A 56633-nucleotide genomic window follows, 5' to 3' on the forward strand; every position below is an offset into this window, starting at 1 on the left:
GGGGAACCGGCCTCGTCCTCGACCACGAGGAACACGCCGGAGGGCGGCGTGAACTGCGCGGGATCCGGCCAGGTGGGGCGGTACTCGCCCTGCTCCGCGGGGAACCCGGCGGCACGCTCGGCGAAGTAGCCGTCCAGCAGCCGATGCGCGTCGGGGTCGGTCACGGCGGCGTCGCGGAAGCGGAGCATGGGCCCAGCCTAGGCGCGCGCGCCCGGTTGCTAGGGTGAGTGCCGTGACGATCACGGTGGCGGTCGCGGGCGCGACGGGGAAGATGGGGCGCCTCGCGACCCGGCTGATCGATGAGGCCGAGGACCTCGAGCTGCACGCCGGCCTCGACTCGGGTTCGAGCCTCGACGAGCTGTCCGGCGCCGACGTCGTGCTCGACGTCACGCATCCCGCGGCGAGCCACGCGATCGTCGAGGCCGCGATCGACGCGGGTGCCGCGGTCGTGGTCGGCACGTCCGGATGGTCCCGCGAGCGCATCGCCGAGATCGAGGTCCGGCTGCGCGACTCGGCGTCCACCGGCGGCATCCTGTTCGTCCCCAACTTCTCGGTCGGCAGCGTCCTCGGCACGGCGTTCGCCGCGTTCGCCGCGCGCCACTTCGACTCCATCGAGATCGTCGAGGCGCACCACGCCGGCAAGGTCGACTCGCCGTCGGGCACGGCCGTCCGCACCGCGGAGCTCATCGCGGCCTCGCGCGGCGAGCTCGGACCGGTCTCGGCGCCGCACGCCGACCAGCGCGCCCGGGGTCAGCTCGTCTCCGGCGTGCCGATCCACAGCCTCAGGATGGACGGCGTGCTCGCCGACCAGCGCGTCGTGCTCGGGGGAGCGGGCGAGACCCTCCAGCTCGTGCACACGACGACCGCGTCGACCGCCTACGAGGCCGGGATCCTCCTGGCGCTGCGCACCGCCCCCGAGGCGGAGGGCGTGACCGTCGGGCTCGACGCCCTGCTCGGCCTCGATCTTCCCGGCGACCGATGAGCGGTGCGAAGCTCGGCGCCGTCGTGATGGCGGTGCTGCTGGGCCTCTACGTCGTCCTCGTCGGCTGGCGGGCCGTGCAGTTCGTGCTCACCGGCGAACCCGTGGCCGTCGCCATGGGCGTCGCGCTCATCGTCCTCCCGCTGATCGCGGCCTGGGCGATCTGGCGCGAGTTCGCGTTCGGTGCGCGATCCCAACGGCTCGTCCGACGCCTCGACGCCGAGGGCGGACTCGACCTCGGCCTCCCGGTGCGTCCGAGCGGGCGACCGGAGCGGGCGGCGGCGGATGCCGCGTTCCCCGAGTTCCGCGCCGCCGTCGAGGCCGAGCCGGAATCATGGCGAGCATGGCTGCGCCTCGGACTCGCGTACGACGCGGCCGGTGATCGCCGGCGCGCCCGCGGCGCGGTGCGCCGGGCTATCGAACTGGAGCGGGCTCAGGGCTGAGCAGCGCGTCGATGGCCGACTCGACCGTCGGGTGCCGGAACCGGAAGCCGTCGTCGATGAGGCGCTGCGGCCGCACCTTCTGGCTGGCCAGGAGCAGGTCGTCGGCGGCCTTCCCGAGCGCGGCCTCGAGCACGCGCTCCGGCACCGGGATCACGTACGGCCGGTGCATCCGCTCGGCCAGCGCCGCCATGATGCGATCGGCGGTCGCCGGCGTCGGACCGACCAGGTTCACCGGACCCGACAGGTGGGAGTCGAGCAGGTGCATGATCGCGCCGACCTCGTCGTCGATGCCGATCCACGGCCAGTGCTGCCCGCCCGTTCCGAGCCGGCCCGACACGCCGAGGGAGGTCAGGAGCCGGATCCGCTGCATCGCGCCACCCGGGCCGACGACGATCCCGGAGCGGAACATCACGGTCCTGGTCTCGGGCGGGGCGAGCTTCGCCGCGGCCTCCCATCGCGCGACGACGTCGGCGAGGAAGCCCGTGCCGACCGACGAGTGCTCGGTGAGCAACTCGCCCGGCCGGTCGCCGTAGAAGCCGACCGCGGACGCGCTGAGGAACACCGACGGCGGCGTGCGGGCCTTGCGCATCGCATCGGCGAGCGTGCGCGTCGAGTGCACGCGGGATTCGAGGATCTCGTCGCGCCAGCGCCGCGTCCAGGGCAGCCGGGCCAGCGACGCGCCCGAGAGGTTCAGGACCGCGTCGACGCGATCCATCACGGTGAAGTCGATGATGCCCGAGCCGGGCGACCACGACACCTCGTCCGCGGCCTGCTTCCGCCGGCGCACCAGTCGCACGACCTCGTGGCCGTCGGCGACCAGCCGGTCGCGGACGGCGCTGCCGATGACCCCGGAGGCCCCTGCGACGAGGACCCGCACCGCTACGCGAGCTCCGCCTCGATCGTGATGGCGGTGCCGCCGAGCGCCTTCGAGATGGGGCAGTTCGTCTTCGCGTCGTCGGCGAACGCCTCGAACTCGACCTCGGTGATGCCCGGCACGCGCGCGCTCACGAGCAGGTGACTGCCGGTGACGCCCTCACCGGGCTGGAAGGTCACCGCCGCAGTGGTCTGGATGGACTCCGGCTCGTGGCCGGCCTCGGTGAGGATGTTGGAGAGCGCCATCGAGAAGCAGGCCGAGTGCGCCGCGGCGAGGAGCTCCTCGGGATTCGTCGTGCCGGCCTCGCCCTCGGCGCGCGCCTTCCAGTTCACGGAGAACTCCGCGACCTTCGACGAATCGAGGCGCGTGGTGCCCGAACCCTCGAACAGGCTCCCCGTCCAGACCGTGGTCGATTCGCTCGTCAGTGCCAATGGGTCCTCCTCCTCGAGCCGGGCTCCCAGCCTATCGAGCAGCGGTCGCGGGCGGCAGTCGCAACCGGGGGCGCGTCGCGGCCGACGGATCAGGCGGGACGGATGACGCGTGCACGGACGAGCAGCAGGTAGAGCCGGCATCCGAGGCAGTAGCCGAACACCGCGTTCAGGAACGACGCGACGAACGCGGCGGCCGCCGCGATCGGCACGGCGGCGGGGACGCCGACGAGGCCGAGCACGACGCCGGTCCCGCTCACGACGAGCCCGACCAGCTGGGCGAACGTCGGCGGACGCGGGTCCTCCGTCTCCGCCGGCGGAGCCAGCCGGGGCCGGACGGCGGCGCGGAACAGCACGCCGAACGGATGGCGGGCGACGCCGGCGAGCGCGCCCCACGCGAACAGCAGGGCGAGGGCGCCCAGCAGCGCGAGGGCGGCGGTGGCCGCGCCGGCGACGCCGAGCAGCACCGTGACGAGGAGGAGACCCGAGGTGATCGCGGCGGAGAAGCGCGGCCCGCGGGGATCGATGCCGGGCGGCGGGACCGACGTCGTCAGCGCGGCGGGCTCAGGCGGGGTGCGGGACACGGGACCTCCGGGTGATCGGGTCGATGACCTCGCGAAGCTCGTGGACGCGCGGCGCCCCCGTCACCCGCGCGATGGCGCGGCCGTCGGCGTCGAGGACGAGCACCGTCGGCGTCTGCGTCACGCGGAAGGCGTCGGCGAGATCGGGGCGATGGGTGAGGTCGACGTCGAGGTGACGGACCCCGTCGTACTCGGCCGCCAGCGCGCCGAGCGCCCGCGACGCCGCCGGGCAGCGGCTGCAGTACTCGGTCGAGAACTGGACGAGCGTCGCGTCGGCGCCGAACGCGTCGGCGTCCCGGCCCAGTGCGTCGGCGTCGCGGAGGGTCGTGACCTCGGTCGTGCGCTCCCGCCGGCTCCGGTGCGCGGCGATCCGCCGCACCCGGCCGTCCCGGAGGCGCCAGACCGCGCCGAGCGCCGCGGCGGTCGCGGGCAGGCCGAGCCCGACGACGAGGACCGGCACGAACTCCATGCCACGAAGGCTACGGCGGGCCCCCGCGTCGGGCATCCCGTGTGACGCCCGGTGACGGGGTGACGCGACATCCGCCTCGCCCTGCCGGCGGTCGGCCGCGTCGGGCGTAGCCTTGACGCCGTGGCCAGCGCGATCCCCACCCCGTACGAAGACCTCCTCCGCGACGTGCTCGAGCACGGCACGCCGAAGTCGGACCGCACCGGCACCGGGACGCGCAGCGTGTTCGGCCGGCAGATCCGGTTCGACCTCGCGGAGGGCTTCCCGCTCATCACCACCAAGCGGGTGCACTTCAAGTCCATCGCGTACGAGCTGCTGTGGTTCCTCCGCGGCGACGCGAACGTGCGCTGGCTCCAGGAGCACGGCGTCACGATCTGGGACGAGTGGGCCGACGACTCGGGCGAGCTCGGTCCCGTGTACGGGGTGCAGTGGCGCAGCTGGCCGACCCCGTCCGGCGGCCATGTCGACCAGATCGCGCAGGTGATCGAGCAGATCCGCTCGAACCCGGACTCGCGCCGGCTCATCGTGTCGGCGTGGAACCCGGCCGACATCCCCGACATGGCGCTCGCACCGTGCCACGCGATGTTCCAGTTCCACGTCGCCGACGGCCGGCTCTCGTGCCAGCTCTACCAGCGCAGCGCCGACATGTTCCTCGGCGTGCCGTTCAACATCGCCTCGTACGCGCTGCTCACCCACATGGTGGCCCAGCAGGCCGGGCTCGAGGTCGGCGACTTCGTCTGGACCGGCGGCGACTGCCACGTCTACGACAACCACGTCGAGCAGGTGCGGCTCCAGCTCGGACGCGACCCGTTCCCGTCCCCGACGCTGCGGATCGCCCGCCGCCCCGACTCGATCGACGGCTACCGCTTCGAGGACTTCGAGGTGCTCGGCTACGAGCACCACCCGGCGATCCGCGCCGCGGTCGCCGTATGACCGCGGCCGGCCCCTCGTCACCGGGCCCGACCCCGGGCCCCGGCATCGGGCTGATCTGGGCCGAGGCGCACGGCGGCGTGATCGGCGCCCGCGGCGGCATGCCATGGCACGTGCCAGAGGACCTCGCGCACTTCAAGCGCACGACCGACGGTGCGCCGGTCGTGATGGGTCGACGCACCTGGGACTCGCTGCCGCCACGGTTCCGGCCGCTGCCGGGGCGCGCGAACATCGTGGTGACGCGGCAGGCCGACTGGCGCGCCGACGGGGCCGTGCGCGCGGGGTCCGTCGAGGAGGCACTCGGGCTGGCGGCATCCGACGCCGACGACCGCATCTGGGTGATCGGCGGCGCCGACCTGTTCGCCCGCACGATCGGACTCGCCGACCGCCTGGTCGTCACCGAACTCGACCTCGACGTCGACGGCGACACCTTCGCCCCGGACCGCTCGGCGTGGCAGGTCGTCGCAGCGGATCCGGCGACCGGATGGCGCGCCTCCCGCACGGGCATCCGGTACCGCTTCCTCACGCTCGCCCGCTCGCCCGCTCGCCGCGCGGTGTGGTCGGAGGACGTCATCGGGCGGCCCGGGGGAGCGCGAGCCGATAGCCTGTAGGGCGTGAGTGCAGACAATCCGTTCGGCCAGGTGCTCGTCGCGCTCGTCACGCCCATGACGGCGGACGGCGAAGTGGACTGGCCGGCCGTCGAGAAGCACATCGACGACGTCATCACCGCGGGCGCCGACGGCATCGTCGTCACCGGCACGACGGGGGAGACCTCCACGCTCACCGACCCCGAGAAGATCCGCCTCGTCGAGGTCGGCAAGGACGTCGCGGCGGGGCGCGCGAAGATCATCACGGGCGGCGGGTCGAACGAGACCGCGCACGCGATCGAGCTCTACCGGGCCAGCGAGCAGGCCGGCGCCGACGGCATCATGATCGTCACGCCGTACTACAACAAGCCCACTCAGGCGGGCATCCTCACGCACTTCCGCCTCGTCGCGGACGCGACCGACCTGCCCGTCATCCTCTACGACATCCCGGGCCGAACCGGCGTGCCGATCAGGTACGAGACGATCCTGCGCCTCGCCAAGCACCCGAACATCCTCGCCATCAAGGATGCCAAGGGCGACTTCAGCGAGGTCAGCCGCGTGCTGAACCAGACCGACCTGATGTACTTCTCCGGCGACGACGCGAACGTGCTCCCGCACCTCGCGATCGGCGCCACGGGCCTCATCGGCGTGACGGCGAACATCGCGCCCGCGCCGTACCGCGCGATCGTCGACGCCGTGAACCGCGGCGACCTGGCGGCCGCCACGGCCGAGCACATGCGGCTCGAGCCGCTCGTGCGCGCGGTGATGACCCACGTGCCCGGCACCGTCGCGGCGAAGTACATCCTGCACGGCCTGGGCCGCATCGGCAGCCCGCGCGTGCGCCTGCCCCTCGTCGGGCCCGAGGAGTGGGAGGCCGCGCTCATCGAGGACGAGCTCGACCTCGTGCAGGGCGTGCCCGGCGCCGACTTCCGCAACTTCCGCCCCGACCGGAACGCCGCCGCCGGCGGCGCGCTGCCGAAGGTGGCCGGGACGACCCGCTGACCCACGGCCGGGAGGCGCGGCGCCGACTGCGAGCCGCCGCCGGCCCCGGCCCCGAGACATCCGCGACCACGAGGGTCGCACCGAACTGAACACCGAACGTGAGGAGGGCCCATGCCCGACGACATCATCGACCCCGAGCCGCTCGAACCGGGCACGCTGCGGGTCATCCCCATCGGCGGCCTCGGCGAGGTCGGCCGCAACATGACGCTGTTCGAGATCGACGGCAAGCTGCTGATCGTCGACTGCGGCGTGCTCTTCCCCGAGGAGCACCAGCCGGGCGTCGACCTGATCCTGCCCGACTTCGGGTTCCTGCGCGAGCGGCTCGACGACGTCGTGGCCGTCGTGCTCACGCACGGTCACGAGGACCACATCGGGGCCGTGCCGTACCTGCTCAAGCTGCGCGCCGACATCCCGCTCGTGGGTTCGCAGCTCACGCTCGCGCTCGTCGAGGCGAAGCTCAAGGAGCACCGCATCGCGCCGTACACCCTCACCGTGAAGGAGGGGGCGCAGGAGCGGCTCGGGCCGTTCGAGCTCGAGTTCGTCGCGGTCAACCACTCGATCCCGGACGCGCTCGCGGTCGCGATCCGGACCGAGGCCGGCACCGTGCTCGCCACCGGCGACTTCAAGATGGACCAGCTCCCGCTCGACGGGCGGCTGACCGACCTGCGCGAGTTCGCGCGCCTCGGCGAGGAGGGCGTCGACCTCTTCCTCGTCGACTCGACCAACGCCGACGTGCCCGGCTTCACGCCGCTCGAGCGATCGATCGGTCCGGTGCTCGACGAGGTGATCGCGCGCTCGCCGCGCCGGGTCATCGTCGCGAGCTTCTCGAGCCACGTGCACCGCGTGCAGCAGGTGCTCGACGCCGCGCACCAGAACGGCCGGCGCGTGGCGCTCCTCGGCCGCTCGATGGTGCGGAACATGACGATCGCCGCCGACCTCGGCTACCTGAAGGTGCCCGAGGGCGTGCTCGTCGACTACAAGAAGGCCGGCGACATCCCCGACGACCGGATCGTCTACATGTCGACCGGGTCGCAGGGCGAGCCGATGGCGGTCCTGAGCCGGATGGCGAACCGCGACCACCAGATCGAGATCGGCGAGGGCGACACGGTGATCCTCGCCTCCAGCCTGATCCCCGGCAACGAGAACGCCGTGTACCGCGTGATCGACGGCCTCACGAAGCTGGGTGCGAACGTCGTGCACAAGGGCAACGCGAAGGTCCACGTCTCCGGCCACGCAGCCGCGGGCGAGCTGCTGTACTGCTACAACATCCTGCAGCCGCGCAACGTCCTGCCCGTGCACGGCGAGTACCGACACCTCGTCGCCAATGCGCGGCTCGCGCGCGACACGGGCATCCCGGCCGAGCGCACGTTCATCGCCGAGAACGGCACCGTGCTCGACCTGCGCGACGGCGAGGTGCGCGTCGCGGGCCAGCTCGACCTGGGCTTCGTGTACGTCGACGGCTCCACGGTCGGCGAGATCACCGATGCAGATCTGAAGGACCGCCGCATCCTCGGCGAGGAGGGCTTCATCTCGATCATCGTGGTCGTGGACGCCTCGACCGGCCGGGTCATCGTCGGACCCGAGATCCACGCGCGCGGCTTCGCGGAGGACGACGCGGTGTTCGAGGACGTCAAGCCGAAGATCGTCGCCGCGCTGGCGGATGCCGCGAAGCACGGGGTGCGCGACCCGCACGCCCTGCAGCAGACCGTGCGGCGCACCGTCGGCAGCTGGGTGAACCGCCGCCTCCGCCGCCGGCCGATGCTCGTACCGCTCGTCATCGAGGCGTAGCGCCGACGGCCGCGACCGCTGCGGCCCCCGGGCGACGGATGCCCCGGCATCCGTCGCCCGAAACATCCCGGAAACGGCCGCCGCGTACCATCCGTGCATGGCGGCCTTCTCCATCCGGCCCGCGGGTCCCGCGGACGGCGGCTTCCTCGCCGACATGGTCGTCGAGGCGGCGAACTGGCGGGCGGGTGCGACGCGTCCGCGTCCCGCGGTGCTCTCGGACCGGCGCCACGCGGCCTACGTCTCCGGATGGCAGCGGCCGGCCGATCGCGGCGTGCTCGCCGTCGATCCGGAGGATCGGCCCGTCGGCGCGGCCTGGTACCGGCTGTTCGCGGCCGACCGACCGGCTGCGGGCTTCATCGCGACCGGGGTGCCCGAGCTGATCATCGGCGTCCGCCCGCTGTGGCGCGCCCAGGGCGTCGGTCGCGCGCTGCTGCGCGCCCTCACCGACGACGCCCGTTCCCGCGGCTACGCGCGGCTGGCGCTGTCGGTCGAGCACGGCAACTTCGCGCACGACCTGTACCGCTCCGAGGGCTTCGCGGTCGTCGCGACGGCCGACGGGCGCGACACGATGGTCCGCCGCCTCGCCTGATGCGGCGGACGCCGAGCACCTCGCCGTGAGGTGGCCCGTCCCCGCCTCGGTCACCCGACACTCGTGGACGCTGCGCGCCGCCGTCGGCGGCGGGCCGTAACGTGGAACCCATGGCTACGAGCACGAAGTCGAACGGGCGCGCCCCGCGCTCGTCCGGGCGCGGCTCGTCGACGCGCACCGCACCCACGAAGAAGCTGCCGGCGCAGCGCTCCTCGTCGCGCACCACGCGCAGCGCGACGGCGAAGCCGGAGAGCGAAGGGCTGCTGGTCCGCGCCTGGATGGGCCTCGCCCACCTCACCGGCGCCGCCGCCCGAGCGCTCGGGCCCGAGACGCTCTCGAAGGAGGAGCGTCGCGACGGCCTCCCGTTCTTCATCGTCCTGCTCGCGGTGTCGGGCGCGATCGTCGAGTGGTTCTTCATCAACGACGACCTGGCGCGCTCGCTCGACGCCTACACGTTCGGGGGGCTCTTCGGTCGCGTGGCCTTCGCCCTGCCGGTGGTGATGCTGGTCTTCGCCGTGTGGCTCTTCCGCCACCCGAGCTCGGTGCACGACAACACGCGCATCGGCATCGGACTCGGCATGCTGCTGATCACCGTGTCGGCGCTCTGCCACCTCTTCGGCGGCCAGCCCGAGCCGAGCGAGGGCATGCCGGTGCTCGCCCAGGCGGGCGGCATCCTCGGCTGGATGCTCGCCGCGCCGCTGGTCCTGCTCATCACCGACACCGGCGCGGCCGTCGTGCTGGTGCTGCTCGCGCTGCTGTCGCTGCTCATCCTGACCAAGACGCCGCCGAACCGGATTCCGCAGCGCTTCCGCGAGCTCTACGAATGGCTCTTCGGTGCGATCGACGATGAGGCGGACGACGCCTCGGAGCGGTCCTCGAAGGCCGACGCGACGTCCCGCACGGCCTCCAAGCGCCGCGGCAAGGGGCAGCGCAGCGAACAGGTCGAACTCGACGGGGTCGACGACGAGGAGGCGCCGTCGGGCGGACTCCTGCCGTGGTGGCGGCGGAACGCGTCGAACCGCGAGGAGGACCCGGAGTTCGCGGAGTCCGGGGCGGAGGGCATCACCGAGGTGTTCGGCGCCGGCTCGGCGGCCGGCAGCTTCGAGACCCCGCTCGAGGGGGTCACGCCGGCCGATCCGTACGGCGCGGGCGTGATCGACGACCTCGAGCGCGCCGAGTCCGCGCTGCAGCGCTTCACGGGTGAGGTCCCGGCCGGCGGCACGGCCCTCCGCGGCGACGACGCCGCGGCGACGCAGGCGATCGCCCCGGCGGGCGCGGCCGGAGCGGCGCCCGCCCCGGTCGCGGTCGGCGGTGCCCCCGCCGCCGCACCGGGCGCGCCCGCACCCGAGGGGGAGGCGGACGCCGACCAGCCGGACCGTCCCTACCACCTCCCCGCCGCGTCGACCCTCGCCGCCGGCGCCCCGGCGAAGACCCGCTCCGCGGTCAACGACGAGGTCGTGCGGCAGATCACCGGCGTGCTCGAGCAGTTCGGCGTCGACGCGAAGGTCACCGGCTTCTCGCGCGGCCCGACGGTCACCCAGTACGAGATCGAGCTGGGCCCCGGCGTGAAGGTCGAGCGGGTCACCGCGCTGTCGAAGAACCTCGCGTACGCGGTCGCCTCGAACGAGGTGCGCATCCTCTCGCCGATCCCCGGCAAGTCGGCGATCGGCGTCGAGATCCCGAACGCCGACCGTGAGACGGTGACGCTCGGCGACGTCCTGCGCTCCGGTGCCTCCGTCAACGCGAAGCATCCGATGACCATCGGCGTCGGCAAGGACGTCGGCGGTGGGTACGTCGTGGCGAACCTCGCGAAGATGCCCCACCTGCTCGTGGCGGGCTCCACCGGCTCGGGCAAGTCGAGCTTCGTGAACTCGATGATCACCAGCCTGCTGATGCGGGCGAAGCCCGCCGACGTGCGGATGGTGCTCATCGACCCGAAGCGCGTCGAGCTCGCGCCGTACGCGGGGGTGCCGCACCTGATCACCCCGATCATCACGAACCCGAAGAAGGCGGCCGAGGCGCTGCAGTGGGTCGTCAAGGAGATGGACATGCGGTACGACGACCTCGCGTCGTTCGGGTTCCGCCACATCGACGACTTCAACCAGGCCGTCGTCAACGACGAGATCAAGCTGCCGCAGGGGAGCGAGCGCAAGCTCAAGCCGTACCCGTACCTGCTCGTCGTCGTCGACGAGCTCGCCGACCTCATGATGGTCGCGCCGCGCGACGTCGAGGACTCGATCGTCCGCATCACCCAGCTGGCCCGTGCGTCGGGCATCCACCTGGTGCTGGCGACGCAGCGACCGTCGGTCGACGTCGTCACGGGCCTGATCAAGGCCAACGTGCCCTCGCGGCTGGCCTTCGCGGTGACGAGCGTCACCGACAGCCGCGTCATCCTCGACCAGCCGGGTGCTGACAAGCTGATCGGCCAGGGCGACGCGCTCTTCCTGCCGATGGGGGCCTCGAAGCCGATCCGCGTGCAGGGCGCGTGGGTCACCGAGCACGAGATCGACCGCGTCGTGAAGCACGTGACGCGCCAGGCGCGCCCGGAGTACCGGAAGGACGTCGAGGCTGCCGTCGAGAAGAAGGAGATCGACTCCGACATCGGCGACGACCTCGAGCTGCTGCTCGCGGCGGCCGAGCTGGTCGTCTCGACGCAGTTCGGATCGACCTCGATGCTGCAGCGCAAGCTGCGCGTCGGGTTCGCGAAGGCCGGCCGGCTCATGGACCTGCTGGAGTCGCGCGAGATCGTCGGGCCGTCCGAGGGGTCGAAGGCGCGCGATGTCCTGGTGACGCCCGAACAGCTCCCGGGCGTGCTCGCGAAGCTGCGCGGCGAGGAGCCCGCGCCGGCACCGGCCGCCGCGCCGGCCCCCGCACCGGCACCGGGCGCGTCGACCGGCGAGGTCGCCCCGCCGTCGCCCGCCCCCGCACCGGCCGCCGCCGACGACCGCTACGACGATCCGGTGGGTCGCGAACCTGCGGGACTCGAAGAGGTCGACGGCGGATCGGACGAGGACGCCTGGGGCCTGACCGGCCGCGACTGAGCGACGGATAGGCTGGGGCCATGACCGCTCCGGAGCGCCCCGATCGCACGTCGAACTGGAACCTGCCGAACGCGATCACGGTCGTCCGCATCGTCATGGCGCCGGTGTTCTTCTGGCTGCTGCTCGCCGACGGCGGCGCCGACGGGCCGATGCGGTGGTGGGCCGCGGTCATCTTCATCGTCGCGATCTCGACCGACTGGGTCGATGGGCACCTGGCCCGTTCGCGCGGCCTCGTCACCGACCTGGGGAAGATCCTCGATCCGATCGCCGACAAGCTGCTCACCAGCGGTGCACTCGTCTGCCTGTCGATCCTCGGCGAGCTCTGGTGGTGGGTGACGATCCTCATCGTCGTGCGCGAGGTCGGCATCACGGTGTGGCGCCTGATCGAGCTCCGGCGCGGCACCGTCGTCCCCGCGTCGTCGGGCGGGAAGGCGAAGACGTTCGCCCAGGCGATCGCGATCTCCCTCTTCCTCACGCCGCTCTGGACGATCGTGGGCGACTGGATCCTCTGGGTCAACTGGGCCGCCATGGCGGTCGCCCTCGCGCTCACGGTGTGGTCCGGACTGCTGTACGTGCGCGACGCGATCCGCCTCGCCCGCGAGCACCGCGCCGAGTCGCGGTAACGGGTCCGGATGCGCGGGCACCGGTCGGCGGACCATCCGGAGGTCGCTGCCGCCGTCACCGAGCAGGTGGCCGACGCCGCACTCCGGGACGTGACGGCGAGCCTGATCGCGGAGCTCGTCGCGCGGGACCTGCGGATCGCCGTCGCCGAGTCCCTCACCGGCGGCCTCCTCTGCGCCGAACTGACCCGGATCCCCGGCGCCTCGCGCGCCGTCAGCGGTGCGGTCGTCGCCTACGCGACTCCCGTCAAGCACACGCTGCTGTCCGTGCCCGCCGAACTGCTGGCCGAGCGCGGACCGGTCGATCCGGAGGTGGCCCGGCGGATGGCCGAGGGCGTGCGGCACGCGGTCGCCGTCGACGGCGATGATGCGGACGTCGGCATCGCCACCACGGGTGCGGCCGGCCCCGACCCGCAGGACGGCGCTGCACCGGGCACGGTCTTCGTCGGGATCGCCTGGCCGGGCGGCAGCGTCGCGGTGCCGCTCCGGTTCGAGGGTGATCGTGGGGAGGTCCGTCGGGCGACGGTCGAGGCGGCCGTCCGCGAGACCCTCGCGCGCGTGATCGGGCTTCCGGCCGGTCGCTGAGCCGCACGCGAGCGCACCCGGCACGGCGGCCTCAGCGGGGCGTCATCCGGTAGCGGTGCTCCGGCCTGCCCGCGGTCCCGTAGCGCGGTGCGACGTCGGCGGCGCCGACCGCGACGAGATGCTCCAGATAGCGCCGGGCGCTCACCCGCGACATCCCGACGGACTCGGCGATCTCGGCCGCCGAGGCGTCGACCTCGCACGCCGCGAGGTCGGCTTCGACCCGGTCGAGCGTGATCGGCGACAGGCCCTTCGGCAGCGGTGGCGCGGCGACGGCGGTGCCGAGCAGCCGGTCGACCGCCCCCTGGTCGAGCTCGGCGGCGACCTCCACGCGGTCGGCCAGCAGTCCGCGCCGGACCTCATCGAGCCGCTTGGCGAGGCTGGCGCGCGAGAACGGCTTGACGAGGTAGTGCCGAACGCCGAGCTGACGGGCGCGTCGGACGGTGTCGAGGTCGCGCGCGGCGGTCACCGCGACCACCTCGACGTCGTCGCCGATCGCGCGGAGCCGGCGCAGCACGTCCAGTCCGCCGAGGTCGGGGAGGTAGACGTCGAGCAGCACGAGGTCCGGGCGGTGCCGGGCGACGGCCCGCAGGGCCTCGGAGCCGGTGTGCGCCTCGGCGACGACGGTGAACCCGGGCACGGCGTCCACGAAGGCCCGGTTGACCCGGGCCACGGCGAGGTCGTCGTCGACGATGACGACGCGGAGGTCGCTCATGAGCGCTGCGCCTCGCGTCGGGTCGCCGCGCCGTCGAGCGCAGGGGCGGACGCTCGCCGGCGCGCCGACGCATCGGACCCCGCCGACCGGCCCGGAACCGGCAGGTCCACGGTGAATCGGGCCCCTCCGTCCGGACCCCGTTCGACGTGCGCCTCGCCGCCGAGCCGACGCGCGACGCGTCGGACGATCGTGAGGCCGATCCCGCGACGCGCCTTGCCGCCGGCGGGGGACTTCCCCGTGACGTCCGGTTCGAAGATCGCGGCCCGCAGCTCCGCCGGCACGCCCGGTCCGTCGTCGTCGACGCGGACTTCGATCGCGCCCGGAGCCCGGTCGTCGCGGATGCTCGCCGTGACGCGGCCGCCCAGGACGCAGGCCTCGACCGCATTGTCGAGCAGGTTGCCGACCACGGTCACGAGGTCGGTGCGGAAGTCGGCGTCCTCGATCGGGGCGAGGTGGGAATCGGGGTCGAGCTCGAGCTCGATGCCGAGCTCGTGCGCGAGCGAACGCTTGGCCAGCACGAGGGCGGCCGTCTCGACGTCGGCGATGCCCGCGCGATCGGCGAGCGTGGACAGCGGGCCCCCGCCGCCCACGCGTTCGATGTAGGCGATGGCGGCATCGACGTCGCCGAGCTCGAGCAGGCCGCTCACGACGTGGAGCGTGTTGGAGAACTCGTGCGACTGTGCCCGGAGGCCGTCGGCGAGCCCCTGGGCGCCCTGCAGCTCGCGGAGCACGGCCTCGAGCTCGGTGCGATCCCGGAGGATCGCGATGGAGCCGATCTCGCGACCGTCGACGCGGACCCGGTCGCTGTGCACGAGGAGCACGCGCTCGCCCGAGAGCACCAGCGTCTCCGGTTCCTGGCCGGCGGCGATGACGCCGGCGAGCTCCGGGTCGACGACGTCCGCGACGGGTCGTCCGAGCACCGCATCGGGCTCCGCGATCTCGAGCAGCCGCGCCGCGGCGTCGTTCACGAGCACGAGTCGATCGCGCTCGTCGACGGCGACGAGCCCTTCGCGGATCCCGTGCAGCATTGCCTGCCGCGTCTCGAGCATGCCCCGGATCTCGTCGGGCTCCAGCCCGTAGATGCGCCGCCGGATGACCCGTCCGATCCACGCCGAGCCGACGACGCCCGCGAGTGCGGCGACGGCGAGGGCGGCGAGCAGCCCGCCGAGGCCGCCGAGGAAGTCGGCGCGCAGCTCGGACTCCAGGATGCCGACCGAGACCTGGCCCATGACCTCGCCGTCGTCGTCGAAGATCGGCACCTTGACCCGCCACGACGGGCCGAGCGTGCCCGTCTGCGTGCCGACGTAGACCTGGCCGGACAGCGGGATGGTCGGGTCGGTCGAGACCGGCTCGCCGATCCGGTCCGGGTTCGGGTGCGAGTAGCGGATGCCCGCGGCATCCGTCACGACGACGTACGTGACGTCGGAGGCGTTGCGCACCACCTCAGCGACCGGCTGGATGACGGCGCTCGGATCGTCGTCGTCGAAGGCGCCGAGGATGACCGGCAGCCGCGCGACCGACTGGGCGACCGCGATCATGCGGTCCTGGTAGGCCTCGCGGAGCTGGTGCTCCTGGATGAGCATCGCGGTGACGCCGGTCCCGACGACGGTCACGAGCACGATCGCGACCTGCAGCAGCAGCAGCTGCATCCCCAGCGTCATCGACCGGCCCACCGCACAATTCTGCCGCACGCCGCGGCGCCCCCGGCGCCCCCGCCCGTGACCGATACGACCGAAACGTCCGCAACGACCGATACCTCCCTTACGACCGCAACGTCCTCCGCTGTGCCGGGCCGCCCTAGCGTCGGGACTCCGGATCGTCCGCCCGGCGAAGAGGCCGGGCACTCGAGGAGGAGCATTGCGATCACACACCCGGCCGTCCCCTGCGGCCATCCCCGTCCGAACCCGCTCGCGCGGCGTCCGCGCCGCCGTCGCCGGCCTCGGCCTCGTCTCGGCACTCGGCCTCGCGGCGTGCGCCTCGCCGGCCGCATCGTCGGAGTCGGGCCCCGAGGCCGCCGCGTCGCTCGACGCGGTCAACGTCATCGCCCCCGCCGACCCCGGCGGCGGCTGGGACCAGACCGCTCGATCGATCGCGCAGGTCCTGACCGACGAGGGCCTCGTCGGCTCGGCACCCGTCCAGAACATCGGCGGCGCCGGTGGCACGGTGGGCCTGGCCTCCCTCGCGAACGAGAAGGACCCCGAGACGCTCATGATCACCGGCCTGGTGATGGTCGGCGCGGTCGAGACCAACGCCTCGCCGGTGCGCATCGAGGACATGACGCCGATCGCCCGGCTCACGGAGGAGGCGCTTGTGCTCGTCGTGCCGGACGAGTCGCCGTACCGGAGCACGGAGGAGCTGGTCGAGGCCATCGTCGAGCAGGGCGCCGCGATCTCCGTCACGGGCGGCTCGGCCGGCGGTGCCGACCACATCCTCGCCGGGATGCTCGTGACCGAGGCGGGGGTCGACCCGGCCGACGTCCCCTCCACGCTCAACTACATCCCGAACTCGGGTGGCGGTGAGGCGGTGACGATGCTGCTCGGCAACACGGTGCAGGCCGGCATCTCGGGGGTCGGCGAGTTCGTCGAGCAGATCGAGGCGGGGGAGCTCCGCGCACTCGCGGTCTCGTCGCCCGAGCGCGTCGACCTGCTCCCGGACACCCCGACGCTCGGCGAGGAGGGCTACGACGTCGAGCTCACGAACTGGCGCGGCCTGCTGGCGCCGGGGGGCATCTCCGAGGCGGATGCCGACGCGCTGCGCGACCTGGTGACGGACCTGCACGCGACGGGCGCCTGGACCGACACGCTCGAGCTGAAGGGCTGGGCGGACGCGTTCCTGGTCGGCGACGACTTCTCGAGCTTCCTCGACGGCAACATCGACGAGGTCTCGCAGACGCTGCAGACGATCGGCCTGGTCTCCCGGTGACCGGATCGTCCCCGGCCCCCTCCGGCGCGTTCGCGCCGGAGGGGGCCCTCCCGCCCCGGGCGGTCCCCGTCGGCGAGTTCGCGTTCGCGGGCGCCGGACTGCTCGTCGGCGTCGGCACGATCCTGGGCGCCGGCGCCATCCGGGTGCCGCCGGGATCGGCGAGCGTGCTCGGTCCCCGCGCGTTCCCGTACGCCGTCGGCGCGCTGCTCGTGCTCGCCGCGATCGCCGTGCTCGTCGGACTGCTCCGCGGGCGTCGCGGCGTCCCCGACGACGGCGAGGACGTCGATCCCGACGCGCCGACCGACTGGGCGACGGTGGCCAAGCTCGTCGTCGTCTTCCTCTCGCAGCTCGTGGTCATCGAGTTCGCCGGCTGGCCGATCGCCGTCGCCGTCGTGTTCGGCGGCGCGGCCATCGCGCTCGGCGCGTCCCGCCGGTGGGCGGCCCTCGGCATCGGCCTCGCGCTCGGCGTGGCCACCCAACTCGTCTTCGGCACCTGGCTCGGGCTCTCGCTGCCCGCCGGTCCCCTCCTGAACTGGATCCCGATCTTCCATGGATAGCCTCACCGCCCTGCTCGAGGGCTTCGCGACCGCCATCCAGCCGCAGTACCTGCTGACCGCGTTCTTCGGCGTGTTCATCGGCACCGCGGTCGGGGTCCTGCCCGGCATCGGTCCGGCGATGACGGTGGCACTGCTGCTGCCCCTGACCTACACGCTCGACCCGACCGGCGCGATCATCCTGTTCGCCGGCATCTACTACGGCGGCATGTACGGCGGCTCGACCACCTCGATCCTGCTCAACACGCCCGGGGAGTCCGCGTCCATCGTGACGGCGCTCGAGGGCAACCGGATGGCCAAGGCCGGTCGTGGCGCGGCCGCGCTCGCGACGGCGGCCATCGGATCGTTCGTCGCCGGGACGGTCGCCACCCTGCTGCTCACCTTCCTCGCCCCCGGCATCGCGAGGCTCGCGGTCCAGTTGGGACCCGCGGACTACTTCGCGCTCATCGTCGTGGCGTTCCTCACGGTCGGCGCGCTGCTCGGGTCGAGCGTCCCGCGCGGGCTGGTCTCGCTCGGGTTCGGCCTCGTGCTCGGGCTCGTCGGAACGGAGGTCCTCTCCGGACAGCAGCGCTACACGCTGGGCGTCCCGAGCCTCGCCGACGGCATCGACGTGGTGCTCATCGCCGTCGGGCTCTTCGCCGTCGGCGAGACGCTCTACGTCGCGTCGCGACTGCGTCACGGTTCGGTGCGGGTCATCCCGGTCGACCGCGGATGGCGCAGCTGGCTCTCGCGCGACGACCTCCGGCGCTCGTGGAAGCCCTGGTTGCGCGGCACCGCGATCGGCTTCCCGATCGGCACGATCCCGGCGGGCGGCGCGGACGTCGCGACCTTCCTCTCGTACGCCGCGGAGCGGCGCCTGGCGAAGGGCGCGGCACGCGCGCAGTTCGGACGGGGTGCGATCGAGGGCGTGGCCGGCCCGGAGTCGGCGAACAACGCGGCCGCGGCCGGCGTGCTCGTGCCGCTGCTCACGCTGGGCCTGCCCACCACGGCCACCGCCGCGATCATCATCTCGGCGTTCCAGTCGTACGGCATCCGCCCGGGTCCGCTGCTGTTCGAGAACCAGTCGGGGCTGGTCTGGGCGCTCATCGCGAGCCTCTACATCGGCAACGTGCTGCTCATCGTGCTGAACCTGCCGCTGGTCGGGATCTGGGTGAAGGTGCTGCGCATCCCCCGGCCGTACCTGTACGCGGGCATCCTCGCGTTCGCGGGGCTCGGCGCCTACGCGCTCCACTTCAACGTGGTCGACACGCTCACGCTGATGGCCGTCGGGTTCGTCGGGTTCCTGATGCGACGGTACGGGTACCCGGTCGCGCCGATGGTCGTCGGCGGCATCCTCGGGCCCATGGCGGAGGAGCAGCTCCGGAAGTCGATGGCCATCAGCCAGGGCGACCCGACGTACCTCGTGCACAGCCCGTTCGCGATCGTCGCGTACGGCACGCTCGCGGTGATCGTGGCGACGGGCGTGTGGCTGAAGCGACGGCGGGCGCGACTCGAGTCCTCTCCGGCGCTGGTGCCGACCGGGGCGATCCCGACCGCGGACGCGCCGCCGCCCGCCGAGGCAGACCCGGCACGCGGGAACGCCGCGGGCGGGGAATAGCCCGCGTGAACTCCCTGTTACAGGTAGCGGTTTCAGAGCAAAACACCAGTGACCACGGGTAGGCTCGGTGAACGGGAAGAGGCGCTAGACTGACCTCCCCGCACCGGCCCGGGCAACGGGGTCGCAGGCAGACGAGGGAGGTTCCGATGGTTCTGGTTCGACAGGAGATCGGCGACGTGCTGAGGGACTTCCGCCTGCAGAAGGGCCGCACCCTCCGCCAGGTCGCCAGCAAGGCGAGCGTCGCGCTCGGCTACCTCAGCGAGGTGGAGCGCGGCCAGAAGGAGGCCTCGAGCGAGATCCTCGCGTCCGTCGCGGACGCGCTCGACACTCCCATCTCCGTGATCATGCACGAGGTCGGCGACCGCATCGCGGTGCTGGAGGGGCTCAGCGCCCCGTCGGTGCCCGACAGCCTCCCCGACGAGCTGGTTGCGGAGTTCGACGCGGACATGATGGTCCGCTGATCCAGCGTTCTCGTGAACGGCCGGTCCGCGGACCGGCCGTTCGCATGTCCGGAGGTGCCCGTGAAGCGAAGTGAGTTCGCGCTCGCGGTCGAGCAGGAGTTCGGCCCCGGGTACGGCGACGTGGTCGTGAGCGACCTCGTGCTCGTCGACCTCGGCAACCGCACGGCCCGCGAGGCGCTCGCGGCGGGCATGCCGCCGCGCGACGTGTGGAGCGCGCTGTGCGCCGCGACCGACGTCCCGGAGGAACGGCGCCACGGCGTCGGCCGGCCCGAGCCGGGGGAGCGTTCCAACCGCTGATCGGGTGACCGAAGACGCGTTCGACACGCCGATCCCGGCATCGAACATCCGTTCGGTTGCTGCGCTAGGCTCCTCACCAACGGAGGGGATGACGCGATCATCCACATCGGCGGCCGACCAGCCGCGGATGTCGGTGGCCGGCCGTACGGTCGGATGCGTCGGAACATTCCGCAACCGCCTTGTCGCGAGACGTGCCGGGTCACGGCCAAGCACGCGGAAACGACAGCCTAGAGGCAGCCGTCACCCACACGAAGGAGCACCGATGCCATCTCCCGCAGACCGCGAGAAGGCCCTCGAGACCGCACTCGCCCAGATCGACCGACAGTTCGGCAAGGGGTCGGTGATGCGCCTCGGGAGCGAGGAGCGCGCGCCGGTCGAGATCATCCCGACCGGGTCGATCGCCCTCGACGTCGCGCTCGGCGTCGGCGGTCTTCCGCGAGGCCGCATCATCGAGATCTACGGTCCGGAATCGTCCGGTAAGACCACCCTGACCCTCCACGCCATCGCGAACGTGCAGCGCGCGGGCGGGATCGCCGCGTTCATCGATGCGGAGCATGCGCTCGACCCCGAGTACGCGAAGAAGCTCGGCGTCGACATCGACGCGCTCCTCGTGTCGCAGCCCGACACGGGTGAGCAGGCGCTCGAGATCGCCGACATGCTCGTGCGCTCCGGCTCGATCGACCTCGTCGTGATCGACTCGGTCGCCGCGCTCGTGCCCCGTGCCGAGATCGAGGGCGAGATGGGCGACTCCCACGTCGGCCTCCAGGCGCGCCTCATGTCGCAGGCGCTGCGCAAGCTCACCGGTGGGCTCAACCAGACCAAGACCACGGCCATCTTCATCAACCAGCTCCGCGAGAAGATCGGCGTCTTCTTCGGCAGCCCGGAGACCACCGCGGGCGGCAAGGCGCTGAAGTTCTACGCCTCGGTGCGTCTCGACATCCGGCGCATCGAGACGCTGAAGGACGGCGGCGACGCCGTCGGCAACCGCACTCGCGTCAAGATCGTGAAGAACAAGATGGCGCCGCCGTTCAAGCAGGCCGAGTTCGACATCCTCTTCGGCGTCGGCATCTCGCGCGAGGGCAGCCTCATCGACTACGGCGTCGACCAGGGCATCGTGAAGAAGTCGGGGGCCTGGTACACCTACGACGGCGACCAGCTCGGGCAGGGCAAGGAGAACGCCCGCAACTTCCTCCTGCAGAACCCCGACATCGCGGCCGACATCGAGACGAAGATCCTCACGAAGCTCGGCATCGGCCTCCCGGCCGGCGCGGCGGCTCCCACGCCGGTCGCCAAGGTCGAGCCGATCGCGGCCAAGCGCAAGGGCGCGTAGCGGGCGAACGCATGGGCGACCAGGGCAACGAGCGGCTCGCGCCGGTCACCTACCTGCCGTGGGTGGTGTCGTCGGAGGACTCCGACGCCGCCACCCCGGCGGCGTCCGCGCGCGCCGCGCGCGCCGCGCGCGCGGCGGGTCCCGACCGCAGGCCCTCGGTCGCCGTGGCCGACGACGAGACCGGTCCCGAGCGCGACGACCGGATCGACCGGATGATCGTCGGCCGGCTGCGCCGCTCGTCGCTGTCCGTCGCCGAAGTCCGCGCCATCCTCGTCGAGCACGGCCTCGACCCGATCGAGGTCGAGGAGTGGGTCGAACGATACGAGCGGCTCGGCTACCTCGACGACCGGCGCCTCGCGGAGCAGCTCGTGCACAGCCACGGCGCGCGCCGCGGTCGGGGCAGCGGCGCGCTCCTGCATGAACTCGGTCGCCGGGGCATCGACGACGACCTCGCCCGCGAGGCGGTCGAGGCGCTCGATCCCGACGTCGAGTTCGAGCATGCGCTGGCGATCGCCGAGCGCCGGGCCCGGCAGCTCGCCGGCCTGGATCGCGTGGTCGCCGAGCGCCGCCTCGCGGCGTTCCTCATGCGACGCGGCTACGGCTCCGAACTCGTGCGGCGCGCGGTCGCGGTCGCGCTCGACGCCGAGGCCGATGCCGGCGGCCTCCGCTGACGGCGGGGGCCGGACGCACGGCTCGTAGACTGGTGCGATCATGAGCACCATGCACGAGGCGATGCCCGCGACCGCGGAGCCCGACGCCGCACCCACGGCCACGCCGCGCACCTACGAGGTCCGCACTTACGGCTGCCAGATGAACGTGCACGACTCCGAGCGACTCAGCGGGTCGCTCGAGGCTGCGGGCTACGTGCCCGCCGACGGCGCGGAACCCGACGTCGTGGTCATCAACACGTGCGCGGTGCGCGAGAACGCCGACAACAAGCTCTACGGGAACCTCGGCCACCTGGCCGGCGTCAAGCGCCGCCACGAGGGCATGCAGATCGCCGTCGGCGGCTGCCTCGCCCAGAAGGACAAGAACGTCATCCTCGAGAAGGCGCCGTGGGTCGACGTGGTGTTCGGCACGCACAACATGGGGTCCCTGCCGAGCCTGCTCGAGCGAGCCCGGCACAACGACGAGGCGCAGCTCGAGATCCTCGACGCGCTCGAGGTCTTCCCGTCCACGCTGCCCACCAAGCGCGACTCCACCTACTCCGGCTGGGTCTCCATCTCGGTCGGCTGCAATAACACCTGCACGTTCTGCATCGTTCCGGCCCTGCGCGGCAAGGAGAAGGACCGTCGGCCGGGCGAGATCCTCGCCGAGGTCCAGGCACTCGTCGACGACGGCGCCGTCGAGGTGACCCTGCTCGGGCAGAACGTGAACTCCTACGGCGTCGAGTTCGGCGACCGGCAGGCCTTCGGCAAGCTCCTCCGCTCCGCCGGCGGGATCGACGGGCTGGAGCGCATCCGCTTCACGAGCCCGCACCCGGCCGCGTTCACCGATGACGTCATCGACGCCATGGCCGAGACGCCGAACGTCATGCCGCAGCTGCACATGCCGCTGCAGTCGGGATCCGACCGGATCCTGAAGGCCATGCGCCGCTCCTACCGCTCCGAGAAGTTCCTCGGCATCCTCGACCGTGTCCGGGCGAGGATCCCGAACGCCGCCATCTCGACCGACATCATCGTCGGCTTCCCCGGTGAGACCGAGGAGGACTTCCGGGAGACCCTGCGGGTGGTCGAGGCCGCGCGGTTCGCGTCGGCGTTCACCTTCCAGTACTCGATCCGTCCCGGCACGCCCGCGGCGACCATGGACGACCAGGTGCCCAAGGAGGTCGTGCAGGACCGCTACGAGCGCCTCATCGCGCTGCAGGAGCGCATCTCGTGGGAGGAGAACCGGAAGCTCGTCGGCACCCCCGTCGAGGTGCTGGTCTCGACGGGGGAGGGCAAGAAGGACGCCGAGACCCACCGGATGAGCGGGCGCGCCGAGGACAGCCGCCTCGTGCACTTCGAGCTGCCGGAGGGATCCGACGTCCCCCGTCCGGGAGACGTGGTCTCCGTCGAGATCACGCAGGCGGCGCCGTTCCACCTGCTCGCCGACTCGGTCGACGGCGCGCCGCTGCGGATCCGACGCACGCGCGCCGGCGACGCCTGGGATCGCGCGCAGGCGGAGAGCTGCGGCATCCCCGCTGCGGCGGGCCCGACGTCCGCGGCCGGCCCGGTGTCGCTCGGCCTTCCCACCCTCCGCATCGGAGGCGAGCCGCTGACGAGTCCGGGCGTCGGCACCATGCCGATCTACGACCCCGCCGACGGCCAGCGCTGACGTGACGCTCATCGCGATCGTCGGCGCCACGGGCACCGGGAAGTCCCGCTTCGCGCTCGACGTCGGGCATGCGATCGCCGCGACCGGACGACCCGCCGAGGTCGTGAACGCCGACGCCATGCAGCTCTACCGGGGCATGGACATCGGCACCGCCAAGCTGCCCGTCGCCGAGCGCGAGGGGGTGCCGCACCACCTGCTCGACGTGCTCGAGGTCACCGACGAGGCGTCCGTCGCCGCCTATCAGGTGGCCGCCCGGCGCGCCGTGGAGGACGTCGTGGCGCGAGGAGGCGTCGCGCTGCTCACCGGCGGCTCCGGACTGTACGTCTCGAGCGTCATCCACGACCTCAGGTTCCCGGGCACGGACGCCGCGATCCGGGAGCGACTCGAGCGCGAGCTCGAGGAGGTCGGGCCCGGACTCCTGCACCGACGCCTGCGCGAGCTCGACGCGGAGACGGCCGCGAGCGTAGATCCGCAGAACGGGCGTCGGATCGTCCGGGCGCTCGAGGTCATCGAGCTCACGGGCGAACCGAAGGCCGCGCGCCTGCCCGAGCAACCCGTCCCGTGGCGTCCCCACCGCATCGTCCACCTGCGTGCCGAGCGCTCCGAGCTCGTCGCCCGCCTCGACGCGCGCGCGGCGGGGATGTGGGCCGACGGGCTCCTCGACGAGGTCCGATCGCTGATCCCCGCCGGGATCGAGCGCGGGGTGACCGCGCGGAAGGCGATCGGCTACGCCCAGGCGCTCGCGCAGCTGCACGGTCGGACGACGGAGGCCGACGCCATCGCCGAGACGCAGGCCCTCACCCGCACGTACGCCCGACGGCAGGTCGGCTGGTTCCGGCGGTACGCCGCGGCATCCGTCGTCGATGCCCTCGACCCGGCCGCGGTCGCGGCCGAGGTCGAACGCCAGGCGCGCGTCGACTGACACCCCCGCCGGCTCCATAGACTGGTGCGATGGCGTTCGAACTGCGCTTCACCAAGGGCCAGGGCACGGGCAACGACTTCGTGCTGTTCAGCGACCCCGAGGGCGAGCACGAGCTCGAGCCATCGCAGATCGCGGCCGTCTGCGACCGCCGCTTCGGCGTCGGCGGCGACGGCCTCATCCGCGCCGTGCGCTCCGAGCGCCTCGCGGCAGGCGGGGCGGCGCTCGCGGAGGACCCGCTGGCGACGTGGTTCATGGACTACTGGAACGCCGACGGCAGCGTCTCGGAGATGTGCGGCAACGGCATCCGCGTGTTCCTGCGGTACCTGATCGACCAGGGGCACGTCGCGCCGGCCAACGGCGAATGGGTCGCGATCGGCACGCGTGCGGGGGTCCGGCGCGTCCGCGTGTCGCCGGGCGGGTTCGAGGCCGACCTCGGCGCCTGGCGCCTCGACGGGGGCGAGCCGCTCGTCCGCGCGAAGAACCTCCCCGTCGCACGTCCCGGCCTCGGCATCGACGTCGGCAACCCGCACGTCGTGGTCGCGCTCGCGGACGACGAGGAGCTGGACGGGCTCGACCTCGGTTACGTCCCGGTGCTCGACCCGGAGCCGCAGTCGGGTGCGAACGTCGAGTTCGTCGTGCCGGCCGACCCGCTCGTGGAGGCCGGGCGCGGCCGCATCCGCATGCGCGTGCACGAGCGGGGTTCGGGCGAGACGCTCTCGTGCGGGACCGGCGCGGTGGCCTCCGCGCTCGCGGTGCGGTACTGGGCCGGCGAGGGCGCGCCCGACGAGTGGATCGTCCGCGTGCCCGGCGGAGCGGTCGGCGTGCGCATGGAGGCCCGACCGGACGGCGAGCACGTGTACCTCTCCGGGCCGGGCGAGCTCGTGTTCGACGGCGTGCTCAGCCTCGTCTGATCCGCCACGCCGACGGGACCCCGGCGGCGGGCCCGGTCATCGCCCGCGGGTGACCGCGAGCAGGCGGAATCCCTTGGACGACGCCGCCCGGGCGACCTCCCAGCCCTCGCCGAGCTCCTCCGCGAGCCAGCGCTGCAGGGAATCCGCGCCGAGGTTCTTCTGCACGACGAGCCAGGCGGTCGCCCCGGGCTCCAGGCGGGGGAGCCACTGCCGCAGCAGTGCGTGCAGCTCGGCCTTGCCGATCCGGATCGGCGGGTTCGACCAGATGGCCGCGAATCGGACGTCGTCGGGAACATCCGCGGGCTGCACGGCGTTGACACCCGACAGGCCCAGGCGGCGGGCGTTGCGCCGGACCAGGTCGAGGGCGCGGTCGTTGACGTCGACCGCCCAGACCGTGGCGTCGGGCGCCGTCAGACCGAGGGTGAGCGCGATCGGCCCCCAGCCGGCACCGAGGTCGAGCACGTGCCCGGTCGACGGAGGCTGCGGGACCTCGTCGAGCAGGACCCGGGTTCCGAGGTCGACGTGGCCGGGGCTGAAGACCCCGCCCGCGGTCTGCACCTCGACCTCCCGGCCGGCCAGGCGCACGGGGATCGTCCGGAGCGCCTCGCGGTCGGCGGGCTTGGACGAGAAGTAGTGCTCCTGCGGCATACGGGGAACCTATCGCACCGAACGGAAGTAGGCTTGAGCGGATGAACGACGCCGAATTCGACACCCACGACGACGCGATCGCGCGCGTGCTGCGCAGCGCCGACGCGAGTGCCGGCGTCTCCCGCTTCGGTGCCTCGGGCGCCACCTCGATCCAGCGCGACGCGTTCCGCTCGACCGACGGCGACGGCACCGACGGCGAGCAGTACGACCGCGAGGAGCGCGCCGCGCTCCGCCGCGTCGGCGGCCTGTCGACCGAGCTCGAGGACGTCACCGAGGTCGAGTACCGACAGCTGCGCCTCGAGAACGTCGTCCTCATCGGCGTCTACGCGCAGCGGTCGCTCGACGACGCCGAGAACTCGATGCGCGAGCTCGCGGCGCTCGCCGAGACCGCCGGCGCGCGCGTACTCGACGGCGTGCTCCAGCGCCGCCCGCACCCCGACCCCTCGACCTACCTCGGGCGCGGCAAGACCGAGGAGCTGCGACACCTCGTCGCCTCGCTCGGCGCCGATACGGTCGTGGCCGACACCGAGCTCGCGCCGAGCCAGCGTCGTGCGCTGGAGGACGCCGTCAAGGTCAAGGTCATCGACCGCACGGCCGTCATCCTCGACATCTTCAGCCAGCACGCCAAGAGCCGCGAGGGCAAGGCCCAGGTCGAACTGGCGCAGCTCGAGTACCTCCTGCCCCGCCTGCGCGGGTGGGGCGAGTCGATGTCCCGACAGGCCGGCGGCCAGGTCGGCGGGGCCGGTGCGGGCATGGGCTCCCGCGGCCCCGGTGAGACGAAGATCGAGCTGGACCGGCGTCGCATCCACTCGCGGATGGCGAAGCTCCGCCGCCAGATCGCCGGCATGAAGCCCGCGCGCGAGGCCAAGCGGGCGAACCGCAAGCGCAACGCGGTGCCGTCGGTCGCCATCGCGGGCTACACGAACGCGGGCAAGTCCAGCCTGCTCAACCGGATCACGGGCGCCGGCGTGCTCGTCGAGAACGCCCTGTTCGCCACCCTCGATGCCACCGTCCGGCGGAACACGACCGCCGACGGCCGGGTCTACACGATCGCCGACACCGTCGGGTTCGTGCGGAACCTGCCGCACCAGCTCGTCGAGGCGTTCCGCTCGACGCTGGAGGAGGTCGCGGATTCCGACCTCATCGTGCACGTCGTCGACGCGGCGCATCCGGACCCCGCGCAGCAGATCGCGACGGTGCGAGACGTCATCGGCGAGGTCGGCGCGCGCGAGCTCCCCGAGCTCGTCGTCTTCAACAAGGCCGACCTCATCACGCCCGAGGACCGCCTGGTGCTCCAGGGACTGGAGCCCGGCGCGGTGTTCGCCTCCGCGCGGACCGGTGAGGGCGTCGCCGAGGTGCTCGCCGCGATCGCGCGGATGCTGCCCGACCCCGCGGTCGAGGTCGACCTGCTGGTGCCGTACGACCGCGGCGACATCGTCTCCGCGCTGCACGAGACCGGTCGCGTGCTCTCCATCGAGTACGTCGAGGACGGCACCCGGATCCGGGCGCTCGCATCGCCGGAGCAGGCCGCGCAGCTCGAGCCGTTCCGCGCCGTCGCGGCCGCGTAGCCGTCCCCCTCGGCGCCACGGGCCGCCCCGCACCGGCTCCCGAGTCACTCGTCGTAACAACCGGGTCCGTCCTGCGGGACCCGGCGTATCGTCGCACCTGATCGTGGCGAGCGGCCGGATGCCGCCCGTCGAGGAGCGACCGCCGAGCCCGGCACCCGCCCGCGAGACCCGCCAGCCGTGACGGCCGGCCGGGCGCGGCGTGCCGTGACCCGACCGACCGGTCCGGCCCGCCACCTGGAGCGACATGACCGGAACGGAGCCCGACGGCGCGGTCGACCGGCCGAGGCCGCCGATCTCGTTCGAGCTGTTCCCGCCGCGGTCGGATGCCGCGGCGATCGCGCTCGGCCGGACCATCGACCGCCTCGCCGAGGTCGACCCGGCGTTCATCTCCGTGACCTTCGGTGCGGGCGGCTCCAGCCGTGACCGATCGCTGACGGTGCTGCGCTACATGCTCGAGCACACGCGCGTCGAGCCGATGGCGCACCTGACCTGCGTCGGATCGAGCCACGCCGAGGCGAACCGCCTCGTGCGCGAGTTCCTGGACGCCGGGGTCACGAGCTTCCTCGCCCTGCGCGGCGACCCGCCGGCGGGTGTCGAGGATGCGGCCGACGCCATCGGCGACCTGCACAGCGCGGCGGAGCTGGTCCAGCTCATCCACCGGGTGCAGGAGGAGCGCGAGCCGTTCGGCCAGTCCCGCATCCCGGGGATGCCGGGCGTGACCGCCATCCGCGAGCGACCGCGGCCGGAGCGCGTCGCGGTCGCGGCCTTCCCCTCGGGCCACCCGCGTTCGCGCGGGTCGAGCCAGGACGTCGACGTGCTGCTCGCGAAGGAGGTGGCGGGCGCGAACCTCGCGATCACGCAGCTCTTCTGGCACGCCGACGACTACCTCGGGTTCGTCGAGCGGGCGCGTGCCGGCGGCGTGACCATCCCGATCCTGCCCGGCATCATGCCGGTGACCACGCCCGCCCGCCTCGCGCGGCTCGAGCAGCTGACCGGCGTGCCGGCGCCCTCCGGCCTCGCGATCGACCTCGAGATCGAGCCCGACGCCGATGCGCAGTTCGAACTCGGCGTCGACCATGCCGCGCGCCTCGCGAGCGACGTCCTCGACGGCGGCGCCCCGGGCCTGCACCTCTACACCTTCAACCGCCATGAGGCCGTGCTCGCCGCCCTGCACCGGCTGGGCCTCGCCACCACCCCCGCCCACGCGGGCACCGAGAGGAACACGAGAGAACGATGACCGCACCCGCATTCCCCACCGGAACGATCCTCGGCTACCCGCGCATCGGCCGGCGACGCGAGCTCAAGCGCGCCGTCGAGGCGTTCTGGGCCGGTCGGATCGACGCCGCGGAGCTCGAGCGGACCGCCGCGGAGCTCCGCGCCGCGACGCGCGAGCGCCTGGCCGGCCTCGGCCTCGGCCGCGGCGACTCGGCCATCCCGGAGAGCTTCTCGTACTACGACCAGGTCCTCGACGCCGCCGTCGCGGTCGGCGCCGTGCCGAGCCGGTTCGCTCGACTGCTCGACGCCGACGGGCGACTGGATCTCGCGGGCTACTTCACGGTGGCGCGCGGCGAGGGCGTGGACGCGCCGCTCGAGATGACCAAGTGGTTCGACTCCAACTACCACTACCTCGTGCCCGAGATCGGCCCGGAGACCGCGTTCGAGGCGCACGCCGACGCGCTCGTCGCGCAGGTGCGGGAGGCCCGCGAGGCGGGGTTCACGACCCGACCGGTGCTGGTCGGCCCCGTCACGCTGCTCCTGCTGTCGAAGGCAGCGGACGGCGCACCCGACGGGTTCCGCCCGCTCGACCGGCTCGCCGACCTCGTGCCCGTGTATCGCGCGATCCTCGCCGAGCTCCGTGACGCGGGTGCCGAGTGGGTGCAGTTGGACGAGCCCGGACTCGTGAGCGAGAGCCTCGACGAGCCGCGCGACCGCGTGCTCGAAGCGACCTCGGCGGCGTACGACGCGCTCGGCGGAGCCGAGGACCGGCCGGCGCTCTTCGTGGCCGCCCCGTACGCCTCCCTCGGCGACGCGCTGCCGGTGCTCGCCGCCACCCCGGTCGAGGCGCTGGGACTCGACCTCGTCCGCGGCGGACGCCCGGAGCAGCTCGACCCGGTGACCGAGGAGGCGCTCGCCGCGAAGGTGCTCGTGGCCGGCGTGATCGACGGCCACAACATCTGGCGCGGCGACCTCGCGCAGGCGTTCGAGCGCGCGGAGGCGCTGCGCTCCGTCACCGGAGCGGTGGCGGTGTCGACGTCGACCTCGCTCCTCCACGTCCCCCACGACGTCGAGGACGAGACGGCCCTCGACGCCCGCCTGGCGGGATGGCTGGCGTTCGCCGACCAGAAGGTGACGCAGGTCGCCGTGCTCGCACGCGGGCTCGCCGACGGCCGGGACGCGATCGTCGCGGAACTCGACGCGGCGTCCGCGTCGCTCGCCGACCGCGCGGCAGCGCCCGGCGTCCGGGTGCCGGCGGTGCGCGAGCGCCTCGGCGCGCTCGACGCGTCGGCCTTCGCGCGCCCCGCCTACGACGACCGCGTCGCCGCGCAGGAGGACCTCGCCCTCCCGGCGCTGCCGACCACGACGATCGGCTCGTTCCCGCAGACCGCCGAGATCCGTCGCGCCCGTGCTCGACTGGTCCGCGGCGAGCTCGACGCGGCCGGGTACCGCGAGCTCATGCGCGAGGAGATCGCCCGCGTCATCCGCCTGCAGGAGGACCTCGGCCTCGACGTGCTCGTGCACGGCGAGCCCGAGCGCAACGACATGGTGCAGTACTTCGCCGAACTGCTCGACGGGTTCGCGGTGACCGAGCACGGCTGGGTGCAGTCCTACGGCTCGCGGTGCACTCGTCCGTCGATCCTCTGGGGCGACGTCTCCCGACCGGCGCCGATGACGGTCGAGTGGTCGACCTACGCGCAGTCGCTCTCGGAGAAGCCGGTCAAGGGCATGCTCACTGGGCCGGTCACGATCCTCGCCTGGTCGTTCGTGCGCGACGACCAGGCGCTCGGCGACACGGCCCGGCAGGTCGCACTCGCGCTGCGCGACGAGATCGGCGACCTCGAGCGGGCCGGCATCCGCGTCATCCAGGTCGACGAGCCCGCGCTGCGCGAGCTGCTGCCGCTGAAGCGCGCCGACCAGCCCGCGTACCTCGACTGGTCGGTCGGCGCGTTCCGCCTCGCGACCGGGGGCGCGGCGACGGCCACGCAGGTGCACACGCACCTCTGCTACTCCGAGTTCGGCGTGGTCATCGACGCGATCCGCGCCCTCGACGCCGACGTCACCTCGATCGAGGCGGCGCGCAGCCGCATGGAGGTGGTCGGCGACCTCGCCGCGAGCGGGTTCGACCACGGCGTCGGCCCGGGCGTCTACGACATCCACTCGCCGCGAGTGCCGAGCGTCGACGAGGTGCGCGCGCTCCTCGAGCGCGCGGTGGACGGGGTGCCGGCCGGCCGCCTGTGGGTCAACCCGGACTGCGGGCTCAAGACGCGCGGGTACGACGAGACGGTGGCGTCGCTGGCGAACATCGTCGAGGCGACGAGGTCGGTGCGCGAGGCCGTCGCGGTCCCGGCCGCCTGACCCCGGCGCGGGGCGGATGCCACGAGCGCGAGCCTGCGGCATCCGCCCCCGCGCCGTCGACGGCGGGCCGGCGCCTAGACGGTGCGGAGCACGGCGACGACCTTGCCGAGGACCTCGGACTCGTCGCCGAGGATCGGCTCGAACGCCGAGTTGCGGGGGAGCAGCCAGGTGTGGCCGTCGCGCTGGCGGAAGACCTTCACGGTCGCCTCGCCGTCGAGCATCGCCGCCACGATCTCGCCGTTCTCCGCCGTCTTCTGCGCACGGACGACGACCCAGTCGCCGTCGCAGATCGCGGCGTCGATCATCGAGTCGCCGACGACCTTCAGGATGAAGAGCTCGCCCTTGCCGACGAGCTGGCGGGGGAGGGGGAACACCTCGTCGATCTGCTGCTCGGCGGTGATCGGGACGCCCGCCGCGATGCGCCCGACCATCGGCACCATGGCGGCGTCGCCGACGGGTGCGGGCTCGGATGCGGCGGGTCGGCTCTCGGAGCCCGGGACGTCGATCAGGATCTCGAGCGCGCGGGGGCGGTTCGGGTCGCGTCGGAGGTACCCCGCGAGCTCGAGCTGGTTGAGCTGGTGGGTGACGCTCGAGAGCGAGGACAGCCCGACCGCGTCGCCGATCTCGCGCATGCTCGGCGGGTAGCCGCGTTCGGCGACGGAGGCGCGGATGACCTCGAGGATCGAGAGCTGCTTCGGGCTGAGGGTCTTGCGCCGACGAGACCGCCCGCCCGCGCCGCGTGCCTGGTCGGTGTCGATGCTCACGTGCCTCGCCTCTCGTCGGGACCGCCTCGGCCCGCGTGTCGGTGGTCGGTGTTCGACTGTCGTCGGAACATTCGAAACTGTATCCGCCTCGCACGCGCGCGACAAACATCCGTTCGAGTGTGTCGCGGATCAGGAGCCGGAAATCCCACCTTCCGGTGCTTGCAGCCTCGAATGTTCGAAGATATATTCGGAACACAGCTTCGCATCCGGCCCTCCCGGCCGAGGGTCGGATGCGTGGCTGGACCCGGGAGGTGCGGAATGAGTGCAATGGTGATCGGAACCGTCGGCGCGACGCCGACCATGCCCGGCTTCGGCCGCGTGGTGGCGAAGACGCGTCTCAGGCTCACCCGGCGCGGTCGAGTCGTCTTCACCGCGCTCGCCGCGCTCCCGATCATCGCGGGCGTGCTCGTCGGGGCGCTCTCCTCGGGTGGCGCCGTCGCCGGCGTCGACGACGGGCGAGCCGCGGTGGCGTTCGAGACCGTCGTCGTCGGGGCCGGCGACACGCTCTGGGGCATCGCCGAGGCGGTCGCGCCGACCGCCGATCCGCGCGACGTGATCTACGAGATCATGCGACTGAACGGCCTCCGCGATGCAGTCGTGCAGCCCGGCCAGGAGCTCGTGCTCCCCGCCGCCGAGTAGGCGCCTCGCCGCCCGGTCGGCGTCCCGGACGACGCCGCAACACGGGTGGCACCGCGGATAGCATTGATCGGTGACGAGTCTCGACGACCTCCCCATTCGCGACGACCTCCGCGGGAAGACGCCCTACGGCGCTCCGCAGCAGCACGTCCCGGTCGCGCTCAACGTCAACGAGAACACCCATCCGATCCCGGAGGACGTCGCCCACGACATCGTGGCCCGGGTCGCCGCGGCCATCATCGGCCTCAACCGCTACCCCGACCGCGAGTTCACCGAACTCCGGAGGGTGCTGGCCGACTACCTGGGGCACGGTCTCGCGGCCGATCGGCTGTGGGCCGCGAACGGATCCAACGAGGTGCTGCAGCACATCCTGCAGGCCTTCGGCGGGCCCGGACGCACGGCGCTCGGCTTCGGCCCGACCTACTCGATGTACGGCCTGCTCGCCTCGGGCACCGGCACCGGCTGGATCGCGGCGGAGCGCGACGCCGACTTCGAGCTCTCCCCGTCGACCGCGGTCGCCGCGATCGAGGCGAACGACCCCGACGTGGTGCTCCTGTGCTCGCCGAACAACCCGACCGGCACGCCGCTGTCGCTCGAGACGATCGCCGCGGTGGCCGACGCCGCGCGCGGCGTCGTGGTGGTCGACGAGGCGTACCAGGAGTTCGCCGACCCGGGCGAAGCGAGCGCGCTGACGCTGCTCGAGGGTCGGCCCCGGCTGCTCGTCTCGCGCACGATGAGCAAGGCGTTCGCGTTCGCCGGGGCGCGCGTCGGCTACCTCGCCGGCGATCCGGCGGCCATCGACGCCCTCCGGCTCGTGCGGCTGCCGTACCACCTCTCCGCGCTCACCCAGGCGGCCGCGCTCGGGGCCCTCGCGCACGCCGACGAGATGCTCGCGATGGTCGACGAGATCCGCGGGCAGCGCGACCGCATCTCGCTGGAGCTCACCGCCATGGGGTACCGCCCGTACCGCAGCGGTGCGAACTTCGTCCTCTTCGGCGGCGTCGCCGACCCGCATGCGGTCTTCACGGCGCTGCTCGAGCGCGGCATCCTGATCCGGGAGATCGGACTGCCCGGATGCCTCCGCGTGACCGCCGGCACCGAGGCCGAGACCACGGCGTTCCTCGAGGCGATGGCCGCGTTCGCGCCCGGGGCGACGGCGGCCCCGTGACCGGCCCCGGGCCCCACGACGACCGCGCGAATAGGATGACGGCATGAGCACCGACCGCCCCGATCGCACCGCGCGCGTGCAGCGCGAGACCAGCGAATCGAGCATCGACCTCTCGATCGACCTCGACGGAACCGGCGCGAGCGACATCGAGACGAGCGTGCCGTTCTACGACCACCTGCTGACGGCGTTCGCGAAGCACTCGCTGACCGACCTCCGGGTCCGCGCCTCCGGCGACATCGAGATCGACGTGCACCACACCGTCGAGGACGTCGGCATCGTGCTCGGCACCGCGATCCGCCAGGCGCTCGGCGACAAACGCGGCATCTCCCGGTACGGCGACGCGCTCGTGCCGCTCGACGAGGCGCTCGCGCAGGCCGTGGTCGACATCTCCGGGCGGCCGTACCTCGTGCACACCGGTGAGCCCGCGGGCTTCGAATTCCACCTCATCGGCGGTCACTTCACCGGATCGATGGTGCGCCACGTCTTCGAGGCGATCGCCTTCAACTCGGGGATGACGGTCCACGTCGACGTGCGCGGCGGACGCGACCCGCACCACATCGCCGAGGCCGAGTTCAAGGCGTTCGCACGCGCCTTCCGCCAGGCCAAGGCGTTCGACCCGCTCGTGACCGGCATCCCCTCCACGAAGGGAGCGCTGTGAGCGGCGCGACCCGCGTGGCCGTGCTCGACTACGGATCCGGCAACGTGCACTCGGCGGTGAAGGCGCTGGAACGGGCGGGAGCCGAGGTCGAGCTGACCGCGAGCCGTCAGGCGGTGATGGAGGCCGACGGGCTCGTGGTGCCCGGCGTCGGCGCGTTCGCCGCGGTCATGGCCGGCCTGCGCGCCGTGCGTGGCGACGAGCTCATCGACCGACGCCTCGCAGGCGGTCGCCCGGTGCTCGGCATCTGCGTGGGCATGCAGGTGATGTTCGAGCGCGGCGTCGAGCGCGGCGTCGACACCGAGGGCCTCGGCGAGTGGCCCGGCGTCGTCACCGAGTTGCCGAGCGACGTGCTGCCGCACATGGGCTGGAACACGGTGCGACCCGACCCCGGTTCCGTGCTGTTCGACGGACTCGACGACGAGCGGTTCTACTTCGTGCACTCCTACGCCGCCCAGGACTGGCACCTCGACGTCATCCCGCCGTTCCCGCAGCCCCGGCTGACGTGGTCCGAACACGGCGGCCGCTTCCTCGCCGCGGTGGAGAACGGCCCGTTGTCGGCGACGCAGTTCCACCCCGAGAAGTCCGGAGAGGCCGGAATCCGGCTGCTGGCGAACTGGATCGGCTCGCTCGGCTGAGCGGCGGTGGCCGGCGTGATCCCCGATTCGTCATCGGCACTCGGGTGCGGACTAGGATTCTGTGACTGTGCCGAGGCCGCGACCGAGCGGCATCCGATCCGAGGACAGTGATGAGTGAGTTCAGCAAGACCCCCCGCCTGGTGCTGCTTCCCGCAGTCGACGTGGCGGGCGGCAAGGCGGTCCGCCTGACGCAGGGCGAGGCGGGCACCGAGACGAACTACGGCGACCCCGTCGACGCGGCGGGCGACTGGGCCGAGCAGGGCGCCGAGTGGATCCACCTCGTGGACCTCGACGCGGCGTTCGGTCGAGGTTCGAACGCCGGCGTGCTGAAGAAGGTCATCCGCCAGGTCCGCGGTGTGAACGTGGAACTCTCCGGCGGCATCCGCGACGACCGCTCGCTCGAGAACGCCCTCGAGATCGGCGCGAAGCGCATCAACCTCGGCACCGCCGCCCTCGAGAACCCCGAGTGGGCCGCGTCGGTCATCGCGCAGTACGGCGAGGCCATCGCGATCGGCCTCGACGTCCGCGGCACCACGCTCGCCGCACGTGGCTGGACGAAGGACGGCGGCGACCTCTGGCAGGTCATGGATCGCCTCGAGGACGCCGGTGCGGCACGGTACGTCGTCACCGACGTCACGAAGGACGGCACGCTGCAGGGGCCGAACGTCGAGCTGCTCCAGCGCATCATGGATCGCACGCGGCGCCCGGTCATCGCCTCCGGCGGCGTCTCGAGCCTCGACGACGTCGCGGCGCTCCGCCAGCTCGTGCCGCACGGCCTCGAGGGCGCCATCATCGGCAAGGCCCTCTACGCGGGTGCGTTCACGCTGCCCGAGGCGCTGGATGTCGCATCCCACTGATCCCGGGGCCGACTCGGCGGGCCGCCCGTGGGCGGGCCGGTCGTTCCAGTCGAACCCGCACGCGGCCGACGACGGGCGCATGCCCGAGGTGCTCGGCGCCGCCCTCGCCCGGTTCCGTTCGGGCGATGGGGGCCCGGCCGACGTGGTCGCGGCGTTCGGTTCCTCGCGCCTGCTGATCCCGCTGCTCGCCGAGCTCGGCGACGGCGGCACCGAGGTCGGCGCGCACGGCCATGCCGTGGACAAGAGCCAGGAGCTCTCGATCGTGACCGTCGAGGGCCCGGACGGGCGGCGCGTGCTCCCCGTCTTCGGCTCGGTCGAGTCGATGTCGGCATGGAACCCGGCCGCGCGGCCCGTGCCCGCGGACGGCGTGCGCGTCGCCCTGGCGGCGGCCGACGACGGCACGGAGCTCGTCGTGCTCGACCCCGGCTCGTCGAGCGAGTTCGTCCTGCGGCGGCCGGCCGTCTGGGCGGTGGCGCAGCAGCGGGCGTGGCGGCCCCCGTTCGAGTCCGACGCGGTGCGTGAGGCGTTCGAGCGCTCGATCGGCGGTGAGCTCGCGGTGCTCGGCGTCGACCTCGAACCCGGCGACCCCGACGCGCGCCTTCGCGGTCCCGAGCTCGTCGTCCGGCTGCGCCTCGTGGCCGGCCTCACCCGCGAGGAGCTCGACGCGACGACCGCTCGGCTCGCACGGCGCTGGGCGGCGGACGACGCGATCGCCACCGGAGTCGACTCGCTCGCGGTCAAGCTCGTCGCGGGGGATCCCGCGGCCTGAGCCGTACTCCTCGGCGTCGATGCCCGCCCTGCCGGTGGGGACCTCCGTCCGTTGACGCTCGTCGAGCGACGGGTGCAGGATCGCAGTGCGCGCGTCGATGCGCCGGAGGCAGGTGGAGCGATGCCCGAGACACCCGACGAGGCCCTCGGTACGGTCAGGTCCGCGACCTACGACGACGAGCTGATGGAGCAGGCGCACCGGTCCGCCGCGGAGTGGCTGCGCAGCCTGCCGGAACGCCCGATCCCGCCTCGCGCGAACGTCGACGAGGTGGCGGACGCACTCGGTCGTGAGCTTCCCGAGGGCGGTGAGGCCGCCGACGCGGTGATCGCCCGGCTGGCAGGCAAGACCGAGCCCGGCCTCATCGCCATCGGTTCGCCGCGCTTCTACGGATGGGTGATCGGCGGGACGCAGCCGGTGGCGCTCGCGGCCGACTGGCTCGTCTCGGCGTGGGACCAGAACGCCGGGCTCCGCCTCATCACCCCAGCCGCCGCCGCGGTCGAGGAGGTCGCCGGCGAGTGGATCCTCGACCTGCTCGGCCTGCCCGCCGAGAGCGACGTCGGGTTCGCCACCGGCGCCACGATGGCCCAGTTCGCCTGCCTCGCGGCCGCGCGAGACGAGGTGCTCCGACGTGCCGGTTGGGACGTCGAGGAGCACGGGCTGGCCGGCGGGCCGCGCATCCGATGGATCGCGGGAGAGGAGCGCCACGGAACGATGGATCTCGCCGCGCGGTACGCCGGACTCGGGGCGCCCGCCGTGGTCGCCTCGGATGACCAGGGCCGGATCGACGTCGCCGCGCTCGCCGAGGAGCTCGCGCGAAGCGAGGGCCCGGTCATCGTGGCCCTGCAGGCGGGGAACATCCACTCGGGGGCGTTCGACCCGTTCGCCGAGGCGTGCCGGGTGGCGCACGCGGCCGGCGCGTGGGTGCACGTCGACGGCGCGTTCGGCCTGTGGGCCGCCGCGTCTCCTCGCCTCCGTCATCTGACGCCCGGCCTGGCGGATGCGGACTCGTGGTCGACCGATGCGCACAAGACGCTCAGCGTGCCGTACGACTGCGGCATCGCGATCGTCCGGGACGCTGCGGCGATGCGGCGCGCGCTGAGCATGCACGCGAGCTACCTGCAGGCCACGTCGGTCGGTGCGGACCCGCACGAGAAGGTCGCCGAGCTCTCGCGCCGGGCCCGCGGAATCCCGACCTGGGCCGTGCTGCGGCATCTCGGTCGTGCCGGCCTCGCGGCGCTCATCGACCGGCTCGCCGGCTCGGCGCGGATCATCGCCGACGGCCTCGCCGAGCTGCCGGGCGTCGAGGTGCTGAACGAGGTCGTCTTCACGCAGGTGTGCGTCGCCCTCGAGGACGATGCCGCGACCGAGGCGCTGAGCGCGGCGCTCTGGGAGGACGGCGAGGTGCTCGCGATGACCTCGCGCTGGCACGACCGGGCCGTCGTGCGGTTCTCGGTCAGCAACTGGGGCACGGACGCCGCGCAGGCGCGGCGCACGGTCGACGCCGTCGCGCGGGTGCTGGGGGAGCTGCGCTGGGGAGCCCGGTGACGGCCGCCGTGTCGGCGGCATCCGGTTGAATGGAGGGATGACCGGGGCATTGGACTCGTTCGCGCCCGCGACGCGCGCATGGTTCACCGAGTCCTTCCATGAGCCCACGCCCGTGCAGGATGCCGCGTGGCGTGCCATCGCCGCGGGCGAGCACGCGCTCGTGGTGGCGCCGACCGGGTCGGGCAAGACGCTCGCGGCGTTCCTCTCCGCGATCGACCGGCTGCACCACGAGCCCGATCCCCGGGTCGACGCGGCGACGGGCGAGGTGGCCGCGCGGCCTCCCCGACGCACCCGGGTCGTCTACCTCTCGCCGCTCAAGGCGCTCGGCGTCGATGTCGAGCGCAACCTCCGGGCGCCGCTCGTCGGGATCGCCCGCACGGCGGCGGCGCTCGGCGTCGAGGTGCCGGAGGTCTCGGTGGGCGTGCGTTCGGGCGACACCTCGCCCGCGGATCGGCGTGCCCTCGTCTCGCGGCCGCCCGACATCCTCATCACGACCCCCGAGTCGCTGTTCCTCATGCTGACCTCGCAGGCGCGCGAGACGCTCACCGGCGTCGACACCGTGATCGTCGACGAGATCCACGCCCTGGCGGGGACCAAGCGCGGGGCGCACCTCGCGCTCTCGCTCGAGCGCCTCGACGAGCTCACGAGCGCGCCCGCGCAGCGGATCGGCCTCTCGGCGACCGTGCGGCCGCATGAGGAGGTGGCGCGGTTCCTGGCCGGCACCCGCCCGGTCTCGATCGTCGCCCCGCCGTCCGGGAAGCGCTTCGACCTCCGCGTCACGGTCCCGGTCGACGACCTCGGCGACCTCTCCGGCGAGACGGGCGGATCGGTCTGGCCGCACGTCGAGGAGGCGATCCTCGACCAGGTGCTGGCGCATCGCTCGACCATCGTGTTCGCGAACTCGCGCCGGCTCGCCGAGCGGCTGACGGCCCGGCTGAACGAGTTGTGGGCCGAACGCAACGCCCCGCCCGACGACGGGTCGGACGACCCGGGCGACGCGGAGCCCCCGCCCTCCGACGCGATCGTCGCGCCCGCCGACGGCGGTGCCGAGGCGCCGACCCGCACGGGCACGGCCGTCCTGCGCCGGCCGCCCGCCGAACTGCCCGGCGCCTCCGGCATCACCTCCGGCGCCGAGCCGGTGATCGCGCGCAGCCACCACGGCTCGGTGAGCAAGGAGGAGCGGGCCGACGTCGAGGCCGCCCTCAAGGCCGGACGACTGAAGTGCGTGGTCGCCACGTCGAGCCTCGAGCTCGGCATCGACATGGGCGCCGTCGACCTGGTGATGCAGGTCGAGTCGCCGCCGTCGGTCGCGAGCGGCCTCCAGCGCCTCGGCCGGGCGGGCCACCAGGTGGGGGAGGTCTCGAAGGGACTGCTCTTCCCCAAGCACCGGGCCGACCTGCTCCACTCCGCCGTCGTCGCCGAGCGGATGGTGGAGGGCGGGATCGAGCCGCTGCGGATCCCGGCCAACCCGCTCGACGTGCTGGCCCAGCAGACCGTCGCCGCGTCGGCGGTCGACGAGTGGGAGGTCGAGCACTGGTTCGACGTGGTGCGTCGGGCGGCGCCGTTCGGCACGCTGCCGCGTTCGGCGTTCGATGCGACGCTCGACCTGCTCGCGGGTCGGTACCCGTCCGACCGCTTCGGCGAGCTCCGGCCGCGCATCGTGTGGGATCGGGATGCCGGCACGATCGTCGGTCGGCGGGGTGCGCAGCGGCTCGCCGTCACGAGCGGTGGCACCATCCCCGACCGCGGCATGTTCGGCGTCTTCATGGTCGGCGACGCCGGGCCCGGCCGCCGGGTCGGCGAGCTCGACGAGGAGATGGTCTACGAGTCGCGCGTGGGCGACGTCTTCGCGCTCGGGGCCACGAGCTGGCGCATCCAGGAGATCACGCACGACCGCGTGCTCGTCTCGCCGGCGTTCGGCGAGCCCGGACGGCTGCCGTTCTGGAAGGGCGACGGCATCGGCCGGCCCGCGGAGCTCGGCGCCGCGATCGGCGCGTTCATCGGCGAGATCGCGGCGGCCGACGAATCCGCCGCGATCGCGCGGACCGAGTCCGCCGGCCTCGACGAGCGCGCGGGCGCGAACCTCGTGCGCTTCATCGCCGACCAGCGCGAGGCCACGCGCATCGTGCCCGACGCCGAGCACCTCGTCGTCGAGCGCTTCCGCGACGAACTCGGCGACTGGCGGGTGGTGCTGCACTCGCCGTACGGCATGCGCGTGCATGCGCCGTGGGCGCTCGCCGTCGACGCGAGGGTGCAGGAGCGCCTCGGCGTCGAGTCGCACGCGGTCGCCAGCGACGACGGCATCGTGCTGCGCATCCCCGACACCGCCGACGAGCCGCCCGGCAGCGAGCTGTTCGAGTTCGAACCGGAGGAGCTTGCCCAGCTCGCGACCGAGCGGGTCGGCGATTCGGCGCTGTTCGCCTCGCGGTTCCGCGAGTGCGCCGCCCGGGCGCTGCTGCTGCCGCGACAGAACCCCGGGCGACGCTCTCCGCTCTGGCAGCAGCGGCAGAAGGCCTCGCAGCTGCTCGAGGTCGCGCGCGACTACCCCGACTTCCCGATCGTGCTCGAGGCCGTGCGCGAATGCCTCCAGGACGTCTACGACCTGCCCGCGCTCGCCGCGCTCGCCGAGCGCATCCGCGGCCGTCGCGTGCGCTTCGTCGACGTCGCGACCGAGACCGCCAGCCCGTTCGCCGCGAGCCTGCTGTTCGGGTACGTCGGCGCGTTCATGTACGAGGGCGACGCCCCGCTCGCCGAACGCCGGGCCGCCGCGCTGTCGCTCGACCCGGGACTGCTCGCCGAGCTCCTCGGCACCGTCGAGCTGCGCGAACTCCTCGACCCTGCGGTGGTCGAGGAGACCGAGCGGATGCTGCAGCGCCGCCATCCCGATCGGCTCGCGCGCGGCGAGGAGGGGGTCGCCGACCTCGTGCGGGAACTCGGACCGCTCACGGCCGCCGAGGTCGCCGACCGCGTCGGCGACGGGACGGATCCGGCGGCAGCCGTCGAGGCGCTCGTGACCGCGCGTCGCGCGGTCCGCGTTCGGTTCGCGGGCACCGAGTGGGTCGTCGCCGTGGAGGACCTGAGCCGCCTGCGCGACGCGCTCGGCGTGCCCATCCCGCCCGGGCTGCCGGAGGTCTTCGGCGAGGCCGTGCGCGATCCGCTGGGCGACCTCGTCGGACGGTTCGCGCGCACCCGCGGGCCGTTCACCACGACCGCCGTCGCCGAGCGCTTCGGCATCGGCGCCGCCGTCGCGCACACCGCGCTCGCCCGGCTCGCGGGGGAGCGGCGACTCGTCGAGGGCGCATTCCTCCCGCACGGCAGCGGCGCCGAATGGTGCGACCCCGAGGTGCTCCGCCGCCTGCGGCGGCGCTCGCTCGCCGCGCTCCGCGAGGAGGTGGAACCGGTCGCCCCGCGCGAGTTCGCCCGGTTCCTGCCCGACTGGCAGCACGTCGGCGGACGCCTCCGCGGCGTGGACGGCGTCGCGGCCGTGGTCGAGCAGCTCGAGGGGGTCCGGATCCCGGCCTCCGCGTGGGAATCCCTCGTCCTGCCCGCGCGCATCGCCGACTACCGCCCCGAGTTCCTCGACGAGCTCACCGCGTCGGGCGAGGTGCTCTGGGTCGGGCAGGGCGCGCTCGCCGGCGACGACGGCTGGCTGAGCCTGCACCTGGCCGACACGGCGAAGCTCACGATGCCGGCCGCGGTCGACCAGCCCCTCGACGCGATCGAGACCGAGCTGCTCGCAGCGCTCGGCGGGGGCGGCGCATTCTTCTTCCGGCAGCTCGCCGATGCGGTGGGCGCGACCGAGGACGCGCCGCTGCTCGACGCGCTCTGGCGGCTCGCGTGGTCCGGGCTCGTGACCAACGACACCTTCGCCCCCGTCCGCGGACTGCTCACCGGCGGCGGTGCCCATCGCACGCGGGCGAGCGCGCCCCGCGCACGGGTGCGCGGCCGATCCGTGTCCCGACGCGTCCTGGCGTCGGCGGCAGCCGCGGCCGAGGGCGCGCGCACGCCGCGGTCCGTGCCGCCCCGCGCCGCCGGGCGCTGGTCGGTGCTGCCCGTCCCGAGCGACGCCGCCACCGCCCGCGCCCACGCGCTCGGCGAGACGCTCCTCGAGCGATACGGCGTCGTCACGCGCGGATCGGTGATGGCCGAGGACCACCTCGGCGGCTTCGCCCTCGCGTACCGCACGCTCGCCGGGTTCGAGGAGAGCGGGCGGGTCCGTCGCGGCTACTTCGTCGACGGCCAGGGCGGCGCGCAGTTCGGCACGAGCGCGGCGATCGACCGGCTCCGGCAGGCGCCGCAGGGTGCCGCGGTGGCGCTCGCGGCGACCGATCCGGCGAACCCGTTCGGCGCGGCGCTCGACTGGCCGGAGCCGACGGCGGAGCTCGGTCATCGGCCGGCGCGGAAGGCGGGCGCGGTCGTCGCGATCGTCGACGGCGACGCGGCGTTCTACCTCGAGCGCGGCGGGCGCACGGCGCTGGTGTTCACCGACGACGACGAGGTGCTCGTCCGGGGTGCATCGGCGCTGGTGGAGGCCCTCGCGCGCGCCCGGGGTGCGCGGTTCCGCGTCGAGACCGTCAACGGTGCGGGCGTCTACGGGTCGGTGCTCGACGTGCCGTTGCGCGGCGCCGGATTCCGCGAGACCCCGCAGGGTCTGCGCTTCGAGGCGAGGAGCTGAGGTGCCCGAGGGCGACACCGTGTTCCGCGCCGCCCGGCGCCTCGACGACGCCCTCGCGGGTGCGGTCGTCCGGCGCAGCGACATCCGGGTGCCCGCCCACGCCACGGTCGACTTCGCGGGCGACACCATCCACTCCGTCGGCAGCAGGGGCAAGCACCTGCTCATGCGCATCGGGGAACGCGTGCTGCACACGCACCTGAAGATGGAGGGCGAGTGGCGCCTGGTCCATCCCGGCCGACGCTGGCCCCGTCCCGGTCACCGTGCGCGCGCGATCATCGAGACGGCGGATGCGACGGCCGTCGGCTTCGACCTCGGCGTGGTCGAGGTCTTCCCCGCCACCGAGGAGGAGTCGCGGCTCGCGCACCTCGGGCCCGACCTGCTCGGCCCGGACTGGGACGCCGCCGAGGCGGCCCGGCGCCTGTCCGCGGCCCCCCAGGTTCCCGCGATCGTGGCCCTCGCCGATCAGCGCAACCTCGCGGGCCTCGGCAACGTGCTCGTCAACGAGGTCTGCTTCCTGCGGGGCATCCGCCCCGACCGGCCGATCGGCGAGGTCGAGCTCGGGCCCGCGCTCGACCTGGCGCGCCGGGTCATCCACGCCAACCGCGACCGGATCGAGCGGACGACGACCGGCGACACCCGACCGGGCCGTCGCCTCTGGGTCTACGGCCGCGCGGGGGAGCCGTGCCGACGCTGCGGCACGCGGATCGAGCACGGCCGGTTCGGCCGCAACGACGTCGAACTGCGCGAGACGTCCTGGTGCCCGCACTGCCAGACCTGAGCGGCGGCAGGCCTGAGCGGCGGCGCGGGGCTGGGGCGCTCAGGTCAGGTGACGGGGCCGGTCCACTTCTCGCCCGGGCCCTGGCCGATCGCATCGGGGATGGTCGAGGCCTCGCGGAACGCGAGCTGCAGTGAGCGGAGGCCGTCGCGCAGCGATCGTGCGTGCATGTCGCTGATCTCGGGAGCGCCGGCGGTGATGAGGCCGGCCAGCGCGTTGATCAGCTTCCGGGCCTCGTCGAGGTCGACCTGCGACGCCGGGTCGTCGGCGAGGCCGACCTTCACGGCCGCAGCGCTCATCAGGTGCACCGAGGCCGTCGTGATGACCTCGACCGCGGGCACGTCGGCGATGTCGCGCGTCGCGTCCGCCACGGCCTGTTCGGCACCGATCTCGGGGTCGTCGTGCTCGGGCGCACGCGTGTGCTCGGGCGAAATGTCGCTCACGGGGATCCTCTGCTAGACTACTGCGGGCTCCGGGGCCAGTCCCCGGTACGAAAGTGGAGAGACTCCCACCCGCGCATACCGCTTCATCAAGGTTACCGGGTCGTTCGCACTCCGCTTCCCCGCTCCGGCGGGGGAGCAGCAAGGGTGCCGCATGAGCCCACGGTGAGAATCCGTGGGGCGTCATCGCGTGGATTTCCGCTCTCGTCGTCGGGCGGCATCCGTCTCCCGATGAGCTGGAAGAGCAGTTCGAGCAGAGGAGACACGCATCAGCGATCCGCGTACCAATGACCGTATCCGCGTCCCCGAGGTCCGCCTCGTGGGCCCGAGCGGAGAGCAGGTCGGCGTCGTGAAGATCGAGGTGGCACTGCGGCTCGCGCAGGAGGCCGACCTCGATCTCGTCGAGGTCGCGCCGAACTCCCGTCCGCCGGTCGTCAAGATCATGGACTACGGCAAGTACAAGTACGAGGCTGCGCAGAAGGCGAAGGAAGCCCGGCGCAACCAGGCGAACACGATCCTCAAGGAGGTTCGGTTCCGCCTCAAGATCGACAAGCACGACTACGAGACCAAGATGAAGCGCGCCGTCGGCTTCCTGAAGTCCGGCGACAAGGTCAAGGCGATGATCCTCTTCCGGGGTCGCGAGCAGTCGCGTCCCGAGATGGGCGTCCGCCTCCTCCAGCGCTTCGCGGAGGACGTCGCCGAGTACGGCACCGTCGAGCACAACCCGACGATCGACGGCCGCAACATGGTCATGGTCATCGCTCCCCTGAAGAACAAGTCCGAGGCCAAGGCCGAGGCGAATGCACAGCGTGCTGCGGCCAAGCAGCGTCCTGCGGCGGACTCCGCCGACGACGCGCCGCAGACGGCGACGGCCGACGAGGCCTGAGCCAGCACCCGCGTCCGCCACTGCGGTGGCGGCAGAACCAAGGAGATACACGAGAGATGCCGAAGCAGAAGACCCACTCCGGGTCCAAGAAGCGCTTCAAGGTCACCGGCAGCGGGAAGATCAAGAAGCAGCAGGCCGGGATGCGCCACAACCTCGAGGGCAAGTCCTCGGTGCGCACCCGTCGTCTGAACCAGGACAAGGTCGCCTCGGCGCCCGACACCAAGGTCATCAAGAGGCTGCTCGGTCGCTGAGCGACGAGACCCGGTAAGGAAGAAACAGAGCAATGGCTAGAGTCAAGCGCGCAGTCAACGCGCACAAGAAGCGTCGGGTCATCCTCGAGCGCGCCGAGGGCTACCGCGGGCAGCGGTCGCGCCTCTACCGCAAGGCGAAGGAGCAGGTCACCCACTCGCTCGTCTACTCGTACAACGACCGCCGCAAGAAGAAGGGCGACTTCCGTCGCCTCTGGATCCAGCGGATCAACGCCGCGGCCCGCCAGAACGGCATCACGTACAACCGCCTCATCCAGGGCCTCGGCCTCGCGGGCATCGAGGTCGACCGTCGCATCCTCGCGGACCTCGCGGTCAACGAGCCGGCGGCCTTCGCGGGCCTGGTCGAGAGTGCCAAGCAGGCGCTCCCGAAGGACGTGAACGCTCCGAAGAACGCGGCCTGATCGCGATTCGCAGCACGCAGGCGGCCCGGTACCCGAGTGGTGCCGGGCCGTTCGCCGTCTCCGGGCCGGATGCGGCGTCCCGGCGCGCGCGACGGCGGGCCGCGCGCATCCCTCGCTAGGCTGGCCGTGTGCTGGAGAACCCGAGGTCGCCGCGAGTGCGGGCCGTCGCGAAGCTCGCGAAGAAGCCCGCGCGCCAGGAGACGGGCATGTTCCTCCTCGAGGGCCCGCAGGCCGTCGCCGAGGCACTGACCTTCCGGCCCCAGCTGCTCGTCGAGCTGTACGCCACCCCGACGGCGCTCGAACGCTACGCCGACATCGGCGACACGGCGATCGACGCGGGCGTCGACGTCGAGTACGTCACCGAGGAGGTCCTCGAGGCGATGGCCGACACGGTCACGCCGCAGGGCTTCGTCGCCGTCTGCCACCAGTTCCCGACCGCCGTGAAGGACGTCTTCGCCGCCGAGCCGAAGCTGATCGCCATCCTCGAGGAGGTGCGCGACCCCGGCAACGCCGGGACGATCGTCCGGGCGGCCGATGCCGCGGGCGCCGATGCCGTCGTCTTCACCGGACGTGCGGTCGACCTCTACAACCCGAAGGTCGTGCGCTCGTCGACCGGGTCGATCTTCCACCTGCCGGTCGCCGTCGGGGCGCAGCTCGAGGACGTGCTCGCGAGAGCCCGCGAGGCGGGGCTCACCGTCATCGCGGCCGACGTGAAGGGCGAGGACCTGCTCGAGGCGCGCCGCGACGGCGTGCTCGCCCGGCCCACGGCGTGGCTCTTCGGGAACGAGGCGCGTGGACTCCCGGACGACAAGCTGGAACTCGCGGACCGGGTCGTGACGGTGCCGATCTACGGCCACGCGGAATCGATGAACCTCGCGACCGCGGCGTCCGTGTGCCTCTACGAGAGCGCCTTCGCCCACCGCGACTGACGTCCGCGCGTCGCGGCGGAAGTCACGAAACGGTAAACCCCCCGCTCGGGCGGTGGCCGCCGGAACCCGCTGAGCCCTAGTTTGGGGGAATGCCGGCCGATACCGATCCACGCACGTCGAACATCTCGGTCCGCCGCGGCGAACCGCTCGTCGTCGTCGACCACGTCGACAAGTACTTCGGCGACCTCCACGTGCTCAACGACATCAACACGGTCGTGAACCGCGGCGAGGTCGTCGTGGTCATCGGCCCGTCCGGTTCGGGCAAGTCGACCCTGTGTCGCGCGATCAACCGGCTCGAGACGATCGACTCGGGCACCATCACCATCGACGGCGACGTGCTGCCCGAGGAGGGCGCCGCGCTCGCGAAGCTCCGCGCCGACGTCGGCATGGTCTTCCAGTCGTTCAACCTGTTCTCGCACAAGACCGTCCTCGAGAACGTCACGATCGCCCCGATCCGGGTCAAGCGGATGTCGCGGAAGGACGCCGAGGCGAAGGCGATGGAGCTCCTCGAGCGCGTCGGCGTGGCGAACCAGGCGAAGAAGATGCCCGCGCAGCTCTCGGGCGGCCAGCAGCAGCGCGTCGCGATCGCCCGCTCGCTCGCCATGAACCCCAAGCTCATCCTCATGGACGAGCCCACGAGCGCGCTCGACCCCGAGATGATCAACGAGGTGCTCGACGTCATGGTCGGCCTCGCCGAGCAGGGCATGACCATGATCGTGGTCACCCACGAGATGGGCTTCGCCCGGAAGGCCGCCGATCGCGTGCTCTTCATGGCCGACGGCGCCATCGTCGAGGAGGCCACGCCGAGCGAGTTCTTCGACAACCCGCAGAGCGACCGCGCCAAGGACTTCCTCTCGAAGATCCTGGACCACTAGACCTCCGCCGCCACGAGCGGCGAAGGACCCGAACGAAGAGAAGAGATGAGGCACGACATGAGACGCAGCAGAATCGCCCTGGTGGCGGCCGCGGCCGCGACCGCGCTCCTGTTCGCCGGCTGTGCGAGCGACTCCGGTGATGGTGACGGAGGCGGCACGACCGTCGAGGAGTCCCCGGAGTTCGACGAGGGCACGACGATGGCCGCGCTCGCCGAGGCGGGCACCGTCACGGTCGGCACGAAGTTCGACCAGCCGCTGTTCGGCCTCGTCGGGCCCGACGGCATCCCGGTCGGCTTCGACGTCGAGATCGCGAAGATCATCGCCGCCGAACTCGGCATCTCGGCCGACCAGATCGAATGGGTCGAGACCGTGTCGGCGAACCGCGAGCCCTTCATCGAGAACGGCCAGGTGGACTTCGTCGTCGCGACCTACACGATCAACGACGACCGCAAGCAGGTCATCGACTTCGCCGGGCCGTACTTCGAGGCCGGCCAGTCGATCCTCGTGCTCGCCGACAACGAGGACATCATGAGCGAGGACGACCTCGTCGGGCAGCCGGTCTGCTCGGTCACGGGCTCGACCCCGGCCGCGAACCTCAAGGACCTCGGCGCCGACGTCATCGAGACCGACACGTACAGCAACTGCCTCGAGCCGCTCCGCAGCGGCCAGGCCGTGGCCGTCTCCACCGACAACGTGATCCTCGCGGGCCTGGTCGACCAGAACCCCGGCGAGTTCAAGGTCGTCGGCGAGCCGTTCACGTCGGAGCCGTACGGCATCGGCGTCATGAAGGGCGACGACGACTTCCGCTCGTTCATCAACGACGTCCTCGAGCAGTCCTACGAGGACGGTTCGTACGAGGCGGCGTGGGAGGCCACCGCCGGAACGGTGCTCGAGTTCCGCGACCCGCCGGCCGTCGACCGGTACTGATCCGCACGTGAGGTCCGGGCGCTGACCGCGCCCGGACCTCCCGGGTCGGCCCTCCGGCCCGCTGCACAGGAAGGAAGCGCGTGGACGCGGTCTTCGACAACTTCCCGTTGTACCTCGAGGGGTTCGGCACCACCGTGCTGCTCCTCGTCGTCTCGGGCATCGCCGCCCTCGTGATCGGCACGCTGATCGCGGCCATGCGCATCTCGCCCGTGCCGTCGCTGCGGTGGTTCGCGACCGGCTACACCGAGATCGTGCGGAACACGCCGCTCACGCTCGTGCTGTTCTTCTGCGCCTTCGTCCTCCCGGTGCTCGGATCCCGCCTCGACTTCGTGACGGCCGCCATCATCGGCCTGTCGGTGTACACCTCGCCGTTCGTCGCCGAGGCGCTGCGCTCCGGCGTGAACGGCGTGCCGGTCGGCCAGGCCGAGGCCGCACGAAGCGTCGGGTTCGGGTTCGCGCAGACGGTCGGCCTGATCGTGCTGCCGCAGGCCTTCCGGATGACCATCCCGCCGCTCATCAACGTCTTCATCGCGCTCACGAAGAACACGTCGGTCGCCGGCGGCTTCTTCGTCGTCGAGCTGTTCGCGGTGGGCCGCACCGTCGCGAACGCCCGCGGAGACCAGGTGATCCCGGTGCTGCTGGGCGTCGCCACCTTCTACCTGCTCATCACGGTGCCGCTGGGCCTGCTCGCAGCGCGCCTCGAACGACGTTGGGTGGTGCAGCGATGACCGGGACGAGCGTCCTCTTCGACGCCCCGGGCCCCAGGGCCCGACGAAACTCCACGATCGCCTCCGTCGTCGGCGGCGTCGCGATCCTCGCCGGCGCGACCTGGCTCTACCTCACGCTGAACGCGCCGCGCGGTGAGCTGCCCGGGTACTTCGACCCGAGTCGATGGGAACCGCTGGCCGAGCCGATCGTGTGGCAACGGCTCATCACGGTCGGCATGTGGAACACGCTGCGGGCCGCGTTCACGGCGTCGGTGCTCGCCGTCGCGCTCGGCATCGCGTTCTCGCTCCTGCGCAGCGCGCGGAGCCGGTGGGTCCGCATCCCGACGGCCGTCGTGCTCGAGTTCGTGCGCGGCATGCCGGTCCTGCTCATGATGCTGTTCATCCTGCTGGTGCTGAACACGGGATCGTTCTGGGCCGTCGTCGCCGCGCTCACGCTCTACAACGGCGCGCTCATCGGCGAGGCGCTGCGCGCGGGCCTCGCCGCGCTCCCGAGGGGACAGCGCGAGGCGGGGCTCAGCCTCGGCATGCGCCCGATGCAGTCGAAGATGCTGATCGAGTTCCCGCAGGCGTTCCGCCAGATGCTGCCGATCATCATCGCGCAGCTCGTGGTGCTGCTGAAGGACACCTCCCTCGGCTACATCGTCGGCTACCTCGAGCTGCTGCGGGTCGGGATGAACCAGCTCGCGTCGTTCTACGGCAACTACTACCTGTTCTCGTTCTTCGTCGTCGTGCTGGTGCTCTACCTCGCGATGAACCTGTCGCTCTCGTGGCTCGCGCGGTGGGTCGCGCGGCGGACGGAGAGCCGCACGGGCAGGCCGGCGCCGAACCCCGACGAGGAGAACGAGGAGCTGCTGAAGGGGGTCGCGACGGCGAACGCCGAGTCGCGGCAGACGCCGGGCTCCTGAACGGACCCGTTCCTCGGTGACGCGGGTGCATCGGCGCCCCGACTAGACTCGTTGTTCGTGTCCGAGCCCCTCCAGATCACCGAACCGGCCGTCGCTGCCGCGGTCGATGCGGCACTCGCCGCGATCGCCGCTGCGGGCGACTCCGCCGCACTGAAGGCCGTCCGCACCGAGCACACCGGCGAGAAGTCGACGCTCGCGCGACTGAACGCCTCGCTGCGGTCCATCCCCAACGACCAGAAGGCCGCCCTCGGCAAGCTCGTGGGCTCCGCCCGCGGTCGCGTGAACCAGGCGTTCGCCGCCCGCGAGGCCGAGATCGTCGCCGCCGAGGCGGAGGCCCAGCTCGCCGCTGAGGCCGTCGACGTGACCGCGCTGCCGTCGCGGTTCACGCCGGGTGCGCGGCATCCGCTCGCGCTCCTGCAGGACCGCGTCTGCGACGTCTTCACCGGCATGGGCTGGGAGATCGCGGAGGGCCCCGAGGTCGAGAGCGAGTGGTTCAACTTCGACGCGCTCAACTTCGACGCCGATCACCCCGCACGCGCGATGCAGGACACCTTCTTCGTCGATCCGCCCGAGTCCCACCTCGTGATGCGCACCCACACGAGCCCCGTCCAGGTGCGCTCGATGCTCGAGCGCGAGGTGCCGATCTACGTGCTCGCGCCCGGACGCGTGTACCGCACCGACGAGTTCGACGCCACGCACCTGCCGGTGTTCATGCAGTTCGAGGGCCTCGCAGTCGACAAGGGCCTGACCATGGCGCACCTGCGCGGCACGCTCGACCACTTCGTGAAGTCGATCTTCGGCGACGAGGCCAAGGTGCGCCTCCGCCCCAGCTTCTTCCCGTTCACCGAGCCCTCCGCCGAGCTCGACTTCTGGCACCCGACCTTCAAGGACGGGCCGCGCTGGATCGAGTGGGGCGGTTGCGGGATGGTGCACCCCAACGTGCTCCGCGCCGCCGGCATCGACCCCGAGGTGTACACGGGCTTCGCCTTCGGCATGGGCATCGAGCGCGGGCTCATGCTCCGCAACGGCGTGCAGGACATGCGCGACATGGCCGAGGGCGACATCCGCTTCTCCCAGCAGTTCGGAATGGTGGTCTAGAACATGCGAGTGCCGATCAGCTGGCTCGCCGAGTACGTCGATCTCTCGCCCGGGACCTCCCTCGAGGACGTCCACGCCGCGCTCGTCCGCGTGGGCCTCGAGGAGGAGGACGTGCACACGTTCGACCTCCAGGGACCGATCGTGGTCGGCGAGGTGCTCGAATTCGTCGAGGAGCCGCAGACCAACGGCAAGACCATCCGCTGGTGCCAGGTGCGCGTGGCGCCCGAGGGCGAGACGGCGGCCGACGGCGGCGACGCCGTGCACGGCATCGTCTGCGGCGCGCGGAACTTCCTCGTCGGCGACAAGGTCGTGGTGACCCTGCCCGGCTCGGTGCTGCCGGGACCGTTCCCGATCGCCGCGCGCAAGACCTACGGGCACGTCTCGGACGGCATGATCGCCTCGGCGCGCGAGCTCGGCCTCGGCGAGGAGCACGACGGGATCCTGCGACTGTCGACGCTCGGCATCGACGCGCCCGTGGGCACCGACGCCATCGCACTGCTCGGCCTCGACGACGCGGCGGTCGAGATCAACGTCACGCCCGACCGCGGCTACGCCTTCTCGATCCGCGGCGTGGCGCGCGAGTACGCCCACGCGACCGGGGCCGTCTACCGCGATCCGGCCGGGCAGGTCGCCGCGGCCGAGCCCGCGGACGGCGACTTCCCGGTCGAGGTCCGCGATGAGGCGCCGATCCGCGGGCGCGTGGGCGCGAGCGTGTTCGCGACGCGGATCGTCCGCGGGATCGACCCGACCCGGACCACGCCGGCGTGGATGGTCGCGCGGCTCACGCTCGCCGGCATCCGCTCGCTCTCGCTGCCGGTCGACATCACCAACTACGTGATGCTCGAGCTCGGCCAGCCGATCCACGGGTACGACCTCGACGCCCTGCGCGGCGGGATCGTGGTGCGTCGCGCAACCACGGGGGAGACGCTCGAGACCCTCGACGGCAAGGTGCGCACGCTCGACCCGGAAGACCTCCTCATCACCGACGACCGCGGCCCGATCGGGCTCGCGGGTGTGATGGGCGGCGCCGACACCGAGATCGGCGACGGCACCCGCAACGTGCTGATCGAGGCGGCGAACTTCGATCCGGTCTCCATCGCGCGCACCGCGCGTCGCCACAAGCTGCCCAGCGAGGCGTCCAAGCGGTTCGAGCGCGGCGTCGACCCCGCCATCGCCGCGGCCGCGGCCGGGCGCGTCGCGCAGCTGCTCGTCGACCTCGCCGGTGGGACGGCGGACGAGACCGGGTCGCTGATCCGCGAGGCGCCCGAGCGCGAGGCCGTCCACCTCGCCGCCGGCTTCGTCTCCGGCCTGATCGGCGTCGAGTACACGGACGACGAGGTGCACGACGCGCTCGCCGAGATCGGTGGTGCCGTGACCCGCGTCGAGAGCGGCTTCGAGGTCGTCCCGCCGTCGTGGCGTCCCGACCTCACCGGGGCCGTCGACCTCGCCGAGGAGGTCGCGCGACTGCTCGGCTACGACCGGATCCCGTCCGTGCTGCCCGTCGCCCCGCCCGGGCGGGGGCTCACGCGTGCGCAGCACGTGCGCCGCAGCGTCGCCGACGCCCTCGCGGCGGCCGGTGGCACCGAGGTCCTCGCCTTCCCGTTCGTCACGGAGGCCGAGAACGCGACGTACGGTTCGGCCGAGGGCTCGCCCGTCGCCGGGGTGAAGCTCGCGAACGCGCTCGACGCCTCGACGCCGTACCTGCGCCGCTCCCTCATGCCGGGGCTCGTCGGCGTCGCCCGTCGCAACCTCTCGCGCGGTTTCACCGACCTGGACGTGTTCGAGCTCGGGCTGGTCTTCCTGCCCGAGCCGGGCCGCTCCTACGGTGCGGCCGAGCTCCCCGTCGGCTCCGAGCGGCCGTCCGCCGACGTGCTCGAGGCGCTCGACGCCGGCATCCCCGCGCAGCCCCGTCACGTGGGCGTGCTGCTCGTGGGGGAGCGGGTGGCGAAGCAGCCCGGACTCCCGGCGGAGGAGGTCGGCATCGTCGACGCGCTCGACGCGGTGCGACGCATCGCGCGCGCCGCGGGCGCCGAGGTCGAGTTCGTGCAGGGCTCGCACCACGCGATGCACCCCGGCCGCACCGCCGAGGTCCGCGTCGCCGGCACGCCGGTGGGGTATGCCGGCGAGCTGCATCCCGCGGTCACGGCCGAGGCCGACCTGCCGCGGGTGGTCGCGGTCGCCGAGGTGGACCTCGATGCGATCACGGCGCTGGCCGGCGACACCGTGGAGGCGGGCGTGATCGGCACCCTGCCCGCCGCGACGCAGGACCTCTCACTCGTCGTGGGTGCTGAGGTTCCCGCCGCGGCGGTGGCGGCCGCCGTGCACGAGGGCGCGGGGGAGCTCCTGGAGCACCTGCGCCTCGTCGACGACTACCGGGGCACCGGCGTTCCGGAGGGGATGAAGAGCCTGACGTTCGCGCTGCGCTTCCGAGCCGCGGATCGCACGTTGACGGCCGCCGAGGCCAGCGAGGCGAAGCTCGCGGGTGCGGCGCTGGCCGCCGAGCGCACGGGTGCGGCGATCCGCGAATAGCGCCGATCCCCGTCCACGAGGGGCGTCCGCGCCGGCACCCGCCGGCACGGACGCCCCTCGTCGTATCCCGCGTCCCTCGCCTGGGGTCTCGCCGCCGCACGAGGCGCGGCGGTACCGTGGAGCATGGCCGAGCTCAAGACGAAGCCGACGGGGGCGTCGGTGTCCGAGTTCCTCGACGCGGTCGAACCCGCCGGGCGGCGGGCCGACGGGCTCGAGCTCCGGGAGCTCTTCGACCGCGTCACCGACACCGACGGCGTCATGTGGGGCCCGTCGATCGTCGGCTACGGCGTCCTCCACTACCGCTATGCGACGGGCCGCGAGGGCGACTGGATGGTGGTCGGGTTCTCCCCGAGGAAGGCCTCCGTCTCCTTGTACGGCCTGCAGACGCCGGGCGCCGATGAGCTCATCGATCGCCTGGGCAAGGTGAAGGTCGGTGCCGGCTGCCTCTGGATCGGACGGCTCGACACGGTCGACGTGCACGTGCTGGAAGCGCTCGTCGACCGCGCCTGGGTGCGCGCCCGCGGCGACGAGGTCTGACCCGGGAGCCCCCGGCGGTACCGAGCGGCCGCCGGGTTTGGCGGCGGTGGGCGCGTGCGGCTATGGTCGCAGCATGTCCACCGTCCGGCCCGCCGACCGCACGCGCGTCTCGCGTGCCGTCGTGCTGCGCGGCCGACGTCGGGGCGAGCGCCGAATCCAGGCGACTCCCGCGGCGGCCTGAGCCTGCCGCCCTGGGCGTCGCCGGAGCCGTAACCCCCGTTCGATCAGCCCATAAGGTGGATTCATGACGTATACCGTCGCCGTCTCCGGCGCGTCCGGCTACGCGGGCGGCGAGTTGCTGCGCCTGCTCGCCGACCATCCCGACTTCGACGTGCGCACCGTGACCGCCCACTCGAACGCCGGCCAGCCGCTCGCGGCCGTGCAGCCGCACCTGCGCAGCTACACGCACCTCACCCTGAAGGAGACCTCCGCGGAGACCCTCGCCGGGCACGACGTGGTCTTCCTCGCCCTGCCGCACGGCGCCTCGGGCGGGATCGCGGCGCAGCTGCCCGACGACACGCTCGTCGTCGACTGCGGCGCCGACCACCGGCTCGAGGACGCCGAGGACTGGGCGGCGTTCTACGGCGGCGAGTTCCACGGCGCCTGGGAGTACGGCGTGCCGGAGCTGCCGCGCATGTCGAGCACGCAGCGCTCGCGCCTGGCGGGCACGCGCCGCATCGCGGCCCCGGGATGCAACGCGTCGACCGTCGCGCTGTCGCTCGCTCCCGGCATCCGCGCGGGCGTCATCGAGGACGCCGACCTCGTCTCGGTGCTCGCGGTCGGACCGTCGGGCGCGGGCCGGGCGCTGAAGGCGCACCTGCTCGGCTCGGAGATCCTGGGCTCCGCCAATCCGTATGCCGTCGGCGGCACGCACCGGCACATCCCCGAGGTGCAGCAGGCGCTGCGCTGGGCCGGGGCCGCGGCGCCGACGATCTCGTTCACGCCGGTGATCGTGCCGATGTCGCGCGGCATCCTCGCCACCTCGACCGCCCGCGTCGTCCCGGGCACGGACGCGGCCGCGGTGCGCGCGGCGTGGGAGGACGCCTACGCCGGCGAGCCGTTCGTGCAGGTCCTGCCCCTCGGGCAGTTCCCGCGGACCGCCGACGTGCTCGGCGCGAACACGGCGTTGATCGGCCTGGCCGTCGACGAGGCCGCCGGCCGCGTCGTCGTGGTCACGGCGGTCGACAACCTCGTCAAGGGCACCGCAGGTGCCGCCATCCAGTCCGCGAACATCGCACTCGGCCTCGCCGAGGCGACCGGGCTCCCCGTGAACGGAGTCGCACCATGAGCGTGACCGCACCCGCCGGATTCGAGGCCGCGGGCGTCGCGGCCGGCATCAAGCGCTCGGGCGCGCTCGACCTCGCCGTCGTCGTCAACCGGGGACCCCTGTCGAGCGCCGCAGCCGTGTTCACGTCCAACCGGGCCAAGGCCAACCCCGTGCTGTGGTCCGAGCAGGTGATCCGCGACGGCGCGGTCTCGGCGATCGTGCTGAACTCGGGCGGCGCCAACTGCTTCACCGGCCCGGAGGGCTTCCAGGTCACGCACCGGACCGCCGAGACCGCCGCATCGGCCCTCGACGTCTCCGCAGGAGACGTGCTCGTCTGCTCGACCGGGCTCATCGGCGAGCAGCTCGACGGCGAGGTGGTCGAGGAGGGCGTGCTCTCCGCCGTGGCCCGGCTCGGCTCCGACGAGGCCGCCGGCACCGATGCCGCGCGCGCCATCATGACGACCGACACCCGGCCGAAGACGGTCGAGGTCGTCGTCGACGGCTGGCGCATCGGCGGCATGGCGAAGGGCGCCGGGATGCTCGCCCCGGGCCTCGCCACGATGCTCGTGGTCCTCACGACCGACGCGGTCGTCGACGCCGGCACGCTCGACGCGGCCCTCCGCCGCGCGGTGCGCGTGAGCTTCGACCGTCTCGACTCCGACGGCTGCATGTCCACGAACGACCAGGTCACCGTGCTCGCCTCGGGCGCCTCACGGGTCGAGCCCGATCCCGAGACCTTCGCCGATGCGCTCACGACCGCGTGCGACGACCTCGCCGCGCAGCTGCAGGCCGACGCCGAGGGCGCGAGCCACGACATCGCGATCGAGGTGCGCGGCGCAGTGACGGAGGACGACGCCGTCGAGGTCGGCCGCTCGGTCGCCCGCAACAACCTGTTCAAGGCCGCGATCTACGGCAAGGACCCGAACTGGGGTCGCGTGCTCGCCGCCATCGGCACGACCTCGGCGGAGTTCGACCCGTATCTCGTCGACGTGACCATGAACGGCGTGCGCGTCTGCCATGCGGGCCGGCCGGACCGTCCGCGCGATGAGGTCGACCTCGCACCGCGCGCCACGCACGTGCTCATCGAGCTGCACGCCGGCGAGGCCGCTGCGACGATCCGGACGAACGACCTCACGCACGACTACGTGCACGAGAACAGCGCGTACTCGAGCTGAGATGGACGAGGAGCACATGAGCGCAGTCCCCGATCCGACCGTCGAGGCGGACGCGCGCGGCGACGCCGCGGTGGCCGCGCGCAAGGCGGGCACCCTCATCGAGGCGCTGCCCTGGCTCAAGCGCTTCCACGGCGAGACCATCGTCGTGAAGTTCGGCGGCAACGCGATGGTCAGCCCGGAACTCCAGCGCGCGTTCGCCGAGGACATGGTGTACCTGCGCTACGCGGGCATCCGACCCGTGGTGGTGCACGGCGGCGGTCCGCAGATCTCCGCGATGCTCGATCGGCTCGGCATCGCCAGCGAGTTCCGGGGCGGGTACCGGGTGACCACGCCCGAGACGATGGACGTGGTCCGGATGGTGCTCTCCGGCCAGGTCAACCGGGAGCTCGTCGGCCTCATCAACGAGCACGGCCCGCTCTCGGCGGGCCTGTCGGGCGAGGACGCCGGACTGTTCCGCGGCC

The 56633-nt window shown here is 72.8% G+C and carries 55 protein-coding genes and 1 pseudogene (1 of these 56 running past the window's edge); 46 read left to right on the forward strand and 10 right to left on the reverse strand.

The genetic code is table 11. The features are described 5' to 3' along the window. Positions 1 to 188 (reverse strand): annotated as a pseudogene (locus ABME01_RS13770) (GNAT family N-acetyltransferase); the annotation flags it as partial. Positions 189 to 232: 44 nt separating this feature from the next. Between ABME01_RS13770 and dapB the strand changes: the two are divergent. Together dapB and ABME01_RS13780 are read left to right on the forward strand one after the other, a co-directional pair. After that, on the forward strand, positions 233 to 982 hold the full coding sequence (gene dapB / locus ABME01_RS13775; protein ID WP_353828997.1) for a 4-hydroxy-tetrahydrodipicolinate reductase: 750 nt from the start codon (positions 233 to 235) through the stop codon (positions 980 to 982). Continuing rightward, positions 979 to 1422 (forward strand): hypothetical protein, encoded by a 444-nt coding sequence (locus ABME01_RS13780; protein WP_353828998.1) that lies wholly within the window; start codon positions 979 to 981, stop codon positions 1420 to 1422. The genes dapB and ABME01_RS13780 overlap by 4 nt, the downstream gene beginning before the upstream one ends. Here the strand turns inward: ABME01_RS13780 and ABME01_RS13785 are convergent. From ABME01_RS13785 to ABME01_RS13800, 4 genes are all read right to left on the reverse strand, one after another. After that, positions 1394 to 2299: a TIGR01777 family oxidoreductase gene (locus tag ABME01_RS13785; RefSeq protein ID WP_353828999.1), complete on the reverse strand. Its 906-nt coding sequence runs from the start codon at positions 2297 to 2299 to the stop codon at positions 1394 to 1396. The two genes, ABME01_RS13780 and ABME01_RS13785, sit on opposite strands and share 29 nt — an antisense overlap. 2 nt (positions 2300 to 2301) lie before the next feature. After that, a complete protein-coding gene (locus ABME01_RS13790; protein WP_353829000.1) occupies positions 2302 to 2727 on the reverse strand; it encodes an OsmC family peroxiredoxin in 426 nt (141 codons plus the stop codon). A gap of 89 nt (positions 2728 to 2816) precedes the next feature. Beyond that, a complete protein-coding gene (locus ABME01_RS13795) occupies positions 2817 to 3308 on the reverse strand; it encodes a DUF4395 domain-containing protein (protein WP_353829001.1) in 492 nt (163 codons plus the stop codon). Further along, positions 3289 to 3774: a thioredoxin family protein gene (locus ABME01_RS13800; RefSeq protein WP_353829002.1), complete on the reverse strand. Its 486-nt coding sequence runs from the start codon at positions 3772 to 3774 to the stop codon at positions 3289 to 3291. Before ABME01_RS13800 ends, ABME01_RS13795 begins: the two co-directional genes overlap by 20 nt. 120 nt (positions 3775 to 3894) lie before the next feature. Here ABME01_RS13800 and ABME01_RS13805 point away from each other — a divergent pair, with 120 nt between their 5' ends. The 8 genes from ABME01_RS13805 (at position 3895) to ABME01_RS13840 (ending at position 12913) form a co-directional block, all read left to right on the forward strand. Further along, positions 3895 to 4704, forward strand: a complete 810-nt coding sequence (locus ABME01_RS13805) for a thymidylate synthase (protein WP_353829003.1) — start codon at positions 3895 to 3897, stop codon at positions 4702 to 4704. Continuing rightward, the gene (locus ABME01_RS13810; protein ID WP_353829004.1) at positions 4701 to 5312 is read left to right on the forward strand and encodes a dihydrofolate reductase; all 612 of its coding nucleotides are present in this window, start codon (positions 4701 to 4703) and stop codon (positions 5310 to 5312) included. The genes ABME01_RS13805 and ABME01_RS13810 overlap by 4 nt, the downstream gene beginning before the upstream one ends. Before the next feature lie 3 nt (positions 5313 to 5315). Beyond that, positions 5316 to 6290 (forward strand): 4-hydroxy-tetrahydrodipicolinate synthase, encoded by a 975-nt coding sequence (gene dapA, locus ABME01_RS13815; RefSeq protein ID WP_353829005.1) that lies wholly within the window; start codon positions 5316 to 5318, stop codon positions 6288 to 6290. Positions 6291 to 6401: 111 nt separating this feature from the next. Continuing rightward, positions 6402 to 8078, forward strand: coding sequence for a ribonuclease J (locus tag ABME01_RS13820; RefSeq protein ID WP_353829006.1), 1677 nt, complete (start codon positions 6402 to 6404; stop codon positions 8076 to 8078). A 97-nt stretch (positions 8079 to 8175) separates the two neighbouring features. Further along, positions 8176 to 8667, forward strand: a complete 492-nt coding sequence (locus ABME01_RS13825; protein ID WP_353829007.1) for a GNAT family N-acetyltransferase — start codon at positions 8176 to 8178, stop codon at positions 8665 to 8667. 110 nt (positions 8668 to 8777) lie between these two features. Next, on the forward strand, positions 8778 to 11708 hold the full coding sequence (locus ABME01_RS13830) for an FtsK/SpoIIIE family DNA translocase (RefSeq protein ID WP_353829008.1): 2931 nt from the start codon (positions 8778 to 8780) through the stop codon (positions 11706 to 11708). 20 nt (positions 11709 to 11728) lie between these two features. Further along, entirely contained in the window at positions 11729 to 12331 is a 603-nt protein-coding gene (gene pgsA, locus ABME01_RS13835) for a CDP-diacylglycerol--glycerol-3-phosphate 3-phosphatidyltransferase (protein ID WP_353829009.1), read from the forward strand. A gap of 9 nt (positions 12332 to 12340) precedes the next feature. Next, entirely contained in the window at positions 12341 to 12913 is a 573-nt protein-coding gene (locus ABME01_RS13840) for a CinA family protein (protein ID WP_353829010.1), read from the forward strand. A 31-nt stretch (positions 12914 to 12944) separates the two neighbouring features. Here ABME01_RS13840 and ABME01_RS13845 read toward each other — a convergent pair whose 3' ends face one another. Both ABME01_RS13845 and ABME01_RS13850 read right to left on the reverse strand, forming a co-directional pair. Continuing rightward, a complete protein-coding gene (locus tag ABME01_RS13845) occupies positions 12945 to 13625 on the reverse strand; it encodes a response regulator (RefSeq protein ID WP_353829011.1) in 681 nt (226 codons plus the stop codon). After that, on the reverse strand, positions 13622 to 15298 hold the full coding sequence (locus ABME01_RS13850; RefSeq protein WP_353829012.1) for an ATP-binding protein: 1677 nt from the start codon (positions 15296 to 15298) through the stop codon (positions 13622 to 13624). Before ABME01_RS13850 ends, ABME01_RS13845 begins: the two co-directional genes overlap by 4 nt. A gap of 184 nt (positions 15299 to 15482) precedes the next feature. Here ABME01_RS13850 and ABME01_RS13855 point away from each other — a divergent pair, with 184 nt between their 5' ends. From ABME01_RS13855 to dapF, 10 genes are all read left to right on the forward strand, one after another. Further along, complete coding sequence (locus tag ABME01_RS13855; protein WP_353829013.1) at positions 15483 to 16547, forward strand: Bug family tripartite tricarboxylate transporter substrate binding protein; 1065 nt, start codon at positions 15483 to 15485, stop codon at positions 16545 to 16547. Then, positions 16544 to 17104, forward strand: a complete 561-nt coding sequence (locus tag ABME01_RS13860) for a tripartite tricarboxylate transporter TctB family protein (protein WP_353829014.1) — start codon at positions 16544 to 16546, stop codon at positions 17102 to 17104. The genes ABME01_RS13855 and ABME01_RS13860 overlap by 4 nt, the downstream gene beginning before the upstream one ends. Beyond that, a complete protein-coding gene (locus ABME01_RS13865; RefSeq protein ID WP_353829015.1) occupies positions 17097 to 18698 on the forward strand; it encodes a tripartite tricarboxylate transporter permease in 1602 nt (533 codons plus the stop codon). Before ABME01_RS13860 ends, ABME01_RS13865 begins: the two co-directional genes overlap by 8 nt. A gap of 146 nt (positions 18699 to 18844) precedes the next feature. Next, the gene (locus ABME01_RS13870) at positions 18845 to 19159 is read left to right on the forward strand and encodes a helix-turn-helix domain-containing protein (protein ID WP_092670580.1); all 315 of its coding nucleotides are present in this window, start codon (positions 18845 to 18847) and stop codon (positions 19157 to 19159) included. 60 nt (positions 19160 to 19219) lie between these two features. Beyond that, on the forward strand, positions 19220 to 19456 hold the full coding sequence (locus ABME01_RS13875; RefSeq protein ID WP_353829016.1) for a DUF3046 domain-containing protein: 237 nt from the start codon (positions 19220 to 19222) through the stop codon (positions 19454 to 19456). A 262-nt stretch (positions 19457 to 19718) separates the two neighbouring features. Beyond that, positions 19719 to 20786: a recombinase RecA gene (gene recA, locus ABME01_RS13880; RefSeq protein WP_353829017.1), complete on the forward strand. Its 1068-nt coding sequence runs from the start codon at positions 19719 to 19721 to the stop codon at positions 20784 to 20786. A gap of 11 nt (positions 20787 to 20797) precedes the next feature. Continuing rightward, on the forward strand, positions 20798 to 21457 hold the full coding sequence (locus ABME01_RS13885; RefSeq protein WP_353829018.1) for a regulatory protein RecX: 660 nt from the start codon (positions 20798 to 20800) through the stop codon (positions 21455 to 21457). 40 nt (positions 21458 to 21497) lie between these two features. Further along, a complete protein-coding gene (miaB, locus tag ABME01_RS13890) occupies positions 21498 to 23102 on the forward strand; it encodes a tRNA (N6-isopentenyl adenosine(37)-C2)-methylthiotransferase MiaB (protein ID WP_353829019.1) in 1605 nt (534 codons plus the stop codon). A gap of 1 nt (position 23103) precedes the next feature. Further along, complete coding sequence (miaA, locus tag ABME01_RS13895; protein ID WP_353829020.1) at positions 23104 to 24024, forward strand: tRNA (adenosine(37)-N6)-dimethylallyltransferase MiaA; 921 nt, start codon at positions 23104 to 23106, stop codon at positions 24022 to 24024. Between the two features lie 29 nt (positions 24025 to 24053). Continuing rightward, on the forward strand, positions 24054 to 24935 hold the full coding sequence (gene dapF, locus ABME01_RS13900) for a diaminopimelate epimerase (protein ID WP_353829021.1): 882 nt from the start codon (positions 24054 to 24056) through the stop codon (positions 24933 to 24935). Between the two features lie 36 nt (positions 24936 to 24971). On the opposite strand, the gene ABME01_RS13905 is transcribed toward dapF, so the two are convergent. Further along, positions 24972 to 25583, reverse strand: coding sequence for a class I SAM-dependent methyltransferase (locus ABME01_RS13905; RefSeq protein WP_353829022.1), 612 nt, complete (start codon positions 25581 to 25583; stop codon positions 24972 to 24974). Between the two features lie 41 nt (positions 25584 to 25624). Here ABME01_RS13905 and hflX point away from each other — a divergent pair, with 41 nt between their 5' ends. The 3 genes from hflX (at position 25625) to metE (ending at position 30724) form a co-directional block, all read left to right on the forward strand. Further along, positions 25625 to 27151: a GTPase HflX gene (gene hflX / locus ABME01_RS13910; protein WP_353829023.1), complete on the forward strand. Its 1527-nt coding sequence runs from the start codon at positions 25625 to 25627 to the stop codon at positions 27149 to 27151. A 244-nt stretch (positions 27152 to 27395) separates the two neighbouring features. Then, entirely contained in the window at positions 27396 to 28388 is a 993-nt protein-coding gene (locus ABME01_RS13915; protein ID WP_353829024.1) for a methylenetetrahydrofolate reductase, read from the forward strand. After that, positions 28385 to 30724 carry a 5-methyltetrahydropteroyltriglutamate--homocysteine S-methyltransferase gene (gene metE, locus ABME01_RS13920; protein WP_353829025.1) on the forward strand — a complete coding sequence of 780 codons (2340 nt, stop codon included), beginning with the start codon at positions 28385 to 28387 and terminating at the stop codon, positions 30722 to 30724. The genes ABME01_RS13915 and metE overlap by 4 nt, the downstream gene beginning before the upstream one ends. 74 nt (positions 30725 to 30798) lie before the next feature. Here metE and lexA read toward each other — a convergent pair whose 3' ends face one another. Beyond that, positions 30799 to 31482 (reverse strand): transcriptional repressor LexA, encoded by a 684-nt coding sequence (gene lexA, locus ABME01_RS13925; protein ID WP_353829055.1) that lies wholly within the window; start codon positions 31480 to 31482, stop codon positions 30799 to 30801. A gap of 273 nt (positions 31483 to 31755) precedes the next feature. Between lexA and ABME01_RS13930 the strand changes: the two genes are divergently transcribed. The 9 genes from ABME01_RS13930 (at position 31756) to ABME01_RS13970 (ending at position 43209) form a co-directional block, all read left to right on the forward strand. Continuing rightward, complete coding sequence (locus tag ABME01_RS13930) at positions 31756 to 32127, forward strand: LysM peptidoglycan-binding domain-containing protein (RefSeq protein WP_353829026.1); 372 nt, start codon at positions 31756 to 31758, stop codon at positions 32125 to 32127. Positions 32128 to 32197: 70 nt separating this feature from the next. Continuing rightward, the gene (locus ABME01_RS13935; RefSeq protein WP_353829027.1) at positions 32198 to 33292 is read left to right on the forward strand and encodes a histidinol-phosphate transaminase; all 1095 of its coding nucleotides are present in this window, start codon (positions 32198 to 32200) and stop codon (positions 33290 to 33292) included. A 43-nt stretch (positions 33293 to 33335) separates the two neighbouring features. After that, positions 33336 to 33950: an imidazoleglycerol-phosphate dehydratase HisB gene (hisB, locus tag ABME01_RS13940; RefSeq protein WP_353829028.1), complete on the forward strand. Its 615-nt coding sequence runs from the start codon at positions 33336 to 33338 to the stop codon at positions 33948 to 33950. Continuing rightward, a complete protein-coding gene (gene hisH / locus ABME01_RS13945; RefSeq protein WP_353829029.1) occupies positions 33947 to 34585 on the forward strand; it encodes an imidazole glycerol phosphate synthase subunit HisH in 639 nt (212 codons plus the stop codon). The genes hisB and hisH overlap by 4 nt, the downstream gene beginning before the upstream one ends. A 110-nt stretch (positions 34586 to 34695) precedes the next feature. Beyond that, positions 34696 to 35442, forward strand: a complete 747-nt coding sequence (gene priA, locus ABME01_RS13950) for a bifunctional 1-(5-phosphoribosyl)-5-((5-phosphoribosylamino)methylideneamino)imidazole-4-carboxamide isomerase/phosphoribosylanthranilate isomerase PriA (RefSeq protein WP_353829030.1) — start codon at positions 34696 to 34698, stop codon at positions 35440 to 35442. Continuing rightward, positions 35426 to 36211 (forward strand): SseB family protein, encoded by a 786-nt coding sequence (locus tag ABME01_RS13955; RefSeq protein WP_353829031.1) that lies wholly within the window; start codon positions 35426 to 35428, stop codon positions 36209 to 36211. Before priA ends, ABME01_RS13955 begins: the two co-directional genes overlap by 17 nt. A gap of 120 nt (positions 36212 to 36331) precedes the next feature. Then, a complete protein-coding gene (locus tag ABME01_RS13960) occupies positions 36332 to 37756 on the forward strand; it encodes a pyridoxal phosphate-dependent decarboxylase family protein (RefSeq protein ID WP_436407438.1) in 1425 nt (474 codons plus the stop codon). Between the two features lie 37 nt (positions 37757 to 37793). Beyond that, positions 37794 to 42431, forward strand: a complete 4638-nt coding sequence (locus ABME01_RS13965) for an ATP-dependent helicase (protein WP_353829032.1) — start codon at positions 37794 to 37796, stop codon at positions 42429 to 42431. A gap of 1 nt (position 42432) precedes the next feature. Continuing rightward, positions 42433 to 43209 carry a DNA-formamidopyrimidine glycosylase family protein gene (locus ABME01_RS13970; RefSeq protein WP_353829033.1) on the forward strand — a complete coding sequence of 259 codons (777 nt, stop codon included), beginning with the start codon at positions 42433 to 42435 and terminating at the stop codon, positions 43207 to 43209. A 44-nt stretch (positions 43210 to 43253) separates the two neighbouring features. Here ABME01_RS13970 and ABME01_RS13975 read toward each other — a convergent pair whose 3' ends face one another. After that, entirely contained in the window at positions 43254 to 43595 is a 342-nt protein-coding gene (locus tag ABME01_RS13975; RefSeq protein ID WP_353829057.1) for a DUF1844 domain-containing protein, read from the reverse strand. A gap of 319 nt (positions 43596 to 43914) precedes the next feature. On the opposite strand from ABME01_RS13975, the gene infC reads away from it, so the two are divergent. From infC to argB, 14 genes are all read left to right on the forward strand, one after another. Continuing rightward, positions 43915 to 44532: a translation initiation factor IF-3 gene (gene infC / locus ABME01_RS13980; RefSeq protein WP_353829058.1), complete on the forward strand. Its 618-nt coding sequence runs from the start codon at positions 43915 to 43917 to the stop codon at positions 44530 to 44532. 56 nt (positions 44533 to 44588) lie between these two features. Beyond that, the gene (rpmI, locus tag ABME01_RS13985; RefSeq protein ID WP_353829034.1) at positions 44589 to 44783 is read left to right on the forward strand and encodes a 50S ribosomal protein L35; all 195 of its coding nucleotides are present in this window, start codon (positions 44589 to 44591) and stop codon (positions 44781 to 44783) included. A 32-nt stretch (positions 44784 to 44815) separates the two neighbouring features. Next, positions 44816 to 45202 carry a 50S ribosomal protein L20 gene (gene rplT, locus ABME01_RS13990; protein WP_353829035.1) on the forward strand — a complete coding sequence of 129 codons (387 nt, stop codon included), beginning with the start codon at positions 44816 to 44818 and terminating at the stop codon, positions 45200 to 45202. Between the two features lie 128 nt (positions 45203 to 45330). Then, positions 45331 to 46131, forward strand: a complete 801-nt coding sequence (locus tag ABME01_RS13995) for a TrmH family RNA methyltransferase (RefSeq protein ID WP_353829036.1) — start codon at positions 45331 to 45333, stop codon at positions 46129 to 46131. Between the two features lie 89 nt (positions 46132 to 46220). Then, positions 46221 to 47006, forward strand: coding sequence for an amino acid ABC transporter ATP-binding protein (locus ABME01_RS14000; protein ID WP_353829037.1), 786 nt, complete (start codon positions 46221 to 46223; stop codon positions 47004 to 47006). 57 nt (positions 47007 to 47063) lie between these two features. Continuing rightward, a complete protein-coding gene (locus ABME01_RS14005) occupies positions 47064 to 47933 on the forward strand; it encodes a glutamate ABC transporter substrate-binding protein (protein ID WP_353829038.1) in 870 nt (289 codons plus the stop codon). Between the two features lie 80 nt (positions 47934 to 48013). Continuing rightward, positions 48014 to 48661 carry an amino acid ABC transporter permease gene (locus ABME01_RS14010; protein ID WP_353829039.1) on the forward strand — a complete coding sequence of 216 codons (648 nt, stop codon included), beginning with the start codon at positions 48014 to 48016 and terminating at the stop codon, positions 48659 to 48661. Then, positions 48658 to 49566 carry an amino acid ABC transporter permease gene (locus tag ABME01_RS14015; RefSeq protein ID WP_353829040.1) on the forward strand — a complete coding sequence of 303 codons (909 nt, stop codon included), beginning with the start codon at positions 48658 to 48660 and terminating at the stop codon, positions 49564 to 49566. The genes ABME01_RS14010 and ABME01_RS14015 overlap by 4 nt, the downstream gene beginning before the upstream one ends. A gap of 57 nt (positions 49567 to 49623) precedes the next feature. Beyond that, positions 49624 to 50664, forward strand: a complete 1041-nt coding sequence (gene pheS / locus ABME01_RS14020) for a phenylalanine--tRNA ligase subunit alpha (RefSeq protein ID WP_353829041.1) — start codon at positions 49624 to 49626, stop codon at positions 50662 to 50664. 3 nt (positions 50665 to 50667) lie between these two features. Next, positions 50668 to 53193, forward strand: coding sequence for a phenylalanine--tRNA ligase subunit beta (gene pheT / locus ABME01_RS14025; protein WP_353829042.1), 2526 nt, complete (start codon positions 50668 to 50670; stop codon positions 53191 to 53193). A gap of 123 nt (positions 53194 to 53316) precedes the next feature. After that, entirely contained in the window at positions 53317 to 53730 is a 414-nt protein-coding gene (locus tag ABME01_RS14030) for a DUF1801 domain-containing protein (protein WP_353829043.1), read from the forward strand. Between the two features lie 244 nt (positions 53731 to 53974). Beyond that, positions 53975 to 55018: an N-acetyl-gamma-glutamyl-phosphate reductase gene (gene argC, locus ABME01_RS14035; protein WP_353829044.1), complete on the forward strand. Its 1044-nt coding sequence runs from the start codon at positions 53975 to 53977 to the stop codon at positions 55016 to 55018. After that, positions 55015 to 56172, forward strand: a complete 1158-nt coding sequence (gene argJ / locus ABME01_RS14040) for a bifunctional glutamate N-acetyltransferase/amino-acid acetyltransferase ArgJ (RefSeq protein WP_353829045.1) — start codon at positions 55015 to 55017, stop codon at positions 56170 to 56172. Before argC ends, argJ begins: the two co-directional genes overlap by 4 nt. Before the next feature lie 16 nt (positions 56173 to 56188). After that, positions 56189 to 56633 carry the 5' portion of an acetylglutamate kinase gene (gene argB / locus ABME01_RS14045; protein WP_353829046.1) on the forward strand. The gene runs 512 nt beyond the window's last position, so the window shows 445 of its 957 coding nt (coding positions 1-445); the start codon lies at positions 56189 to 56191; its stop codon lies beyond the right edge, outside the window.

Source organism: Agromyces litoreus, assembly GCF_040496015.1.
GTDB lineage: Bacteria > Actinomycetota > Actinomycetes > Actinomycetales > Microbacteriaceae > Agromyces > Agromyces litoreus.

What these genes read in the sequence shown, in the direction of transcription:
- ABME01_RS13780 (WP_353828998.1), top strand. Translation starts at nt 979, where the DNA reads ATGAGCGGTGCGAAGCTCGGCGCCGTCGTGATGGCGGTGCTGCTGGGC.
- ABME01_RS13800 (WP_353829002.1), bottom strand. Translation starts at nt 3,774, where the DNA reads ATGGAGTTCGTGCCGGTCCTCGTCGTCGGGCTCGGCCTGCCCGCGACC.
- ABME01_RS13810 (WP_353829004.1), top strand. Translation starts at nt 4,701, where the DNA reads ATGACCGCGGCCGGCCCCTCGTCACCGGGCCCGACCCCGGGCCCCGGC.
- ABME01_RS13820 (WP_353829006.1), top strand. Translation starts at nt 6,402, where the DNA reads ATGCCCGACGACATCATCGACCCCGAGCCGCTCGAACCGGGCACGCTG.
- ABME01_RS13825 (WP_353829007.1), top strand. Translation starts at nt 8,176, where the DNA reads ATGGCGGCCTTCTCCATCCGGCCCGCGGGTCCCGCGGACGGCGGCTTC.
- ABME01_RS13830 (WP_353829008.1), top strand. Translation starts at nt 8,778, where the DNA reads ATGGCTACGAGCACGAAGTCGAACGGGCGCGCCCCGCGCTCGTCCGGG.
- pgsA (WP_353829009.1), top strand. Translation starts at nt 11,729, where the DNA reads ATGACCGCTCCGGAGCGCCCCGATCGCACGTCGAACTGGAACCTGCCG.
- ABME01_RS13840 (WP_353829010.1), top strand. Translation starts at nt 12,341, where the DNA reads ATGCGCGGGCACCGGTCGGCGGACCATCCGGAGGTCGCTGCCGCCGTC.
- ABME01_RS13845 (WP_353829011.1), bottom strand. Translation starts at nt 13,625, where the DNA reads ATGAGCGACCTCCGCGTCGTCATCGTCGACGACGACCTCGCCGTGGCC.
- ABME01_RS13865 (WP_353829015.1), top strand. Translation starts at nt 17,097, where the DNA reads ATGGATAGCCTCACCGCCCTGCTCGAGGGCTTCGCGACCGCCATCCAG.
- ABME01_RS13870 (WP_092670580.1), top strand. Translation starts at nt 18,845, where the DNA reads ATGGTTCTGGTTCGACAGGAGATCGGCGACGTGCTGAGGGACTTCCGC.
- recA (WP_353829017.1), top strand. Translation starts at nt 19,719, where the DNA reads ATGCCATCTCCCGCAGACCGCGAGAAGGCCCTCGAGACCGCACTCGCC.
- ABME01_RS13885 (WP_353829018.1), top strand. Translation starts at nt 20,798, where the DNA reads ATGGGCGACCAGGGCAACGAGCGGCTCGCGCCGGTCACCTACCTGCCG.
- miaB (WP_353829019.1), top strand. Translation starts at nt 21,498, where the DNA reads ATGAGCACCATGCACGAGGCGATGCCCGCGACCGCGGAGCCCGACGCC.
- dapF (WP_353829021.1), top strand. Translation starts at nt 24,054, where the DNA reads ATGGCGTTCGAACTGCGCTTCACCAAGGGCCAGGGCACGGGCAACGAC.
- ABME01_RS13905 (WP_353829022.1), bottom strand. Translation starts at nt 25,583, where the DNA reads ATGCCGCAGGAGCACTACTTCTCGTCCAAGCCCGCCGACCGCGAGGCG.
- hflX (WP_353829023.1), top strand. Translation starts at nt 25,625, where the DNA reads ATGAACGACGCCGAATTCGACACCCACGACGACGCGATCGCGCGCGTG.
- ABME01_RS13915 (WP_353829024.1), top strand. Translation starts at nt 27,396, where the DNA reads ATGACCGGAACGGAGCCCGACGGCGCGGTCGACCGGCCGAGGCCGCCG.
- metE (WP_353829025.1), top strand. Translation starts at nt 28,385, where the DNA reads ATGACCGCACCCGCATTCCCCACCGGAACGATCCTCGGCTACCCGCGC.
- ABME01_RS13930 (WP_353829026.1), top strand. Translation starts at nt 31,756, where the DNA reads ATGGTGATCGGAACCGTCGGCGCGACGCCGACCATGCCCGGCTTCGGC.
- hisB (WP_353829028.1), top strand. Translation starts at nt 33,336, where the DNA reads ATGAGCACCGACCGCCCCGATCGCACCGCGCGCGTGCAGCGCGAGACC.
- priA (WP_353829030.1), top strand. Translation starts at nt 34,696, where the DNA reads ATGAGTGAGTTCAGCAAGACCCCCCGCCTGGTGCTGCTTCCCGCAGTC.
- ABME01_RS13955 (WP_353829031.1), top strand. Translation starts at nt 35,426, where the DNA reads ATGTCGCATCCCACTGATCCCGGGGCCGACTCGGCGGGCCGCCCGTGG.
- ABME01_RS13960 (WP_436407438.1), top strand. Translation starts at nt 36,332, where the DNA reads ATGCCCGAGACACCCGACGAGGCCCTCGGTACGGTCAGGTCCGCGACC.
- ABME01_RS13965 (WP_353829032.1), top strand. Translation starts at nt 37,794, where the DNA reads ATGACCGGGGCATTGGACTCGTTCGCGCCCGCGACGCGCGCATGGTTC.
- rpmI (WP_353829034.1), top strand. Translation starts at nt 44,589, where the DNA reads ATGCCGAAGCAGAAGACCCACTCCGGGTCCAAGAAGCGCTTCAAGGTC.
- rplT (WP_353829035.1), top strand. Translation starts at nt 44,816, where the DNA reads ATGGCTAGAGTCAAGCGCGCAGTCAACGCGCACAAGAAGCGTCGGGTC.
- ABME01_RS14000 (WP_353829037.1), top strand. Translation starts at nt 46,221, where the DNA reads ATGCCGGCCGATACCGATCCACGCACGTCGAACATCTCGGTCCGCCGC.
- ABME01_RS14005 (WP_353829038.1), top strand. Translation starts at nt 47,064, where the DNA reads ATGAGACGCAGCAGAATCGCCCTGGTGGCGGCCGCGGCCGCGACCGCG.
- ABME01_RS14015 (WP_353829040.1), top strand. Translation starts at nt 48,658, where the DNA reads ATGACCGGGACGAGCGTCCTCTTCGACGCCCCGGGCCCCAGGGCCCGA.
- pheT (WP_353829042.1), top strand. Translation starts at nt 50,668, where the DNA reads ATGCGAGTGCCGATCAGCTGGCTCGCCGAGTACGTCGATCTCTCGCCC.
- ABME01_RS14030 (WP_353829043.1), top strand. Translation starts at nt 53,317, where the DNA reads ATGGCCGAGCTCAAGACGAAGCCGACGGGGGCGTCGGTGTCCGAGTTC.
- argC (WP_353829044.1), top strand. Translation starts at nt 53,975, where the DNA reads ATGACGTATACCGTCGCCGTCTCCGGCGCGTCCGGCTACGCGGGCGGC.
- argJ (WP_353829045.1), top strand. Translation starts at nt 55,015, where the DNA reads ATGAGCGTGACCGCACCCGCCGGATTCGAGGCCGCGGGCGTCGCGGCC.